The organism is Flintibacter sp. SJQ-8 (assembly GCF_054108085.1).
The window spans coordinates 164,891-222,561 of the sequence record NZ_JBPJWR010000008.1 but is presented as its reverse complement, the minus strand read 5'-3'; the positions used below and the strand labels follow the sequence as shown (position 1 = coordinate 222,561).

Annotated in this window: 49 protein-coding genes, 1 tRNA gene and 1 pseudogene (2 of these 51 running past the window's edge); 24 read left to right on the top strand and 27 right to left on the bottom strand. The window is 62.2% G+C overall.

The window, feature by feature from the left end; translation table 11 throughout:
* A protein-coding gene (locus ACSAMP_RS05940) for a SpoIIE family protein phosphatase (RefSeq protein ID WP_457799814.1) crosses the window boundary here: on the bottom strand, nucleotides 1–334 show its beginning. It extends 2,015 nt beyond the left edge of the window; 334 of the gene's 2,349 nt are visible here — the first part of the coding sequence; it begins with the start codon at nucleotides 332–334; its stop codon lies beyond the left edge, outside the window.
* A gap of 216 nt (nucleotides 335–550) precedes the next feature.
* On the opposite strand from ACSAMP_RS05940, the gene ACSAMP_RS05935 reads away from it, so the two are divergent.
* Complete coding sequence (locus ACSAMP_RS05935; RefSeq protein ID WP_457799813.1) at nucleotides 551–1,495, top strand: DnaD domain protein; 945 nt, start codon at nucleotides 551–553, stop codon at nucleotides 1,493–1,495.
* 4 nt (nucleotides 1,496–1,499) lie between these two features.
* A complete protein-coding gene (locus ACSAMP_RS05930; RefSeq protein ID WP_441796687.1) occupies nucleotides 1,500–2,504 on the top strand; it encodes an ATP-binding protein in 1,005 nt (334 codons plus the stop codon).
* A gap of 59 nt (nucleotides 2,505–2,563) precedes the next feature.
* Here ACSAMP_RS05930 and ACSAMP_RS05925 read toward each other — a convergent pair whose 3' ends face one another.
* The gene (locus tag ACSAMP_RS05925; RefSeq protein WP_457799812.1) at nucleotides 2,564–7,138 is read right to left on the bottom strand and encodes an S-layer homology domain-containing protein; all 4,575 of its coding nucleotides are present in this window, start codon (nucleotides 7,136–7,138) and stop codon (nucleotides 2,564–2,566) included.
* Between the two features lie 653 nt (nucleotides 7,139–7,791).
* On the opposite strand from ACSAMP_RS05925, the gene ACSAMP_RS05920 reads away from it, so the two are divergent.
* From ACSAMP_RS05920 to ACSAMP_RS05910, 3 genes are all read left to right on the top strand, one after another.
* Nucleotides 7,792–8,787 carry an SH3 domain-containing protein gene (locus tag ACSAMP_RS05920; protein WP_457799811.1) on the top strand — a complete coding sequence of 332 codons (996 nt, stop codon included), beginning with the start codon at nucleotides 7,792–7,794 and terminating at the stop codon, nucleotides 8,785–8,787.
* An 87-nt stretch (nucleotides 8,788–8,874) separates the two neighbouring features.
* Entirely contained in the window at nucleotides 8,875–9,228 is a 354-nt protein-coding gene (locus ACSAMP_RS05915) for a transposase (protein ID WP_457799214.1), read from the top strand.
* A complete protein-coding gene (locus ACSAMP_RS05910; protein WP_457799222.1) occupies nucleotides 9,222–10,067 on the top strand; it encodes an IS3 family transposase in 846 nt (281 codons plus the stop codon). Before ACSAMP_RS05915 ends, ACSAMP_RS05910 begins: the two co-directional genes overlap by 7 nt.
* A gap of 219 nt (nucleotides 10,068–10,286) precedes the next feature.
* Here ACSAMP_RS05910 and ACSAMP_RS05905 read toward each other — a convergent pair.
* Nucleotides 10,287–10,361 (bottom strand) — tRNA-Thr (locus tag ACSAMP_RS05905).
* 164 nt (nucleotides 10,362–10,525) lie between these two features.
* Between ACSAMP_RS05905 and ACSAMP_RS05900 the strand changes: the two genes are divergently transcribed.
* The 3 genes and pseudogenes from ACSAMP_RS05900 (at nucleotide 10,526) to ACSAMP_RS05890 (ending at nucleotide 12,535) form a co-directional block, all read left to right on the top strand.
* A complete protein-coding gene (locus ACSAMP_RS05900) occupies nucleotides 10,526–11,443 on the top strand; it encodes a phosphate acyltransferase (protein WP_457799810.1) in 918 nt (305 codons plus the stop codon).
* Nucleotides 11,440–12,042, top strand: a pseudogene (locus tag ACSAMP_RS05895) (butyrate kinase); the annotation flags it as partial. The gene ACSAMP_RS05900 and the pseudogene ACSAMP_RS05895, both read left to right, overlap by 4 nt.
* Before the next feature lie 67 nt (nucleotides 12,043–12,109).
* Nucleotides 12,110–12,535, top strand: coding sequence for a hypothetical protein (locus ACSAMP_RS05890; protein WP_457799809.1), 426 nt, complete (start codon nucleotides 12,110–12,112; stop codon nucleotides 12,533–12,535).
* Between the two features lie 1,402 nt (nucleotides 12,536–13,937).
* Here ACSAMP_RS05890 and ACSAMP_RS05885 read toward each other — a convergent pair.
* The 20 genes from ACSAMP_RS05885 to ACSAMP_RS05790 form a co-directional block, all read right to left on the bottom strand.
* Nucleotides 13,938–16,673 (bottom strand): S-layer homology domain-containing protein, encoded by a 2,736-nt coding sequence (locus ACSAMP_RS05885; protein WP_457799808.1) that lies wholly within the window; start codon nucleotides 16,671–16,673, stop codon nucleotides 13,938–13,940.
* Nucleotides 16,674–17,408: 735 nt separating this feature from the next.
* The gene (locus ACSAMP_RS05880; RefSeq protein ID WP_457799807.1) at nucleotides 17,409–18,740 is read right to left on the bottom strand and encodes a baseplate J/gp47 family protein; all 1,332 of its coding nucleotides are present in this window, start codon (nucleotides 18,738–18,740) and stop codon (nucleotides 17,409–17,411) included.
* 15 nt (nucleotides 18,741–18,755) lie between these two features.
* Nucleotides 18,756–19,100 (bottom strand): hypothetical protein, encoded by a 345-nt coding sequence (locus ACSAMP_RS05875; protein WP_457799806.1) that lies wholly within the window; start codon nucleotides 19,098–19,100, stop codon nucleotides 18,756–18,758.
* Nucleotides 19,101–19,114: 14 nt separating this feature from the next.
* On the bottom strand, nucleotides 19,115–19,528 hold the full coding sequence (locus ACSAMP_RS05870; protein WP_457799805.1) for a hypothetical protein: 414 nt from the start codon (nucleotides 19,526–19,528) through the stop codon (nucleotides 19,115–19,117).
* Nucleotides 19,529–19,538: 10 nt separating this feature from the next.
* On the bottom strand, nucleotides 19,539–20,477 hold the full coding sequence (locus ACSAMP_RS05865; RefSeq protein WP_457799804.1) for a hypothetical protein: 939 nt from the start codon (nucleotides 20,475–20,477) through the stop codon (nucleotides 19,539–19,541).
* A gap of 8 nt (nucleotides 20,478–20,485) precedes the next feature.
* Nucleotides 20,486–21,052, bottom strand: a complete 567-nt coding sequence (locus ACSAMP_RS05860; protein ID WP_457799803.1) for a LysM peptidoglycan-binding domain-containing protein — start codon at nucleotides 21,050–21,052, stop codon at nucleotides 20,486–20,488.
* A gap of 15 nt (nucleotides 21,053–21,067) precedes the next feature.
* Complete coding sequence (locus ACSAMP_RS05855; RefSeq protein WP_457799802.1) at nucleotides 21,068–21,616, bottom strand: hypothetical protein; 549 nt, start codon at nucleotides 21,614–21,616, stop codon at nucleotides 21,068–21,070.
* On the bottom strand, nucleotides 21,613–21,876 hold the full coding sequence (locus tag ACSAMP_RS05850; RefSeq protein ID WP_441796701.1) for a molybdopterin oxidoreductase: 264 nt from the start codon (nucleotides 21,874–21,876) through the stop codon (nucleotides 21,613–21,615). Before ACSAMP_RS05850 ends, ACSAMP_RS05855 begins: the two co-directional genes overlap by 4 nt.
* Nucleotides 21,870–22,253: a hypothetical protein gene (locus ACSAMP_RS05845; protein ID WP_457799801.1), complete on the bottom strand. Its 384-nt coding sequence runs from the start codon at nucleotides 22,251–22,253 to the stop codon at nucleotides 21,870–21,872. Before ACSAMP_RS05845 ends, ACSAMP_RS05850 begins: the two co-directional genes overlap by 7 nt.
* A gap of 2 nt (nucleotides 22,254–22,255) precedes the next feature.
* On the bottom strand, nucleotides 22,256–22,639 hold the full coding sequence (locus ACSAMP_RS05840) for a hypothetical protein (protein ID WP_441796703.1): 384 nt from the start codon (nucleotides 22,637–22,639) through the stop codon (nucleotides 22,256–22,258).
* Nucleotides 22,640–22,661: 22 nt separating this feature from the next.
* Complete coding sequence (locus ACSAMP_RS05835; RefSeq protein ID WP_457799800.1) at nucleotides 22,662–23,711, bottom strand: phage tail sheath C-terminal domain-containing protein; 1,050 nt, start codon at nucleotides 23,709–23,711, stop codon at nucleotides 22,662–22,664.
* Nucleotides 23,708–24,178: a hypothetical protein gene (locus tag ACSAMP_RS05830; RefSeq protein ID WP_441796705.1), complete on the bottom strand. Its 471-nt coding sequence runs from the start codon at nucleotides 24,176–24,178 to the stop codon at nucleotides 23,708–23,710. The genes ACSAMP_RS05835 and ACSAMP_RS05830 overlap by 4 nt, the downstream gene beginning before the upstream one ends.
* A gap of 28 nt (nucleotides 24,179–24,206) precedes the next feature.
* Nucleotides 24,207–24,551 carry a hypothetical protein gene (locus ACSAMP_RS05825; RefSeq protein WP_457799799.1) on the bottom strand — a complete coding sequence of 115 codons (345 nt, stop codon included), beginning with the start codon at nucleotides 24,549–24,551 and terminating at the stop codon, nucleotides 24,207–24,209.
* Nucleotides 24,551–24,904, bottom strand: a complete 354-nt coding sequence (locus ACSAMP_RS05820) for a hypothetical protein (protein ID WP_457799798.1) — start codon at nucleotides 24,902–24,904, stop codon at nucleotides 24,551–24,553. Before ACSAMP_RS05820 ends, ACSAMP_RS05825 begins: the two co-directional genes overlap by 1 nt.
* On the bottom strand, nucleotides 24,901–25,920 hold the full coding sequence (locus ACSAMP_RS05815) for a phage major capsid protein (protein WP_457799797.1): 1,020 nt from the start codon (nucleotides 25,918–25,920) through the stop codon (nucleotides 24,901–24,903). Before ACSAMP_RS05815 ends, ACSAMP_RS05820 begins: the two co-directional genes overlap by 4 nt.
* Before the next feature lie 21 nt (nucleotides 25,921–25,941).
* Nucleotides 25,942–26,283: a hypothetical protein gene (locus tag ACSAMP_RS05810; protein WP_457799796.1), complete on the bottom strand. Its 342-nt coding sequence runs from the start codon at nucleotides 26,281–26,283 to the stop codon at nucleotides 25,942–25,944.
* Between the two features lie 64 nt (nucleotides 26,284–26,347).
* Nucleotides 26,348–27,283 (bottom strand): hypothetical protein, encoded by a 936-nt coding sequence (locus ACSAMP_RS05805; protein ID WP_441796710.1) that lies wholly within the window; start codon nucleotides 27,281–27,283, stop codon nucleotides 26,348–26,350.
* Between the two features lie 25 nt (nucleotides 27,284–27,308).
* Nucleotides 27,309–28,454, bottom strand: coding sequence for a serine/threonine protein phosphatase (locus ACSAMP_RS05800; protein ID WP_457799795.1), 1,146 nt, complete (start codon nucleotides 28,452–28,454; stop codon nucleotides 27,309–27,311).
* Nucleotides 28,455–28,558: 104 nt separating this feature from the next.
* Nucleotides 28,559–29,803 carry a PBSX family phage terminase large subunit gene (locus ACSAMP_RS05795; RefSeq protein WP_457799794.1) on the bottom strand — a complete coding sequence of 415 codons (1,245 nt, stop codon included), beginning with the start codon at nucleotides 29,801–29,803 and terminating at the stop codon, nucleotides 28,559–28,561.
* Between the two features lie 7 nt (nucleotides 29,804–29,810).
* On the bottom strand, nucleotides 29,811–30,113 hold the full coding sequence (locus ACSAMP_RS05790) for an XRE family transcriptional regulator (protein ID WP_441796713.1): 303 nt from the start codon (nucleotides 30,111–30,113) through the stop codon (nucleotides 29,811–29,813).
* A 221-nt stretch (nucleotides 30,114–30,334) separates the two neighbouring features.
* Here ACSAMP_RS05790 and ACSAMP_RS05785 point away from each other — a divergent pair, with 221 nt between their 5' ends.
* From ACSAMP_RS05785 to ACSAMP_RS05750, 8 genes are all read left to right on the top strand, one after another.
* The gene (locus ACSAMP_RS05785; RefSeq protein WP_457799793.1) at nucleotides 30,335–31,504 is read left to right on the top strand and encodes a D-alanyl-D-alanine carboxypeptidase family protein; all 1,170 of its coding nucleotides are present in this window, start codon (nucleotides 30,335–30,337) and stop codon (nucleotides 31,502–31,504) included.
* Nucleotides 31,505–31,721: 217 nt separating this feature from the next.
* A complete protein-coding gene (gene glgB, locus ACSAMP_RS05780; protein ID WP_457799792.1) occupies nucleotides 31,722–34,007 on the top strand; it encodes a 1,4-alpha-glucan branching protein GlgB in 2,286 nt (761 codons plus the stop codon).
* A 54-nt stretch (nucleotides 34,008–34,061) separates the two neighbouring features.
* The gene (locus ACSAMP_RS05775; protein WP_457799791.1) at nucleotides 34,062–35,270 is read left to right on the top strand and encodes a glucose-1-phosphate adenylyltransferase; all 1,209 of its coding nucleotides are present in this window, start codon (nucleotides 34,062–34,064) and stop codon (nucleotides 35,268–35,270) included.
* Nucleotides 35,267–36,379 (top strand): glucose-1-phosphate adenylyltransferase subunit GlgD, encoded by a 1,113-nt coding sequence (glgD, locus tag ACSAMP_RS05770; protein WP_457799790.1) that lies wholly within the window; start codon nucleotides 35,267–35,269, stop codon nucleotides 36,377–36,379. The genes ACSAMP_RS05775 and glgD overlap by 4 nt, the downstream gene beginning before the upstream one ends.
* A 21-nt stretch (nucleotides 36,380–36,400) precedes the next feature.
* Complete coding sequence (gene glgA, locus ACSAMP_RS05765; protein ID WP_457799789.1) at nucleotides 36,401–37,834, top strand: glycogen synthase GlgA; 1,434 nt, start codon at nucleotides 36,401–36,403, stop codon at nucleotides 37,832–37,834.
* 214 nt (nucleotides 37,835–38,048) lie between these two features.
* Nucleotides 38,049–40,481, top strand: coding sequence for a glycogen/starch/alpha-glucan phosphorylase (locus ACSAMP_RS05760; protein WP_457799788.1), 2,433 nt, complete (start codon nucleotides 38,049–38,051; stop codon nucleotides 40,479–40,481).
* Between the two features lie 128 nt (nucleotides 40,482–40,609).
* Nucleotides 40,610–41,455 (top strand): transketolase, encoded by an 846-nt coding sequence (locus ACSAMP_RS05755; protein WP_227146274.1) that lies wholly within the window; start codon nucleotides 40,610–40,612, stop codon nucleotides 41,453–41,455.
* Nucleotide 41,456: 1 nt separating this feature from the next.
* Nucleotides 41,457–42,404 (top strand): transketolase family protein, encoded by a 948-nt coding sequence (locus ACSAMP_RS05750; RefSeq protein WP_457799787.1) that lies wholly within the window; start codon nucleotides 41,457–41,459, stop codon nucleotides 42,402–42,404.
* A gap of 67 nt (nucleotides 42,405–42,471) precedes the next feature.
* On the opposite strand, the gene ACSAMP_RS05745 is transcribed toward ACSAMP_RS05750, so the two are convergent.
* Nucleotides 42,472–43,428, bottom strand: coding sequence for a LysR family transcriptional regulator (locus ACSAMP_RS05745; RefSeq protein ID WP_457799786.1), 957 nt, complete (start codon nucleotides 43,426–43,428; stop codon nucleotides 42,472–42,474).
* Between the two features lie 404 nt (nucleotides 43,429–43,832).
* On the opposite strand from ACSAMP_RS05745, the gene ACSAMP_RS05740 reads away from it, so the two are divergent.
* From ACSAMP_RS05740 to ACSAMP_RS05705, 8 genes are all read left to right on the top strand, one after another.
* Nucleotides 43,833–45,014 carry an amidohydrolase gene (locus ACSAMP_RS05740; protein ID WP_457799785.1) on the top strand — a complete coding sequence of 394 codons (1,182 nt, stop codon included), beginning with the start codon at nucleotides 43,833–43,835 and terminating at the stop codon, nucleotides 45,012–45,014.
* Nucleotides 45,015–45,057: 43 nt separating this feature from the next.
* Nucleotides 45,058–46,470 carry a YfcC family protein gene (locus tag ACSAMP_RS05735; RefSeq protein ID WP_457799784.1) on the top strand — a complete coding sequence of 471 codons (1,413 nt, stop codon included), beginning with the start codon at nucleotides 45,058–45,060 and terminating at the stop codon, nucleotides 46,468–46,470.
* A 242-nt stretch (nucleotides 46,471–46,712) separates the two neighbouring features.
* The gene (locus tag ACSAMP_RS05730; RefSeq protein WP_457799783.1) at nucleotides 46,713–46,997 is read left to right on the top strand and encodes a DUF6110 family protein; all 285 of its coding nucleotides are present in this window, start codon (nucleotides 46,713–46,715) and stop codon (nucleotides 46,995–46,997) included.
* A 58-nt stretch (nucleotides 46,998–47,055) separates the two neighbouring features.
* Complete coding sequence (locus ACSAMP_RS05725; RefSeq protein ID WP_457799782.1) at nucleotides 47,056–49,155, top strand: heavy metal translocating P-type ATPase; 2,100 nt, start codon at nucleotides 47,056–47,058, stop codon at nucleotides 49,153–49,155.
* A 182-nt stretch (nucleotides 49,156–49,337) separates the two neighbouring features.
* Nucleotides 49,338–51,128, top strand: a complete 1,791-nt coding sequence (locus tag ACSAMP_RS05720) for an HlyD family efflux transporter periplasmic adaptor subunit (RefSeq protein ID WP_457799781.1) — start codon at nucleotides 49,338–49,340, stop codon at nucleotides 51,126–51,128.
* Between the two features lie 13 nt (nucleotides 51,129–51,141).
* On the top strand, nucleotides 51,142–51,888 hold the full coding sequence (locus ACSAMP_RS05715) for an ABC transporter ATP-binding protein (RefSeq protein WP_457799845.1): 747 nt from the start codon (nucleotides 51,142–51,144) through the stop codon (nucleotides 51,886–51,888).
* Nucleotides 51,885–53,075: an ABC transporter permease gene (locus tag ACSAMP_RS05710; RefSeq protein ID WP_457799780.1), complete on the top strand. Its 1,191-nt coding sequence runs from the start codon at nucleotides 51,885–51,887 to the stop codon at nucleotides 53,073–53,075. Before ACSAMP_RS05715 ends, ACSAMP_RS05710 begins: the two co-directional genes overlap by 4 nt.
* A 16-nt stretch (nucleotides 53,076–53,091) precedes the next feature.
* Nucleotides 53,092–54,954: an S-layer homology domain-containing protein gene (locus ACSAMP_RS05705; RefSeq protein ID WP_457799779.1), complete on the top strand. Its 1,863-nt coding sequence runs from the start codon at nucleotides 53,092–53,094 to the stop codon at nucleotides 54,952–54,954.
* A 157-nt stretch (nucleotides 54,955–55,111) separates the two neighbouring features.
* Here the strand turns inward: ACSAMP_RS05705 and ACSAMP_RS05700 are convergent, their stop codons facing one another.
* The 3 genes in view from ACSAMP_RS05700 to ACSAMP_RS05690 are tightly spaced (at most 18 nt apart) and all read right to left on the bottom strand, a layout consistent with a single transcriptional unit that may run on beyond the window.
* Complete coding sequence (locus ACSAMP_RS05700) at nucleotides 55,112–56,839, bottom strand: recombinase family protein (protein WP_033121835.1); 1,728 nt, start codon at nucleotides 56,837–56,839, stop codon at nucleotides 55,112–55,114.
* On the bottom strand, nucleotides 56,839–57,141 hold the full coding sequence (locus tag ACSAMP_RS05695) for a hypothetical protein (RefSeq protein WP_033121834.1): 303 nt from the start codon (nucleotides 57,139–57,141) through the stop codon (nucleotides 56,839–56,841). Before ACSAMP_RS05695 ends, ACSAMP_RS05700 begins: the two co-directional genes overlap by 1 nt.
* Before the next feature lie 18 nt (nucleotides 57,142–57,159).
* A protein-coding gene (locus tag ACSAMP_RS05690; RefSeq protein ID WP_033121833.1) for a plasmid recombination protein crosses the window boundary here: on the bottom strand, nucleotides 57,160–57,671 show its 3' end. 778 nt of this gene lie beyond the right edge of the window; the window shows 512 of its 1,290 coding nt (coding positions 779–1,290); its start codon lies off the right edge, out of view; it ends in the stop codon at nucleotides 57,160–57,162.

Genomic DNA, 57,671 nt, shown 5'->3' with positions numbered 1-57,671 from the left:
CGTAAAAGGCGAAGGCCACGGCAAAGGTCAGGGTGGCGGCGGAGGCGCACCGCAGCCCCTGGGTCAGCTCCAGCAGACAGACAGAGCCCAGGCAGGCCCCGGCCAGGGCGGCCATCCCCCACAGGCCGGAGCCCGCCGCCCCCACAAAGGCCACCCCGAAGGGGGCGCAGTCCCCCAGCAGCACCGCCCCGGACAGCACGGCGGAGAGCAGAAAGTGGATGCCCGCCTCGGTCCACAGTGCCACGGCGGAGGCGGGCAGGCGCACCTGCCCCGTCTGTCTGGCCCGCAGGCGCAGCTTGAACAATTTGGCGCGGATGGTCTCTTTGGCAGTCATAGCCGTCTCCTCCTGTGTGTCCGGCCTTGGCCGGTCTCGTATAGTAACTGCCATTATATTCCATGCAGGACAAAACGCCCGTCGAAATCCGGCCCCGGAGACGGCGGGCGGCATGAATTGGGAGTTTACGAACGGCGAAAGTTGCGGTAAAATAATGTTTACTATCGCCGGGTATCCCGGCGGAACGAGACTTGTCACGAGGGGAGGGAAAACGCCATGGCGAAGCTGCTGATGCCCGGGGAGGTGCTGGCCATCACCGGCCAGGCCGCCGACCTGCTGCTGCGGCTGGACAACGGGGACGCGGCCCTGCTCTATCTCCACCTGCTGCGCCGGGGGACGGTGAACGACCTGAACTGGCCCCAGCCCCGGCTGTCCGCCGCCCTCTCCCTGCTGCGGGGGCAGGGGCTGGCCCCCAAAGACGTGCCCGAGGCCGATCCCCCCGCCCCGGAGGCCCCGCCCCCGGAATACGCCCTGGAGGATCTGAACGCCGCCCTGAACGACAAGGCGTCCTCCTTCCCCGCCCTGTGCGACGAGGTGGAGCGCCGCCTGGGCAAAAAGCTCTCGGCCAACGACCTGCGGGTGCTGTATACCCTGTTCGACCATCTGGCCCTGCCCGCCGAGGTCATTTTGATGCTGGTGGGCTGGTGTACCGAGGAGATGGAGCGGAAATATGGCCCCGGGCGCAAGCCCTTCCTCTCTCAGATCCGCCGGGAGGGCTTTGCCTGGGCCCGCCGGGGCATCGACACCATGGAGCGGGCCGAGGCCCACATCCAGCGCCTGACCCAGCTGCGCAGCCGGGAGGGCGAGGTGCTGCGCCTGCTGGATATCCCCGCCCGGCCTTTGGTGGAGCGGGAGAAGACGTACATCGCCGCCTGGGATGACATGGGCTTTGACGACGAGGCCATCCGCATGGCCTATGAGAAGACGGTGCTGAAAAAGCGGTCCATGGACTGGGGCTATATGAACGGCATCCTCCGCCGCTGGCACGAGAAGGGGCTGCACACCGCCGCCGCCATCCAGGCGGGGGACCGGGACCCCAGACCCGTCCGGGCCGGGGGCGGCCCTCAGCCCCCCCAGCCCGCCGCCCAGGAGCAGCAGGCCCGGGAGGATATGGACCGGATGCGCCGCCTGATGGAACAGATGAAGCGAGAGGAGGGCTGAACCCATGTCATATGACGCCAACGTGCTCCGCCGGGCCACCCAGCGCCTGGAGGAGGAGCGCCGCGCCCGGTCTGACCGGGCCGCCCGGCTGCGGCAGGAAGCCTATGAGAAGGAGCCCCGCCTGGCCCAGCTGGACAAGAAATTGCAGGGCACCATGTCCCAGCTCATGGCCGCCGCCCTGCGCCGTGGGGAGAGCACCGCCCAGGCCATCCAGGCCATCCGCGCCCAGAACCAGGACATCCAGAAGGAGCGGGCCGTGCTGCTGGGGGCCATCGGCCTGCCCGAGGACGCCCTGGACGACAAGCCCGCCTGCCCCCTGTGCGGGGACACGGGCTGGCGTGGGGCGCAGATGTGCCAGTGCCTGAAAAAGCTGTGTACCCAGGAACAGATCCGGGAGCTCTCCAAACTGCTGGACCTGGGGGAGCAGTCCTTTGACAGCTTCCGCCTGGACTATTACAGCCAGACCCCCTGGCCGGGCCGGGGAGCCTCCCCCAGGGAGAACATGGAGCTGGTGTATGAGGTCTGCCTGAACTACGCCCAGAAATTTGGCCGGTTCTATTTCAAAAACCTGTTCCTCTCCGGCGCCCCGGGCTTGGGCAAGACGTTTCTGTCCGCCTGCATCGCCCGCACCGTGTCGGAGGAGGGCTTCTCCGTGGTGTACGACACGGCGGGGAACATCTTCGCCCAGTTCGAGCTGAAAAAGTTCCAGCGGGACGCCCAGGACGCACAGGAGGCCAAGGACGAGACTCGGCGCTATCTCAACTGCGACCTGCTGATCTTAGACGACCTGGGCAGCGAGCTGACCACCCAGTTCACCCAGTCGGCCCTGTACGAGCTGGTGAACACCCGCCTGGTGGCGGGGCGCTGCACGGTCATCTCCTCCAACCTGTCCATGGACGAGGCCGCCCGGCGCTACTCCCCCCAGATCGCATCCCGCCTGGCGGGGGAGTACCACGTCCTCCACTTCTTCGGCGACGACATCCGTCTGCTGAAAAAACAGCGGATGTGAGCATAAAATATCCCCGGCGGCCCGCAGGCCGCCGGGGTTTTGCTGTCTTAGTGCTGTTTTTACTTCTCCGCTAGCTTCACGAACTGCTGGAGCATCACGGCCATTTCGGCACGGGTGGCCCCAGCCTGGGGGTCCACGGTGCCGTTGCTGCGGCCAGAGATGATTCCGGAGTAAGCGGCCCAGGACACAGCCTCGCTGGCCCAGGTGGAGATGCTGTCGGCGTCTCTGAACTTGGACAGAGCCATGCCGTTGGGAATGGGGTCCATGCCCTTCAGTTTCGCGTAGCTATAGAACATGGTCACCAGCTGCTCCCGGGTGATGTTCACCTCGGGCATGGTGCCGTCGGAGACGCCGGTCTGCTTGGCCCAATTCATAGCCTTCTCGTACCAGGTAGCTCCGCCGGTGACATCCTGGCCATCCATGCGGGCCAGGATGGTCATCAGCATGGCGCGGGTGGTGTTCTGGCTGCCGCCGAAGAGATTCTCGCCCACGCCGGACATCAGGCCCCGCTGGGCCACGAAGTCCGCGGCATCGGCGTACCAGCTGTTTTCAGGCACATCCACAAAACCACTCTTGCTGGGCTGGTCGGGCTTGACTTCGCTCTTCACGAAGGTCACCTTCACGTCCACCTTGCTGTCAGGCATCACAAAGCTGAACTTGCCGTCGCCCTTGTCGGTGACGGTGATCTGGTTGCCCTTGCTGTCGGTGACGGTCACCTTGTCGATTTCATAGCCTGCGTCGGGCTTCACGGTGATGGTAACCGTATCGCCCTTCTTGGCGGTGGAGCCGTTGTTGACCGTCACAGAACCGTTATCCGCCTTGGGGGTGGACACGGCGTAGCTGTTGTTTCGGCTGGACCCGCCGCCGCCGTGGCTGGTGGACTGGTAGGTCACGGTCACGGTGCAGGTAACGGGGTCGACATTCACGTAGTTGGCGGTCTCGTCGTACTTCACCGTGGCGGTGAAGGTGTAGGTCTCGTCGGCGTTGGGCAGAGTGGCGGTGAAGGTGCCGTCCTCGTTCTCGGTAACAGTCACGTTCTCCTTGTCGCAGGCGACGGTGACCTTGCCGTCCTCAGGCTTCTCCACCGTCAGGGTCACCGTGCCGGAGCCGGTCAGGGTGGCCTGGTCGGGCTTGATGGTGATGGTGGGGGTGGCCTTGGTGATGGTCAGGTCGGCATACAACACTTCGTCAATCTCGTTGTAATGCTCGGTGTCCGCCACGGTGAACTCCGCCGTCGCTTTCACACTGCCCGCATTGGTCAGGGTGTTGTTCTCGTAGGAGACGGTCACGCCCTCGGGCAGCTCGCCGCTGATCTCCAGCGTCTTTTCCTTGCCGTCGTAGGTGTAGGTGGCATTCTCGAACTTCACGCCGGACATGTCGTAGTCGGCCTTGCCGATTTCAACGATCACGGTTTGTCCGTTGCTCTGGCCATTGTCTGCCGTGAAGTCAACGTAAATATTAAATGTGCCGACTTCCTTAGGCGTGCCGATGAGCATGCCATCGTTGCGGAGTTCCAGACCCTCGGGCAGCTGATCCTCGTCCGCATTCACTTCGCAGGACGCGATAATGGACAGGTCAGATTCCTCGTCATCGTAATAGGCAGTCTCAATGACCTGCTTCTCCAGCTTCTGGCCGTAGACGCCGTTGATCTCGTTCGTACTGACGTTAACGGCCTTGGGGTCCACATGGACGGTCACCGTCACATCGTCGGTCACATTGGACAGCGTGATCGCGTTGTTTGTGATATCAAGTTTTTGAGATTCACCAGCATAAGCATCCAGCAGCTTATAGCCGTAGGCCACATCAAAGGTCACGGTGAGGTTTTCGCCGTCCGCCACTTCAACAGGGTTGGCGCAGCTGACCTTCACCTGCTCGGGCAGGTTAAAGGTCACGGTGCGGATGGCAGCAGCGTCCGCCAGGACCAGGGTGTTGCTGTCCGTCGCCTTCTGGACCAGTTTGTTGCCGCCGTCATAGGTGAAATAAGCCGCGTCGGCGGAGGTCACAGTGTGGGTATCCGTGCCCTTGGCGACGGTGGCGTTCAACTTTATCAACTGATCCGGCAGGGTCACGCCGATGGAAGCGCCGGGGGTCAGCTGACCGGTGACAATCACAAGAGAATTAGAATTGAATTCCGCAGGTGTCGCCGGGTTGTCCTTTGGAGGAGTCCGATATTCTGGATAGAAGTTGTTCGCCTTGCCGTTGACGGTATTGCCCGAGATGACCACGGAACCCAACACCGACACGGTCTTCTCCCGGTGGTCAATGCCGCCGCCGCTCAGCTTGGCAGTGTTATTGCTCACCGTGGTATCCTGAAGGGTCAGCGTGCCGCGGTTCTGGATGCCGCCGCCGGAAGCGTTTGCCGCCTTATTGCCCGAGATCGTGCAGTCAATGAACGTCATTGTGGTGTTTCCATCCGTATAGATGCCGCCGCCGCCCAGCCAGGAAGCCAGCGCGTTCGCAGTGTTATTCGTGATCTTCGTGTTCTGAATGGTGCAGTCCGTGGCGCTGCTCACTGTAAAAATACCGCCGCCGCTGCCATAGATCCCGTCGGTCTCTGTGTCTGTTGTGATGATATCCACAAAATTGTTAGAGATCGTGCTGTCCGTGATAGTGGTGCTCTTATTGTTGAGATAGATACCGCCGCCCTGTCTCAGAGCACGGTTTCCGTCAATGGTGACGCCCGTCATCTCCACGGTGGAACCGCTCGTTGCGATAGCACCGCCGCGCTCAGCATTATAGCTACCATCAGTCAATCCGCCGCGGATGGTGATATCCTTCAAGGTCAGACTATTACCGCCGAAATAGATGCCGCCGCCAACAGCGAAGTTTCCCGGCTTGAGGGCCGTAGTAACTGCTTTTGCCACGTTTCCTTCCAGCACGACGCCAGCGCCGGAGAGGGTGGCCGTGCTGCCGCTATGGAAGCAGCCGCCGCCGCCGTAGATGTTGGTGGTGTCCGTCATAACCTCGGCAGTATTGTTGGAGATCGTCACGTTCCCTGTGATGGTCGTGTTGCTGTTGCCGTCGCCCAGGATACCGCCGCCGTGTTCGGCCTTATTGCCAGAGATCATAACATTCGTGCCGTTGATCTCCACGGTGCCGTTGGAGTAGATACCGCCGCCGTATTTCACAGCCTGGTTATTCTGAATGGAAACATTCTCGGAAATATTCAGTACGCCCTTCGCTATAACGGCAATACCACCGCCGGAGGGCGCCGTGCTCCACACGGTAGTTCCAGTCGTATTATTTTCAATTTTGGTGTTTCCGCTGATGCTGCATTCGGCGTCACTCGCAACGTACACACCGCCGCCAATACCGCCATGATTGTTTTTGATCTCAGTGTCGCCGGTGATGTTCACCGTGCAGTGGTCGGCTTTGTCGTTATGCCCCACCATAACACCAGCGCCGTTTTGCTCCGCTGTGTTATTCGTGATAGTAGCGCCGGAGATGGTCACGTCGCCGCCTTCGGCGTAAATGCCGCCGCCCTTACCGTTATACTTTCCGTTGTCTCTGTCATTGAGGGCCTGGTTGCCGGAGATCAGCACCTTGCCAATGTCCACCTGGTCCGAGTCGAATCGGATATAGATACCAGCACCGGTGTGATAGCCCACGTTATTCGTGATAGAACCGCCGGTCAGGGTGGCCTTCACGCCGTAGCCGAAGAAAATACCGGTGCCCACAGGCCAACCGGCCGTCGCCGGGGAGGCGTTGCCGTTGATTTCGCCGCCGGTCATCTTGAAATCCATCACAGCGTTGGCCATGATACCGGCTGCTCCAGCGGAACCGTTGTTATACTGGATGCTGCCGCCCTGGATGAGCAGAGCGCTGCCGTCCTCGTTGCGGATGCCGCCGCCGTAGCGGGAAGAGTTATACTGAATGACCGCGCTGCCCGTCACCGTCATGTCACCGGCGTTATAGACCGCGCCGCCCAGGCCCGTCCCGGAGAGGTCGGTCTGGTAGAAGTTGAAGTTATTTTGCAGCACAGCGCCGTCGCCCACCGTCAGCTGGCCCATGTTGCAGATCAGCGCACCAATGACGGGGGTAAGACCCTGGGCCTGATAGTCCGTCAGTTCCGTTTTATTGTCAATCACGGGAGCGGCGTTCGACAGCGTCCAGCCAGCGTTGCCGTCCATGCAGATGTCCTGCACGGTCAGGCTGCTGTCCTCGGTCACATAGAACAGGTGCGCCGTCGCGGGGGCGGTGTCCAGGACGTTGCCCTCTTTGTCCGTCGCATTTTCCTGGTAATTGGCCACATCGCCCGTATAGCTCTTGGCACGCTGGATGGTGCCGCCGCCGGAGATGGTCACGTCGCCACTGACCGTCACCTGTGCGCCGATGGTCAGCGTCGCGCCGGAGTTGACCGTCAAATCCCCGGTCAGGGTCCTGGCCTCGCTCCAGGTCGTGTCGCTGTCGATCACAATGTCAGCAGGGGTCTCTTCCGCCTTGGGGTCCTCCTGGACCACAGGGGCATTGTTCTCCTCCTGCGGCTCAGCCTGGGGAACGGCTTCTTCCACCGTCTCCGCCTGGACGGGTTCGGTCAGATTCTCCCCCACCGGCTCCTCATCGGCAAAGGCCATCGGGGTCATGGACAATAAAATTGTCGCCGACAGGAGACTTCCCAATAATCGTTTCTTCATGTGCTCTTCTCCTATAAAAAGTTCTGAAAAAATATAAAAAGACCCATTTCCGGCACGAAACTATTCCGTGTCGGAAATGGGTCTTTTCATCCAATTATTCAAATTCAGGCAACAAAAAGCGGCAGAGAAGTTATTTACTGCTCTGCTCTGCCGTCAGTATATGGGCGCGGCGCTGCCAGTATACGGTAGGCGGGGGTCCCCTCATTCGCGTTGCCCTTGAGGAGGCCTACTTCTTGATAAAAGCCTCCTCTTTTTTGAGGGGAGGTGAGTATGTATGGTGACTTATTCTGATCTGATTTTGATTGGACAGCTCATTGTGGCTATTCTGAATCTGTTCGTCCATATTTACAATAATAAAAAGAAGTAACTGCCCACGCCCACCAAGCTAAGCAGTTACTTCTGCAAGTACGGGGGCTCTCGTCTACCGGCAGCGCCCTCTCTTATTTTTAGTATAACATGATTTGGTAAAAAGTCAATCCTTCATTCGAAAAGAGAGCAGCTGAGTGCAGCTGCTCTCTCCCCCTCAGGTAACATAAAATGTGAATATTCTGTTATATCTCCCGGGAACTCGTTGACGGGGCTGTAAAATCCTTGTACAATAAACTTGTATGGTCTGATGACCGAATTACAGGATAAACGGAGGAATCCACACCATGGCAAAAAGAGAAGCCCCCTCCAGACGACTGGCTAAGCCGGACGGCGCGGCGGAGAAGGCCCCGTCCCGGAGTAATAATATGCAGAACACCCGGGCCCCCCGCAAGCGTCAGCCCCTCATCCGCAACGACGTGATCCGCTGCGAAAAGTGCGGGGAGGACTATTCCGTCACCTATAAGCGCTGCCCCTTCTGCGACGAGCGCCCGGGCCGCCCCGGCGTGGGCCACTCCGGCCGCCACCCGGTGCAGCTGGTGGGCCTTGTCATCTCCCTAGCCATTATCGCCGCGGCGGTGTTCATCGTCTTCACCTATGTCAGCCCCCTGATTTTCCACAACCAGGGCGGCACCAACCCCGGCGGGACCAGCTCCAGCCAGGGGGACACCTCCCTCACGCCCATTGACGGCTCCGCCTCCTCCGCCCAGGAGGAGCCCACCGTGCCGGTGAACTCCATCACTCTGAGCCGGACGGAGTTCACCCTCCAGGCCAACGAGCCCTATCCCATCACCGCCACCACCGACCCCGCCGACGTGACCGTGAAGTGGAGCAGCAGCGACACCTCTGTGGCCATTGTGGACGAGGACGGCACCGTGACCAACGTCAACAGCAGCGACAGCCTGCTGAAGGTGACCATCACTGCCACCGCCGGGGACAAGACGGCGGAGTGCATCGTCTATTGCCGGGGCGGCTCCACCCCCGCCCCCGGGACGGTCACTACCCCCAGCGACAATAACTCCACCGGCGGCAGCACCACCACGCCCAGCGTCACCGTCCCCAGCGCCACCGGCACCCTGACGGCCAACAAAGAGGCCACCATCGTCAACGCCGGCGACGGCCTGAACATCCGCTCCGGCCCCGGCTCTCAGTATGACATCGTGGCCAGCGCGGAGAACGGCTCTACCGTGGTCGTCCTGGAGCAGTCCGGCGACTGGACGAAGATCAACTACGGCAACGGCAAGACCGGCTACGTAGCCAGCGCGTATTTGCAAATGAAATAATCATCAAAAAAGACGGTTGCCGCTGGTGAACTGCACCCCATTTGTTAGACAGTATGGTATACTATCTAACAAGTGGGGTGTTTTGCTATGCCAAAAGGAGTACCAAACAAACGATATACGCCGGAATTCAAAAAACTGGTGATTGAAACCATGCAGAAAGAGAAATTGAGTTACAGCGAAACCTGCCGTAGATTTGAGGTAAACAGTAGAGATCGAATCAAATCATGGGAGCGAATCTACCTGGAAGAAGGGCCGGAAGGGTTAGCCATCGAACGGCGTGGCCGCAGCAGTAAGGGTCGTCCGCCAAAGCAGCTGCCGAAGCAGGTGGAAGAAGATCTGCTGGCCGAAGTGCAGCGACTGCGTGCGGAGAACGATTACCTAAAAAACTTGCAAGCCTTGGTTTTGGAAGACGAGCGACGCCAGCGCAGAAAACGCTGGTAGTTCAGAAGCTAAGGCAAAAACACGCACTCAGTATTCTGCTCTCAATCGCTCAGCTGCCCCGTGCAACTTTCTACTATCATTTGAAGCAGATGCAGAGAGAAGACAAATATGCATCTGTTAAGGAAGAAATCGCAGCAATTTACCACGAAAACAGGGGCCGGTACGGCTATCGCCGGATCACGGCAGAACTTCGCAAGCGTAAATTCTCTGTGAACCACAAGACTGTCCAGCGGCTCATGAAGAAGCTGGGCTTAGTTTGTCGTGTCAGGATGAAAAAATATCGTTCCTACAAGGGAGAAGTAGGCAAAATTGCACCAAATTTGCTAAATCGGGATTTTCATGTCGAAAAGCCGAATCAGAAATGGGTCACGGATGTGACGGAGTTCAGCCTGTTTGGAGAGAAGCTCTATCTGTCCCCGATTCTCGATCTGTGCAGCAGCGATCTGGTCAGTTACACCATATCGGATCGTCCTGTACTCAGCATGGTAACCACCATGCTGGACGAGGCGTTTGCAAAGATCCCGGCCGGAACAAACCTGATTCTCCATTCTGACCAGGGCTGGCAGTACCAACACAAACAATACCAACAGATGCTCCGGGAGAAAGGTGTTCGCCAGAGCATGAGCCGGAAAGGAAACTGTCTGGACAACGCCGTGATAGAGAATTTCTTCGGCTTACTCAAAAGTGAACTGCTGTATTTGCAGGAGTTCCGCTCCATGGAACACTTCAAACTGGAACTGATCGAATATCTGGATTACTACAACAACCGCCGCATCAAGGCAAAGCTAAAGGGCTTGCCGCCTGCAATTCACAGACAGCAAGCCCTTTCGGCTGCTTGAACAATTTTTACTTCAAAATATTGTCTAACTTTTGGGGGTCACTTCACTGGCAACCGTCTTTTTTGCAAAACCGGCCTTCTGGCCGGCGGTGCGAGTGCGCCGTAAATTCATTTTGCCGCGCAAAATGAATTGCGCAGGGGCGGCTTTGCCGACCCCGAGCATTGAAATAAACCTACGGAATCCAAAAATGGACATTTGCAAAAAGCAAATGTCCATTTTTGGAGCTGATGGTGGGAATCGAACCCACAACCTTCTCATTACGAGTGAGATGCTCTGCCATTGAGCCACATCAGCATAATATTCATAATTAAGTTTATTATAGCGGGAAATGCCCCGCTCGTCAAGACGGAATTTCTGTCCCCCTGCCCTGCCCGCAAAAGTGGGGCTATACTTTTCCCTGTGAAAATGATAGAATAAATTATAAATTTCTGTTGAAACGGGACACAGGAGGGGCACATATGGTCATTTCTGGCTTTGAGGAGCTAAAGGGGCGGCTGGGGGATATTTCCCCCGTCCCGGCGGTGGTGGCGGCGGCCAACGACAGACATACGCTGCAGGCGGTGTTCGCCGCCAGCCGGGACGGCGTCATTCGGCCTATTCTGGTGGGGGAGCGGACCGGGCTGAACGACCTGGCCCGGGAGCTGGGGCACCCTCTGTCCCCGGAGCAGATCGTGGACGGGGACGGCCCGGAGGACTGCGCGTCCAAGGCCGTGGCCCTCATCCGCCAGGGCCGGGGCCGGATGCTGGTGAAGGGGATGCTGCCCACCCGCACCATGCTCCGGGCGGTGGTGGACCACGAGACAGGCATCCGCACCGGGGAACTCATGTCCCACGTGGCGGTGCTGGATGTGCCCAGCTATCCCAAGCTCATCTTCGACACCGACGGCGGCATGAACGTGGCCCCCTCCCTGGCGGAGAAGGGGCACATTCTGGACAACGCCCTCCAGCTGTGCCGCTTCCTGGGCTATGACTGCCCCAAGGTGGGGGTGCTGTGCGCAGTGGAGACCGTCTCCCCCAACATGCCGGAGACCCAGGACGCCGCCGCGTTAAAGGCCGAGGCCCAGACCGGGCGCTTCGGCTCCTGCCTGGTAGAGGGCCCCATCTCCCTGGACCTGGCTTTAGATCCCCAGGCCGCCATCGAGAAAGACTTCCACAGCCCGGTGGCCGGGGACGCGGACGTCCTGCTCTGCCCCTCCATCGCCGTGGGCAACGTGCTGGGTAAGGCCCTGTACGGCCCCGCCGGGGGCCAGATGGCCGGGGTGGTCATGGGGGCGTCGGTCCCCGTGGTAGTCAACTCCCGGGGGGCCACCGCCCAGGAGAAATATTGGTCCCTGCTGCTGTGCGCGGCCCTGGCGGACCGGAAAGAGGTGCAATGACCATGGCTCAGCTGATCTTAGTCCTGAACCCCGGCTCCACCAGTACGAAAGCCGCCGTGTACCAGGACGAACGCCCCCTGCTCTCCCGCAGCATCGTCCACACCAACCAGGATCTGGCCCCCTACCCCACCCTGTACGACCAGCTGGATTATCGGGTGTCCCTGGTGCGCAGCTGGCTGGCCCAGGAGGGCTTTGACTTAAAGCGCCTGGCCGCTGTGGTTGGCCGGGGCGGCATCATCCCCAACATCGTGGCCGGGGGCTATCAGGTGGACGCGGGCCTGCTGGACTGCCTGCGGCACCACACGGTGTTTGACCACGCCTCCAACCTGGGCGGACTGATGGCGGCGGCCTTCGCCCAGCCGCTGAATATCCCCGCTTTTATTTACGACGCCGTCACCAGCGACGAGCTGCTGCCCGAGGCCCGGGTCACCGGCTTTCGGGAGGTGACCCGCACCAGCTTCTGCCACGTGCTCAACGCCCGGGCCACCGCCCACAAATACGCCCAGGCCATGGGCCGGACCTATGAGGACATGAATCTGGTGGTGGCGCACTTAGGCGGCGGCATCTCCATCTCCGCCCACAGCCACGGGCGGATCATCGACTCCGTGTCAGACGACGCCGGGCCCTTTTCCCCTGACCGGGCGGGGAGCCTGAACACTGCAGTACGTGGTGGAGCTGTGCTACTCCGGGCGGTATACCAAGGCCGAGATGATGAGGAAGATCCGGGGGGAGGGCGGCATGTCCGCCCTGCTGGGCACCCACGACGCCCGGGAGATCGAGCGGCGGATTCAAGCCGGGGACGAGCACGCCGCCCTGGTCTATCGGGCCCAGGCGCTCCAGATCGCCAAGGGCGTGGGCATCATGCTGGGCTGCTTTCAGGAGCTCATCGACGCCGTCATCCTCACCGGCGGCCTGGCCCACTCCAAAATGCTCACCGACATGGTGGTGGGCTATCTCCACGACCTGTGCCGCATCGTGATCCTGCCCGGGGAGAACGAGATGGAGGCCCTGGCCCTGGGCGCCCTGCGGATGCTCCGGGGAGAGGAGCCCATCCACACCTATTACCCCGTGTGCCCCCTGCCGGCGCGGTGAGAAAAGCAAAACGGGCGGCATCTGCCGCCCGTCTGCTTTGGAGCATGAAATAACCGGTATCAGTAGACAAGTCTGCCCCTCGTGCCGGTTTTACATCCGCTCGCTTACATCTGCTTTGACAACAAAAAGAGGTGATCGTCCTGAATTCAGCCGCTTGGCGATCACTTTCCCGGCACGTTGAGAGCCTGTCCGCTGTTGTCTATTATTGTACACTTTTCCTATAATTTGTCAAGTATTATCTTTAAAATTCTTTCCTTGCTTGCCAAATTCTACATATCGTGCTATAATGGCTTCGGCGCATCGGATATGCGCTGGCGCTGCCGGTATACGACAGGCGGGTAGTCCCCTCATTCGCATTGTCCTTTGAGGAGGCCACACTTCTTTTGTACCTCCTCCACTACATCGGAGGGGGGTGATGCAGATGGTCACGTATTCTGATCTCATTCAGATCGGCATCTTGGTCGTGGGTATCATTAACCTGTTCCTTAGTAACAGCAAAAAGAAGTAACCGCCACAAGCCCAGCACGCTTGGCGGTTACTTCTTTAAGTAATCTCCGAGGGGCTCCCGTCTACCGGCAGCGCCTCCCCTTATCATCAGTATAACATGATATGGAAAAAAGTCAATCCCCCGGATGGGGGATTATTTTTTTACGGAATCCTCCAGTCATCGCCTGCGGCGATGCCAGCCCCCTTTCACAAGGGGGCCTGATGATGCGCAACAACAGCCTCCCTTGTTAAAGGCCGATTCCCCTTGTCAAGGGGAAATGTCCCGAAGGGACAAAAGGGATAGGGCTAGGTGGCACGGGCGAAGCCCGTGACGGAAGGATTCTTCCCCATGTCTTGCCAATTCCGACATAATATGCTATAATATCCCTGGCGCATCGGATATGCGCTGGCGCTGCCAGTACACGGTAGGCGGGAGGCCCCTCTTTCGGGAGGAGGCCACACTTCTTTTGTACCTCCTCCACTACATCGGAGGGGGGTGATGCAGATGGTCACGTATTCTGATCTCATTCAGATCGGCATTCTGGTCGTGGGTATCATTAACCTGTTCCTTAGTAACAGCAAAAAGAAGTAACCGCCTAAAGCTCCCCAGCTAACGGTTACTTCTTTAAGTAATCCGAGGGGCTCCCGTCTACCGGCAGCGCCTCCCCTTACCCTCAGTATAACATGATATGGAAAAAAGTCAATCCCCCGGATGGGGGATTATTTTTTTGCCTGGGAAGCCCTCTCCGCCCCCTGCGGGGGCACCTCCCCCAAGGGGGGAGGCAAGGGTCGGTGGGGTCCACTCAGCCCCAGCTTGGCTCCCCCTGTGGGGGAGCTGTCAGCGAAGCTGACTGAGAGGGAAAAAGCGCCCCTCCTCGCGGAGGGGCGCTCTTTTTGGCGTTTGCCTAGTCAGTGCTCAGACAGAGGTCTGATTACTTGACGTCGGGCACCACGACGATGATGCAGGTGGCCGAGGAGTATCGTCGGAGTCGTCATCGACGGTCACAACGTACACACCGGTCAGGTCCTTGTTGTCGGCACCAGCATCGTTGTCCCAAGTCTCGATATCGCCGAGATTGTCGGTGACAGTCAGAGTGTCCACATCGCCGGACTGCTTCTGGTTGATAACGATAACAGTGGTCTTGCTGTCATAGGCGAAGGTCTGACGGTTATCGGTGAAGGTGGCATCCTCGCCAGCCTTATCGTTAGCCTTCAGGTCGATGGCCTTGTTCAGGGTCAGAACACCGTTCTTGGCGGCAGTGGCGTACACGTCAACAGTCTTGCCATCACCGATAGCACCCTTGATGGCGAACAGGCAGCTGCTCAGAGTCTGGACATAGTCATCATCGGTGTAGTCCTTGATCAGGTACAGGCCCTTGGTGGCAGGAACAACACTCTTGCTGATGGCATACAGATCGGTGATCTTCTCGCCCTTCACGTCATAGGCGTCGGTGAAACGATACACGGTCTTGTTGTCCTTGTCCTTGACAGCCTCAACACCCAGGCCCTTCAGGATGATGAAGTCATCATCGTTGGCGGAGCCGGAGAAGTTGCCATAGATGAACACGATCTCAGCCACGTTGTCGCTGTTGTAAACAGCCTTCACGGAGGCGTTGGTCTTGTTGGACACATTCTTGTAACCGGTCCAAGTCTTGTTGTTCTTCACGTCAACAAAGACGGTCTGGCTGTCGGTCACGATGTTGCTACCACCCTCGCCAGTGATAGAGGGGTTCTTGTTGGAGATCTTAGCGGCGGTCAGAGCCTTCACGTCGGAAGCATTGACCTCCTCCAGATCATAGCTGGAGCCCTCAGTATACTTGTAGATCTTCTCGGCATCGATGTTGTTCTTGCTATCCTTGTTGCCGTTGGTCCACACAACATCCTCGGTGACTTCCTTACCGTCCACGGTGTGGGTCAGCTGATCCAGGTCAACGGTCTTCTGAGTGCCGTCGAAGAAGACGACCTTGGCGGACACGTCGGTCTGGAAGGAGTTGTCCAGGGACTTGATGAACAGGTAATCCTCAGCAGTGCTGGTCTTGCCCTCGAAGGCGACCACATAGCCGTAGGCGTCCAGATACAGGGTAGCATCCTTGTTCACGGAAGGATTGTCGTTCTTCTGGCTGTCCTCCAGGTTGTACACGCCGGAGCCAATGAAGTTGGCATCGTCCTTATCGCCAGTGTAGGCGTAGTTATAGGTGTAGCTGGTACCGTCGATAGCGGTGTAGTCAGCGTCCTTCTGAGCGGAGACCTTACCGGCAACGGTCTTGGCCTTAGCCATGGTCTCGATCTCGCCGGACTGGGAAGAAGCAGTGTACACGACCACGTCGTCCTTGGCGAACTTCACGTCGGTAGTGAACTTGGTGTCGGGGGTCAGGGTGGTCAGAGTGGTGGTCTTGCCGTCATCACTCTTGGTGGTGTCAACGACCTTGGTCTTGAAGGAGACAGTGACCTCGTAGGTGCCCTTGGTGGAGTCCTCAGTAACCTTAGTGACCTTGGCCACGCCGGTGTCAATCAGGGAGACAACAGCGGTCTTCTTGTCGGAGTCCACGAACACCTGGGTCAGAACGCCCTCGCCGGAGGTCAGGACACGCTCAGAACTGGTCTTGGTGCTCTTGCTGATAGTAAACGCATAGTCACGGCCAGCGTGGCTGGTAATCTCGCCATCAGCACGGACATCAGAAGCCAGTTCAGCGCCGTTACGATACACGGTCCACTTGTAGTTGTCGTAGGCATCGGAGCCAGCGGCATTGTACAGGGCCTTGTTGGTGACCTTGGCGGTCCACTCGCCGTCAGCGGAGTCGGCGTACTTGCCGATCTCGGTGGACTTGTAGGTCCAGGTGCTGCCGGGACGGCCGAAGTTGTCGCCGTTGTCGGCCTTCTTCAGGTCGCCGCTGTACAGCTTCTCGCCCAGCTCCACGATGGAGCCCTTGGTGGCGTTGGTGGAAGAGGTGGCCTCACGGTCATCAATGGCAGTGGCATAGCTCTTGGAGCTGGTGATGTAGTTGTAGCTCACCTTGCCAGCCTGAACGGTAGCACCGCCAGCAGAGACGTTGATGGTGTTGTCGTCAGCCTCAACGGTACCGGCCTCCAGGGCGTTCAGCACCAGCTGAGCCAGGTCGTTGCGGGTCATGGCGTCGCGCACGCCGGAGTCCACATCGTCGAACAGGTCGATCTTACCGGCCTGCTTGATGACGGCGAACTGCCAGTCGCTGTCAAAGTCGGACTGATACTGGAAGTAGCCCAGGGCCTTCATCAGCATCAGAGCGGCCTGGCTGGTGGTGACGGTGTCGCTGCCGCCGTAGGTGGTCTTGGTGTAACCGGAAGTGATGCCGTTGTTCCAGCAGGCGGCCACATAGGGCTCAGCCCAGGAGGGGACATCGGTGAAGGGAGAGGTGCCGGCGTAGGTGGCGGCGCGGTAGTCCATCAGGTTGGACATGACCACGGCCATCTCGTTACGGGTCACCTTCTGGTCAGGGTTAAAGTTGCCGTTCTCGTCGCCGACCATAATGCCGACGGCCTGGAGAACCTCGATGGCTTCCTGGTTCTGCTTGGAAGTCACGTCAGTGTAGCTCGCGCCGGTGCCGACAACGGTCATGCCCAGAACCATGACAGAAGCCAGAGCCAGGCTGAGAGCCCGCTTCAGATTTCTCATTTCGGAATTCCTCCTTGTAGAATATTGCGTTGCGTCAGAGCCGCACCACCGACTCCTTCGCTACGATGGCATTCTACCAAACCCAAAATCCAAAGTCAAGCGTGCCAAAGCAGATGTAACAAAGGTGTAACATTGGGGTAACTTTGTTACAGAGGGACGAGGGATGCGGAATCCCTCAGTCATCGCCTGCGGCGATGCCAGCCCCCTTTCACAAGGGGGCCTATTGGTGCAGGACATCAGCCCCCCTTGTCAAAGGGGGGACACCGCCGAAGGCGGAGGGGGGATTCCGTCCCACCGACCCCCTTGCCTCCCCCCTCGGGGGAGGTGCCCCCGCAGGGGGAGGAGAGGGCCCGCATCCCCCGTCCTGTCATTGCGAGGAGGGCGAAGCCCGACGTGACGATCCGTAACCCCCGTCCCCCTTGCCTCCCCCTCCGGGGGAGGTGCCCCGCAGGGACGGAGAGGGCTGCCCCCAAATTTTTTCATCTTAGGGATTGACAAATCCTTCCTGATAATTTACAATAAACCCCAGGAACACGGCAGCGGTATTAAGCCGCCCCTGGCCATGACCCGTTGCCCTGTTCCCTGTATGATCCAACCCATCATTACAGGAAACCCTCGGGCTCCTCCCCGGGGGTTTTGTTATTTTTATTGTTACTTTCGGTCCTTGTAATCAGGGGGACGGTTCCTGTGATTAGGCACTAATCATAGGAACCGTCCCCCTGATTACTGTCTTATTTAAGGTAAAACATTCGTCTCCAGCTCACTCCAGTTCATCCCCGCGCTCTCCAGCGCTTCCCAGGACGCGAACTGCTCCTCCAGCTCCCCCCAGGTGAGAAAGCGGTAAAACCACTCGATCTCCACCTGGGGCGGCACGATCTCCTGGATGATCTGCTTCAGCCGGTCGATCTGCGCCGGGACGCCCACCACGCCGGGAAAGCGCACCCGCACCCGGCCCACGCCCGTCTCGGTGCACTCCGCCGCCACGCCGCAGCCCACAATGGTGTCGTTGATGGCCTCGGGGGTAAAGCTGTCGTCCCCGATGCGCAGCAGAGCCGCCAGGGCCTGGCCCAGCCCCTCCTCTGTCTCCGCCGCCGGGCGGTGGAGCAGCAGCGCCGCCAGCCCCTCCAGCCCCCAGCTCCGGGCCGTCAGCAGGCTGCTCTCCCGCTCCACCTCTTCCAGCGCGCCAAAGGCCCCGTCCAGGGCCTCCCCCGCCGCCACCTGGGCGAAGGTATAGCCCTCTTTGGGCTTCAGCTGCAAATACATGGTCACCGTAGAGAGGGTGGGCGCTTTCACCTGCACCTCCACGGCGATCTCCCGGCGGGACTGAAGGTGGTCCGTCAACTGCGCCAAAAGCGCCTCGTCCGGCACCCCCGCCCGGGTGGCCGCGATCACGTCTACCGTGCCGATGCCTCTGGGGCGAGGAATGACGCTGGCCGCCGCGATCTGGGGGAAGGACAGGGCCTCCCGCTGATAAAAGGCGGCGTTGGCCCCGTTGGGCAGTCGGCGGAAGCTGTCCATCACCCGCTCCCGCAGGCCCTCGTCCGTCTCCCGGTCCGCCCCGCCGGTGCATGGCTCCGGGTTGGTGCAGGCGGCCACCCCCGCCGGAGCCACCGCCATGACCACCACGCTCCCGGCGGCCACGTTTCCCGCGCTGCCCGCCTCCGCCGCCTGGGCGGGCACGTCCGCCGTCAGCTCTCCCGGCTGAATAGTGCCCTCCTCCGTGGTCTCAAACCGCACCCGGCCCGCCGTCATGCACACTGTGCCCACAGGGATGGTCCGGGCCGCGTCCGCCGTCTCCCCCGCCGTAAAGCGAATGACCCCCGTGGCCGGGGCGGCCTCCTTCCGGGTGATGCCCCGCAGCTGGGCGTGGCGGTCCAAAAACTCCCCCTCCGCCGTCTGGGGCAGCACCTGCCGTCCCGCCCAGTCCGCCTGGACATACAGGCTGTACACCTGGGCCGCCACCGCATACAGCCGCGCCGCTAGGTCGCAGCCCTCCGCCGGGCGCATCCCCGTCCGCTGGGCAAAACAGTCCAGCATCTCCCCATAGATCTCCTCAACGCTCTTCATGCCCTTCCCCCTTTCTCACACCGCCGCCGTCACCGTCAGCGGTTGGCCCTTCCACTCCAGGCTCACCGTCACCTCCGCGCCCTCCTCCGTCTCCCGCCAGACCACGTCCGTCACGCTCAGGTCGGTCTCCTCCTCCAATGCCTGGGCCACATACCGGGCGCACAGCGTCTGCCGCGCCCCCGGTTTCTCCCGGATCACCTCGTGCAGGCGGCTGCCCAGCCCGGGCAGGAAGGGCATGGCCCCCCGCCGCGCCGTCAGGCGGAACAGCACCCGGGCCAGCACCTCCTCCGCCCCGTCGTTCTCCTTCAGGCCCCCGGCCCCGTCGGGCACATAGTCCCCGTCTATCAACGTCCGCTCCACGCCATCCGCTCCTCTCAGCCTTGTACCATCTCGCTCAGCACCTGATAGACCACCGACCGGATATAGTCCCCGATCTCCGTGCCGCCCACCTTCACCGTGCCGTATAAGTTCACGCCATCCCGGCCCGCCAGAACGCCGCCTCCGCCGCCGGGTGCCGCCAGCCGCACCTCTCCCGGGGCCAATGTCCCGGCCCCCTGCTGCACCCGTCCAATGACGCAGGGCTGCTCCCCCGCCGCCCCCGTCTTCAGCACCAGGACTTTGTCTCCCGCCGCCGGACGCCAGGTCACCCCGCCGGGGCTGTACACCGGCAGCTGCCGCCGCTCGCCCCCCAGGCTCACACCAGCCGGGTCGCCGCCCAGGGTCACCACGCCCAGCTCCGCCGCCGGTTCCCCCTGCTCCCGCCGCATATCCCGTTCCGATATCCACATGCTCCTCACCTCAAACTACGAAATCCGGCGGGGCCAGCTCCAGTCGGGTCCAATATCCCCGGCTGTCCATCCCCACCGTGCTCTGGGCCACCCGATACAGCCCGTTCCGGTCCCAGCCGCTGCGCTGCACCCGCACCAGCTCCCCCGGCCAGGCGGAGAAGGCCTCCCCGATCTCCACCTCCAGCCGGATGCGCTCCCCCTTGGCCCGCTCCAGCTGAAACTTGCCCGTGTACCGCATGGTCTGGAAATTGCTCCGCCCCGGCATGGTCATCACCCGTCGGGCCATGCCCCCCTGGGCGATAAATTCCCCGTCGCTCACCGTCTCCGTCTGGCCGCTGTACCGGTCCCGCACCAGCACCTGGGACAAAACGCCATACCGCCGGTCCCGATAGACAAGCTCCGTCACCGCCGTCCCGTCCCCGATCAGCCGCTCCGCCCTCTCCGGCCAGCCCGTCAGCACCAGCCGCCCCTCCCGGTCAAACCGCGGGGCCACCCCGCCATAATACCGGGCAAAGTCATATACCACCGACCACTCGCTGCTTCCCGTGGCCACGGAAAAGGGGCTCACCGGCGGCAGCTTCGCCCCTGCCGCCGCCTGAATGCCATATGGCCGCACGTGGTCCCGCAGGATGTCCTCCAGCGTCGCCGTGCCATAGTCCTGGCCCAGCGCCTCGTTGTCCAGCAGCAGGGCGGCCATCCCCCGGCCAGACAGCTCCAGCACGCTGCCGTTTCCCGACTGCTCCACCTGGCACTCGTCCACCACCCCGGTGAATACCCGCTCCCCCCCGTGCTCGGCCCAAAACCGGGACCACTCCCCCGGCTTCGTCCCGCTGCCTGCCTCCCAGGGGCAGCGCATCCAAAAGCTGTCGCAGGGCGTCCCGGCGGTATACTCCATCCGCCAGGCCGTGGGCTGGGGCAGCAGCCACTGCCGCCCGGCTGTGTCCGTCACATACCCTCTCACCCCACTCTCACCTCGTCTCCCACGTGGATGAGATTGGGGTTTTTGATCTGGGGATTCATGGCGATGAGCTTGACCAGACTCAGGTCATACTTTTTCGCGATGGCCCACAGGCTCTCCCCCTTCACCACCCGGTGATACACCGGCCCGGCGGCTGTCCCGCCGCTCTCCCCGCTCTGCGCCCCCGCCGTCTGGGCCGCCAGACCGGTATACCAGCTGTCGTCCTCCCAAAAGGCAAAGGAATAGCGCACATAGTCCGGCCTGGGCTCCTGCTCCAGCCGCAGGGAGACGAAATAGGCGTTGGCCGTCTGCCACAGGGGGTGGACCAGCAGCCCCGGCCCGTCCTCATAGAACACGTTGGCCAGCTTTCCGAACTGAGCATAGGCGTCCGGCCCCACAAACTCCCCCTCCCCCTCCATGATCCGGTTGGTCCGCCCCAGGTCCTGCAAGTGGAACAGCCCGAAGGGCGTCTTGTTCACCGCCATCTTCCGCTCATAGTCGATGGAATACACCCTGGGATTGTGGGGCCAGGTATAGCCCTTATACCGCATGGGCGATAGCGTCATCTTCTCTCCTCCTCGTCAATACAGGAAAAAGCCCCCGTCATACCGGCGGCTGTCCCGCTGAAAGATCCGGTCCAGGTTTCGGGCCTGCTCCCGCTCCGCCGCCGGGTCCTGCCCTCTGGCAAAGGCCCCCGTCCGGCCCGTCTCCGGGATGGTCCCGTCCCAAAACGCCGGGGCATTTCTCCCGTTCCCCACCCCCGGCTGTCCCCAGGTGAGACCTCCGGCTCTCCCGGCCTGCCAGCTCTCCCCTCTGGCTTTTGCGGCCAACAGGTCCGCCCGCTCCCCCTGGGCACTGTCCAGGACCCGGTCCAGCCGCGCCGTCTCCTCCAACAGGGGCAGCGTCTCCTCCGCCGTCCGGCCTTCTTCCGCCGGGAGAGGCTCGCTCTCTGCCGTCTTCCCCGGTCCGCCGTCCAGATCAGACCGAGCCATCTTCTCAGCCCCTGACGGGCCAGCCACGCCGCCGCTCTCCCCAGCAGCGGCGGCAGAGGTCAGCGCGGCGGCCAGCCGCCTTCTCTGCTCTTCCAAAGCGTCCGCCTGGCCGCTCTCCTGCTCCAGATAGTCGATCATTCGCCGCCCTCCTTCAAGCGGCGGAACCGCTCCAGGTCAAAGGCGGGATTGCTCCCGCCCTCCCCCGGCTGTCCCGCGTCCTCGGGCCTGCCGCACACAGGGCACCGGGCCTGCTCCGCCTTTGCCCGGCAGTCGGGGCACAGCCGACCCAGTTCCTCCTCCCGGTCCAAAAGCCCGTTGGCCAGACACCACAGATAGTCCCGGTCCTTCATCTCCCTGGCCCGCGCCTCGGTTGGCAGGGCGTGAAACTCCCTCAGCACCCGCCACCGCAGCCGTTCTCCCGGGTCACTGCGGAGTTTTTTTTTACGTTCTCCAGCTCCTCCTCCGTCACGTTCAGCCCCGGGTCGCTCTCCCGGCGGAGCACAGACCACCGGGCGGCCAGACTGCCGATCTCCTCCACGGTCAGCCCGGCCAGCACCGCCCGTCCGTCCGAAAAAACAGGACTTTCGTCCTCTTCCCGCTCCAGGGCCCGGGCCAGCAGGCAGGCGTTGGAGCACAATGCCCGCTCCCGGTCCTCCCCCGCCAGCTCCCCCGCCTCCCGGCGGGTCTGGAGCACCTCCAGGGCAGACAGCAGCCGCAGCGCCATCCCATTGCCCAGGCTCACCCGCTCCCGCTGGGCCAAGATGGAACCCTCCATGCTCACACCTCCGTCACGATCCGTCGGGAGGCCACCAGCGTCACCTTCTCCAGCACCATGCTGCCCAGGGTGGCGCTCTCCTGAATGCTGCTCCACTGACAGTTGGAATAGATGATCTTCCGGTCCGGCTTACACACCACCAGGGAGAAGCCGCTCAAACTGTAAAAGTCGATGCCGTCCCGAATGGCCTCGTCGGTGGCATACAGCCGGGTCAGCTCCACCACGTGGCTGGTCTGCCCCTCGATGGTGGCCACCGGCTCGGCCTCGCCAAAGGCCTCCACCGCCGTGCTGCTCTTGCTGGCCTTGGCGGAATAGCTCTGCACCACGGCCACCCTGGTGCCGTCCACCTCCAGATAAATGTCGCTGCTGGTGGGAAATCCAGTCATACCCGCTTCACGCTCCCCTCTCTCAAACGGTGATGTGGGCCGTCAGCCAGATCTGATTCAGCCCGTGGGCCACGGTAAAGGAAAAGTCCACCAGACACCGGGCCGGGTCCTGGCTGTCCGCCGTCACCGTCACATTCTCATACCCGGTGATGATCTCCCGGGCTTTCTTGTTCTCCAGCTCCAGCACCACCTGGGCCCGGATGGCTCCCCGGCTCTGGGCCGTGTTCTTGGCCCGCTGGAATTTGGCCCGCAGGGCCCGGCGCAGGGTGGGGATCACGTCGTCCACGATGCGGATGGTGGTCAAGTCCCGCCAGGTGGCGTCTGCCGCCTCCCCCGTGGTGGTCCGGGTGGTCACGCCCCGCACCACGACCATGGTCCCCGCCAGACTCTCCACCGGGGTCACGCCGCCTAAGATCAGCCGGTCCATCTCCCCGTCGTTATACCGCCCGCTCAGACCACACAGGCCAGTGAGCACCGCCCCGCCCAGGGGCACGGCGGGGTCGCTCTCCCCGGCAATGGCTCCGGCCACCGCCGCCGCCACGCCTAAGCCGTCCGTATTCTCCCCGCTCTTGTCCACGCCGCCGGGGGCCACCAGCACCACCCGCTCATGATTCAGCGCCTTGGCCCGGGCGATCAGCTCATCCACCGTCTCCTCCGCCCCACCGGCGGCCACGGCGATGCGCTCCCGCCGGTTGGCCGAGGCCGTCTCCACGCTCTCCTTCATGGCCTTCTGCACGTCCCCGTCCGTGCTGTCACAGATCACCGCCGTGACGTCCTCCAGCCCCTCCAGGGCGGCAAAGCCGTCGCCATAGCCCTCGCCGCTGGCAATGGGCACCGCCGCCACAGAACCGGCCCCGTTTTTCAGGGCCAGGCGGATCAGCTCGGCCATGGTCCCCTGACCAAAGGCGTTCACCGCCCCGTCATAGCTGGTCACGATCTTCACCTCGTTGGCCGTGGCCTTGGTGTTCACCGCCACCAGGCCCACCTGCTTGCCCCCGCCGCTGCCGCTGACCACAGAAGAGGCATCATACGCGGAATAGACCCCCGGTCTCTGATGTACCGTCACATTCATCCTTTCAATCCACCTCGCACTTCAATTTCCGAAAATGCCGCCGCAGGCTCCTCTTCCCCGGTGAGACAGACCACGCACACCGCCCGCACGCTCCGCCGCAGCAGCCGCGCCTTGCTGTCGTGCTCCGTCTCCCCGCAGGAAAACTCCCGGATGCTCACGCCCTCCGGCCCGCCCCGGACCAAGGCCCTGGCCAGGCGGAACAGGGCCGTCTCCATGGCCGCCCCCTCCGTCTCCTCCGGGGCATACAGGTCCAGTCCCAAGGTCAGCTCCGCCTTCCGGCCATACAGCTCCGTCCACTGTCCGCTGTCCCGGTCAAACCGCTCCCCCAGATAGTCCTGAAAGCCCGCCGGGCCCACCTGACACTTTCTCACGCTCACCACCGCCGTGGGCCGGGTCAGCCGCTCCCGCTCCCGGCCTGTCCAGGCGGTCATGGCCGCCGCTCCCCGGGCGGTGAGATAGTCCGCCATGGCCTTGGGGATATGCTCCAGTTCCAGTTCAGCTCCCCCTCTCCTCGTCCATGGGCCGCAGGACCCCCTGCCAGAACAGCCCCGGCCCGATGCTGTGGGCCGCCTGCACCATATAGCGCTCCTGGCCCAGGTCTACCCGTCCTCCCTCCTCCAGGGGGACCGTTCCCGGGCCCAGATACAAAAACTTGTCCTCCCGCCGCAGCCCCAGGGGGGATGGGACCCGCTGGTCCTCCCCCCGCTCCGCCAAAGGCTGAACAAAAGCCCGGGTCTCCGCGCCCTCGTCTCCGCTCTTGGGGAAGACGATAACGTTCTGGCCATACCGGGCCAGGATCGCCCGCCAGTGCCTGGCCAGTCCGGCCATTTTTTCAGCCATCAGCCCGGCACCCCCCGGAACACAAATCCCGTCTGCCCCAGCCAGGGGGCCATCAGCCGAAGGGCCTGCTGCCGCAGTCCGCTCCTGCCGCCGCTCTCCCCGCGCAGCTGCATGGACAGCTCCCCGGCAGTAAAGCCGCTGATCTGCCCGCCCCCCTGGGCCGCCTCCAGTCCGTCCATGGCCAGCATGGCCGCCGCCAATGCGAAGCTCCTGCCGCAGTCCTCCGGTTTTACCCCCCGGCGCAGCAGGTGCTCCAGCTCTGCGCTGGCCCCTTCGATCAGGGGGAGGAGCAGGACGTCCTGCTCCTCCCCCGCCCCCATGGCCCTGCACAGCGCCAGGATGTCCTCCCTCATTTCTTGACCTCCAGCACCCGGCTGGCGTCCTTGAACACCTTGGCAAAGCCGCTGATGGTGGTCACGGCGGCCCGCTCCAGCTGCCGGTCGATGAGCTTGTCATACTCCACCGTCACGTCGCTGCCCTGCACCATCTCCAGGGCAAATCGCTTGTCCAGACCGATGGCCGTGCCCGCAGGCAGGACAGAGGTCCGCAGCAGATTGGCCCCCAAGGGGGTGGTCAGCTTGCCCGTGCCCTGGAAATTCAGGCCGGTGAGGGGATTCTGAAACTCGCTGAGCTTCAGCAGCTTCACCATCACGTCGCCAGACACCAGCAGGGCGTTCATCTCATAGGGGTCAAACTTGGCCCAAAAGTCCACCAGGTCGTCATAGGTCAGCTTGCCCTGGGCGGCGGTGGTGAACACGCTGGCGGCGTTACCGTTGCCGTCCCCGTTTTTCAGCACGTCCACCGCGTCCTCCAGCTGGGCCCGGGCGATGTGGGCGCCGATCTGCCGCAGGGTGACAGAGAATAGGTCCAGCTTCTGATAGCGCACCGCCTCATAGCTGGCCACCAGCATTCTGCCCCGCTTGTGCAGCTTCACCAGATTAGACTGCACCTGAATGGTGGTGGCGGGGATGGCCGCGCCCTCCTCCACGTGGCGCAGCTGCTTGCTGTCGCCTCCGGCCTCGGCGGTGATGGAGCGATAGTCCATGCCGTCAAAGCGGGTCACGGCGGCGGTGATGTGGGGCAGGATGTCCCCCTCCTCCATGCCCTGGCGCACCGAGCGGGCGATGTACTCCGGGAACAGCACGGCGGAGTCGGCGGTGCGGAAAAACTTCTCCACCACGTCGCTGCCCGCGCCCTTCACCTTGATATCAAAGCGCTTCAGCTGCCGCTGAAAGGCGTCCAGCCCCTCCAGACTGGTGCCCTTATACTGCTCGCTGGGGTCCTGCCGCTCCAGCACCTGGCTAAAGCTGCGGCCCGCCTCCTGATACATGCCCTTGTCCAGCTTCAGGTTGTCATAAGAAAAAGCCATTCGTTCCCTCTCCTTTCCCGTTTACAGACAGATCACGGCGCTACCGTCATCCTTCACATCCGCCACCAGCACCGTCACACCGTCGGTCTCCGCCCTCTTCACGCCGCCGTCGCCGTCCCCGGCCAGCTCCGCCCAGCCCACGGTCAGGGTGTCCGCCGTCTTCACCGTGACAAAGCCCTTCACCTGCACGGCGGCCAGACCAGCCCTGGGCTCCAGGGCCACGCCGCAAAAGGCGTCGCCTGCGGAGCAGGGGCCCACCTGACCGTTGCCCGTCAGCTTCACCACCTGGCCGCCCTTCACGCCGCTGTCGGCCAGAAAAGTAGCCACCACGCTGCCGATGTCCTCAAACGAGATCTTGCTCATACCTGCGTTTCCTCCTTCAATTTCCTGTTTTTATGCTCATCCGCCCACCGGGCGGGTTCTGCTCTCAGATCAAAAAGGCCCCGTCCCGGCCCGTCTCTTTCTGCTCCCGCTCCTCATATCGCAGCTGGGGAAACAGAGGATAGCGCTCCGCCGCCTTCTGCTCCCAGGCCTTCTCCACCTGCTCCAGCTCCTCCGGGGACAGGGGGGCAACCAGCCGCTCCAGGGCCGCCTTGTCCAGCCCCAGTCCGGCCAGCAGACCGAAGCGCACCGCCTCTCTTCTGGCCCGCTCCCCGCTCTTCCGGCCCAGCAGAGCCTCCCGCTCCAGCCGTTCCAGCTCTCCGGCGCACTCCGGGTGCCCCTCCGCCAGGGCCTTCAGGGTATGAAAGCGCCCCTCCATGCCCTTCACGATGCCAGCCGCCGGCTGGGCGGGCACCGCCACAAAGGAAAACTCATAGGCGTCGCTGGCCCCCATCAGCCGGGTAAAGCACAGCGCCCCGTCATACCGCTCCCCCTTCTTGTGGCCGCAGTCGCCATTTCGCCTGTCCGCCCCGCAGATGGAGCACTCACTGCGCTCCACCGCGCAGCCCACGCTCACCTCTTTCTTGATGCCCCCCTCGATCTCCGCGATCAGGTCCCGGTTGCTCTCGGTGCGCATCATATAGGCATAGCCCTTCAGCCAGCAATAGCCGTCCCCGGCCTTTGTCAATTTTTCCGGCTCCCGCACCAGCTCCGTGCGATAGATCCGGGCCGCCTGGCCCTTGGCCGACCACTGGTGGTCAAAAATGCCGCACTTGCCCACAAACAGTCCCGCCAGCTCCTCCAGGGTCTCCGGTTCAAACCGCTCTCCGTCCCGGTCCACCTCATTGTCACACAGCCGCACAGAAAAGGCATACACCTCCTCCGCCGTCAGCTCCCGCCGGGCCAGCCGATTGATCTGCTCCAGCTCCTCCGGTCCCAGCCGGGTCTCCTCCCCGGCCTGAGACGCCTTGGTCACGCGCATAGGCTCCGCTCCCTCCTTCTGTTTTTTAAGTTTTCCGATCCCCCAGCCGGATCTTCTCCGCCTGGGCACGATACAGCTCCGCCTTGGCCTCCTCCACAATGTCCTGAAGATTGATGTCCTCCCAGTCGATCTTCACGCCGCCGCCAAACCCGTGGAGGCGCACCCAAAGCTCGCCGATGCGCTCCAACGCCGGCTCCACGCTGCGGCGGATGGCGGTGATCTCGCTGGTCAGCAGGTCGGCCTGCTGGGTGCTCATCCGCTCGGTGGACGACCAGGACAGCCCCAGCATAAAGGGCGGGATGCCCGTCCGGGCCACCAGCTGCTCCAGGATCTGCCGCACCGGCACCTGGCTGTCCAGAATGGGGCCGTCCGCTCCGATGACCTTCACATCCACGTCGCCCACGGCCACAAAGTCCCGCACCTGTCCGGCCCGGCCCGCCTGCATGGCCTCTGACCACTCCCCGGCGATCTGCCGACACCGCTCCTGGGCAAAGGCCCCCTCGTCCTCCCCCGGCTTACACACCACCGCAAAGCGCAGGTTGCCCGCCCGCTCCCAGTTCTGTCCCGTGGCCTGAAAGATCTTCAGCAGAATGCCCGCCAAAAAGGGCATAGACCGCAGCATAGACACCCCGCAGGGACAGTCCCCCGTGGGCTGAAGGGGGGTAAACAGCAGCAGCTCCTGCCAGGGCAGCTCTTTCGGCTCCCCCGCCTGACGCAGGCACAGCTTAAAGTCCAGGGGGTTGTCCCCCCGCTTGGCCTCCACCTGCTCCGGGTCGGCGCACAGCACCGCCGCGATGTCCCGCCCGTCCCCGGTGAGGACGATCTCCCCCAATGCGTGGCCGCAGGTGAACAGGTCGTCCAGATACCGGTCCAAAAAGGCCTGGATGCCCCGCTGTCCCCAGCCGATGTTCACCTTCTGAAAAAACTCCTCCAGCCCCGCCTGGGCCGCTTTATCCTCCGCAATCACTTTCACGCCGCCGCACAGCCGCACCAGCTTCCAGATGGCCGCGTCCAGCAGGGGCACCCCCTCCCGGATGGCCCGGTACAGTGCCACCTCCCCGGTCCCCAAGGGGGTATACCGGTCCAGCACGCCGAAGGGATGGCCCTCCCCCTGGCGCACCTGCACCACCGGGGCCGCCCCCCGCCGCTTCTTCCGCTCCCACCACTTCAAAGTGTGACCTCCTCCATTCTCCGTCTTTGCGTCCTTTGGCCCCCTTGTGAAAGGGGGCTGGCATCGCAAAAACTCATCACTCCTACTTCCTAACTCCTAACTCCTCAAAATCTCCCTCTCTCCACGCACCCGGCATACACGCCCCCGCTCTTTCCCTCCGCCACCGTGGCGGCGAAATAGCGGATCTCGTCCATGGCGTGGTCGTTCTCTTTTCTCACCCGATCCTGTCCGTCCCCCTGCTCCTCCCAGCGATACAGGGCAAACTCCCGGATGGCATCGCCGCATCCCGGGCAGATCACCAGTTTTCCCGCCTTCAAAAGCCGGGCCGTCAGGCGGATGCCGGATAGCACCCGGTTGTCCGCCCGGCGCACCCGCCAGCCCCGCCGCCGCAATGTCTCGATAAAGCTGGCCGCCGCCGGGTCCACGATCACCGCCCGGATGTCCCGGCCTCCGGCCAGCCCGGCCAGGGCATCGGCATACTCCTCGTCCGTCTTTTGCCGGTGTCTCTTCCGTGCGTCGTAGTAAAATTCCGCCGTGCGGTACCAAACGCCGTCCTTCCTCCCCCACAGGCCCATGGACGTGGGGTTCACCGTGCCATAGTCGCAGGAGATATACCACTCCTCCAGCCCCTCCGGGGCGGTGTGCACAAAGCTCTCGTCAAAAAAGTCATACACCAGACCCTCCGCGGCCACCCACTCCCCCAGCACGAACCGGCGGTAAAAGGTCCCCTGAAACATGGTCCGATACCGCTCCAGCATCTGGGGGGACAGCCCTGGGTTGTCCTCCATGGAGAAGGGGATGCGCAGCGCCCCCTTCTCCTCCGCCTTTAAGATCCACTCCTGATAAAACCAGTGGGCGGGGGACTCCGGGTTGCAGGAGAACCAAAGCCTGCTCCCGCTCACCGAGCACCGGGCCGCCGCCTGTTCCACAAAGGACCTGGGCATCAGCGCCACCTCGTCCAGCAGCGCCCCCGCCAGGGTCAGCCCCTGAATCAGGGCCGCCGACCCCTCGTCCTTGCCGCCGAACAGATAAAACGTGTTCTTCCGCCTGCCCAGCCGCACCTCCAGCAGATTTTGGGACGTCTTCTGTCTGCACCGAAAGCCCATCCCCTCCAGCAGGGGCAGCAGCTCCTCCAGCAGATTCCGCCGCACCGACACGATGGTCCGCCCGCACAGGGCAAACCGCCTGTTCTGAAAGCGCTGCATGGCCCAGCAGAAAAAGGACAGCCCCGTACACAGCGTCTTGCCGCTGCGCACCGCCCCGTCACAGATGATGGCCTGCTTGTCCCGGTCCGGCGAGTCGGGCCGCCACCAGGTCAGCACCCTGCGCTGCTTGGGCGAAAACTCCATTCCTGTCTCACTTCCCCTCCTCCTGATGCTCCATGGCGCTTAAAAACCGGTCCACCTGGTCCTCCCCGCTGTGGTCGGCGGCGTCCAGCAGCCGCTCCAGCAGCCTGGCCCGGTCCGTGAATTTCAGCTCCACCACGCCGTTGCTCCCCCGCTTGAATTCCGTCAGGGCGTCTAAGTTCATGCCCTCCAGTCCGCCCCACTCCTCCGTGGGGAAGCAGGCCAGCTTCACCGCATCCTCCACCCCGGCGTTGGCCAGCTTCCACATCCTTCTGATGATCTGCTCCCGTCCGGGCGTCGCTCCCTTTGCCACCCTATCCCTCCTCACCCCTGCTTCCCAACCACAAAAAGTTGCACGTTCCCGTCCTCTTTTGCAAAAATTTCTTGAAATTTTTTGTTTCGACCTCTTTTTCCCGCCCCGTGGACTAATCTTGATAGCTGCATAGCCCCTCCAGAAAATTTTTCCCCGCATAGCCCGCCCTGCTTTTTCCTATCCTAGGAACAAACATCCCCATCAAAACAGGAGGGACCCCTATGTATCATCTCCGCCGCCTTTCCGCCCTGGCCTTCAGTCTGGCCATGATCCTCGTCCTCTTCTCGCCGGTCACCACTGCCGCCGCAGCCCGGGAGGACAGCATGCCCCTGGTCCTCTCCTCCGCCTCCGCCCTGCTCATGGAGAAGGAGACGGGGACCGTCCTCCTCCAGCAAAACGCCCACCAGAAGCTGGAGCCCGCCAGCGTCACCAAGATCATGACCCTGCTCCTGGTCATGGAGGCCGTAGACTCCGGCCGCCTCTCCCTGGACGAGCTTGTCCCCGTCTCCGCCCACGCCGCCGGGATGGGCGGCTCCCAGGTCTATTTAAAGGAGGGGGAGCAGCTCTCGGTCTCCGACCTTATCAAGTGCGTGGCCGTGGTCTCGGGCAACGACTGCGCCGTGGCCCTGGCCGAGCGCCTGGCGGGCAGCGAGTCCGCCTTCGTGGACCAGATGAACCAAAAGGCCCAGTCTCTGGGCATGGCGGACACCCACTTTGTCAACTGCACCGGTCTCCCCGCCCCCGGCCACCTCACCTCCGCCTGGGACATTGCCCTCATGTCCCGGGAGCTGATCCTCCGCCACCCGGATATTCAGCAATACACGACTATCTGGACCGACTCCATCCGAAACGGCGCCTTCGGCCTCACCAACACCAACCGCCTGGTCCGCTTCTACGACGGGGCCACCGGCCTGAAAACGGGCTTCACCGCCTCCGCCCAATACTGCATGTCCGCCACCGCCCAGCGAAACGGCATGGAACTCATCGCCGTGGTGATGAAGGCCCCCACCACCGCCCAGCGCTTTCAGGACGCCTCCAGCCTGCTGGATTACGGCTTTGCCAACTACGCCCTGATCACCCCCCAGCCCGAAAGTCCCCTGGCCCCGGTGGACGTGCTCCTGGGCCGGAGCAAGACCGTCCAGCCCCAGCTCCAGCGGGAGTGTCACCTGCTGGTGGAAAAGACCCAGGCCGATCAGGTCACCACCCGCGTCGACCTGGCCCGGGATGTCCAGGCCCCGGTAGACCCCGGTCAGACTCTGGGAGAGTTTCAGGTCTATGTGGGGGAGCAGCTGCGGGACACCGTCCCCATCGTCGCCGCCCAGGGGGTGGACCGGCTCTCCGTCCCCGGCCTGTTCTCCCAACTTCTGCACCGTCTGCTCTTCGCCGGTTGAGGCGTCGAAAAAACGCCGATAATTTCTCTCCGTCCTGCCCCCCGTCCAGTCAGACGGGGATACATCTCTCGGTCTCCCCGCCCGGTTTACCGCTATTTTACTTGACGGCTCCGCTGTATGGTTGTATAATTTATATAAATAATTCCAGTCACTTTCAATGTGGAATTGTGCTTTTTCGCCCATTCCGCCATGGAAATCCCAACCAGAGGTGATCACTTTGTCCAAATATTTAGAAAATCTCAACCCCAATGACCTGTTTTTAGAGCTCCAGGCCTTTTCCGACGGCCACTCCGCCCATGCCTGGCGCTGCTTCGGCTCCCACCCCGCCAAAACAGAGGACGGGACCGAGGGCTATCTCTTCCGGGTCTGGGCCCCCAATGCCCCCAAGATCACCCTCATCGGTGACTTCAACCACTGGGACCTCCAGGCCACCCCCATGGAGAAGATCGAGGGCGGCATCTGGGAGGTCTTCGTCCCTGGCCTCCAGCGCTACGATGCCTATCAGTATGCCGTTTTCCAGGCCGACGGCTCCTATGTGGGCAAGGCCGACCCCTTCGCCTTTCATGCCGCCACCCGGCCCGATGTCTCCTCTAAGATCTACGACCTGAACACCGGCTATGCCTGGGGCGACCAGGCGTGGATGGACCGCCGGGCCAAGCAGGTACCTTACACCGCCCCCATGAACATCTACGAGTGCCATCTGGGCTCCTGGCGGCGCACCGGCGACGGCGAGTTTCTCAGCTACCGGGACACCGCCTCCTACTTAGTACCCTATGTGAAGGAGATGGGCTTCACCCATGTAGAGCTCCTCCCCGTCACCGAGTACCCCCTGGATGCCTCCTGGGGCTACCAGTGCACCGGCTACTTCGCCGCCACCAGCCGCTTCGGCATCCCCGATGATCTGAAATACCTCATCGACCAACTCCATCAGGCGGGTATCGGTGTCATCATGGACTGGGTCCCCGCCCACTTCCCCCGGGATGCCTTTGGCCTCTACCAGTTCGACGGCACCCCCACCTATGAATACGCCGACCCCCGCAAGGGCACCCACGCCGACTGGGGCACCAACGTCTTTGACTATGGCCGCAGCGAGGTCCGCTCCTTCCTCCTCTCCTCCGCCATGTTCTGGCTGGAGGAGTACCACATGGACGGCCTGCGGGTGGATGCCGTCTCCTCCATGCTCTATCTGGACTATGGCCGCAAGGACGGGGAGTGGGTCCCCAATGTCAACGGCGGTCACGAGAATCTGGAGGCCGTGGACTTCCTGCAGAAGCTGAACACCGCCGTCTTCTCCGCCCACCCCGACGTGCTCATGGTGGCCGAGGAGTCCACCTCCTGGCCCAAGGTCACCCACCCCGTGGACCAGGGCGGCCTGGGCTTCAACTTCAAGTGGAACATGGGCTGGATGAACGACATCTGCCACTACATCAAGATGGACCCCTACTTCCGCCAGTTCAACCACAAAGACATCACCTTCTCCCTCATGTACGCCTTCTCCGAGAACTATATCCTCCCCCTCTCCCACGACGAGGTGGTCCATATGAAGGGCTCCTTCTTCGGCAAAATGCCCGGAGACGACCCCCAAAAGTTTGCCGGGGTCCGGGCCTTCTATGCCTACATGATGACCCACCCGGGAAAAAAGCTCTCCTTCATGGGGGCTGAATTCGCCCAGTGGAACGAGTGGCACTATGAATACTCCCTGGATTGGCACCTGCTCCAGTATCCCCCCCACCGCCAGACCCAGGACTTCTTCAAGGCCATGAACGCCTTCTACCTCCAGCAGCCCGCCCTCTGGCAGCAGGACGACTCCTGGCACGGCTTCCAGTGGCTGTGCGCCGATGACAACACCGCCAACACCGTCTCCTTCCTCCGCTGGGACAAGGACGGCAAGCCCCTTCTGGTGGTGTGCAACTTCTCCCCCAACCACCGCAAGGGCTACCGGGTGGGCGCGCCCTTCGCCGGGATCTGGACCCCCGTGCTGAATACCGACGACACTCAGTTCGGCGGCCAGGGCCTGGGGGACCACGACCCCGTGAAGACGGAGAAGGTCCCCTGCCACGACCAGGCCCAGTCCCTGGTCATCGACCTGCCCCCCATGTCCGCCATGATCTACCGCTGCTCCCGCAGATTCCCAGTGCGCAAGCCCGCCGCCCCCAAGGCAGAGCAGGCCGCGGCCAAAAAGGCCGCCCCCAAAAAGCGCGCGGCCAAGGCCAAAGCAGCCGCCGCCCCCGCACAGGATGCGGCCCCTCAGGCCGCTCTGCCGGAAAAGCCCGCCCGGAAGGCGCTGCCCAAGAAAGAGCCCCAGCAGGCCCTGCCCAAAAAGGAAGAGAAACAGGCCCTCCCGGAAAAGGAGAAGCAGCACGCTCTGCCCCAAAAGCCGGAGCAGACCGCCCTGCCCAAGAAAGAGGACAAGGCCGCCCTCTCCGCCCCGCCCCAGCCCAAAGCCCTGACGGGCCGCAAGTCCACCCCCAGAAAGGCATCTAAGCGCAAAAAGCGCTCCTGATAGCTCCATCGTTTCCAGCGCAGCATCGACCCAGTATTCGTAAGAGGTGACAGTATGAAAAAAGAAGTTGTAGCCATGCTGTTGGCCGGAGGACAGGGCAGCCGCCTCTACGCCCTCACCAGCCACGTGGCCAAGCCCGCCGTCCCCTTCGGCGGCAAATACCGCATCATCGATTTTCCTCTCTCCAACTGCGTCAATTCCGGCATCGACACCGTGGGCGTCCTCACCCAATACCGCCCCCTGGAGCTGAACAGCTACCTGGGCAACGGCCAGCCCTGGGACCTGGACCGGGCCGACGGCGGCGTACATATCCTCCCCCCCTACATGCGGGAGGGGGACCAGGGCACCTGGTACAAGGGCACCGCCAACGCCATCTATCAGAACATCGGCTTTCTGGACCTGTATGACCCGGAGTATGTGGTCATCCTGTCCGGCGACCATATCTACAAGATGGACTACACCCACATGATCGACCTGCACAAGAAAACGGGGGCGGCCTGCACCATCTCCGTGCTGGAGGTCACCATGGAGGAGGCCACCCGCTTCGGCATCATGAACGTGGACGAGCACGACCGTATCTACGAGTTCGAGGAGAAACCCGCCCACCCCAAGAGCAATCTGGCCTCCATGGGCATCTATGTCTTCACCTGGTCCAAGCTGCGGCAATATCTCATCGACGACGAGGCCGACCCCGGCTCCTCCAACGACTTCGGCAAAAACATCATCCCCAACATGCTCGCCGCCGGTGAACTTCTCACCGCCTACCGATTCCATGGCTACTGGAAGGACGTGGGCACCATCGACTCCCTGTGGGACGCCAACATGGACATGCTGGCCCCCCACAACTCCATCGACCTTCACGACCCGGAGTGGCCCATTTACGCCCGCTCCCCCATCAAGCCCCCCCACGCCACCGGCCCCCACGCGAAAATTTCCCACTCCCTGGTCACCGGCGGCGGCCAGATCGACGGCACCGTGGAAAACTCTGTCCTCTTCCACTCCGTTGTGGTGGAGGAGGGCGCCCGGGTGCAGTACTCCATCCTCATGCCCGGCGCAGTGGTCAAAGCCGGGGCCGACGTGTCCTATGCCATCGTGGCCGAGGACGCCGTCATTGAAGCAGACGCTCATGTAGGCTCCGCCCCGGACGACAGCCCCGACTGGGGCATCGCCGTGGTGGCCGGCGGCGTCACTGTGGGCCAGGGTGCCACCGTGGCCCCCCACGCCATGATCCGCGAAGATGTGAAAGGAGGCGAGCAGGCATGAACGACCTCCACGGAATTCTCTTTGCCTATCGCGCTGATACCAACCTGGGGGAGCTGACCCGTCCCCGCAACACCTGTTCTCTCCCCTTCGGCGGGCGCTACCGCCTCATCGACTTCATGCTCTCCAACTATGTCAACGCCGGCATCTCCGACGTGGGCATCATCGTCCACCAGAGCTATCAGTCCCTCCTGGATCACCTGGGCTCGGGCAAGGACTGGGACCTGAGCCGCAAGCACGGCGGCCTGCGCATCCTGCCCCCCTTCAGCTATGCCCGCCGGGGCGGGGACTACCGCGGCCCCATGGACGCCCTGGCCGGGGTGTCTGACTACTTGAACAACATCCGCCAGGACTATGTCATCATGGGCCGGGGCGATCTGGCCCTGAACCTGCCCGTGGCCGACGTGTTCCAGCAGCACCTGGACTCCGGGGCCGACGTCACCATCGTCTGCACCCCCACCCTCCGGGGCGCCCCCCGCTCCTCCGAATATGTGGAGGTCAGCGAGTCCGGCCGCATCACCGACCTGTCCATCCACCCCACCGCCGCCGACCAGTCTCTGGAGTCTCTGGAGCTCTATGTCCTGTCCAAGCAGCTGCTGCTGAGCATGGTGGACTACTGCGCCGCCCACGACGTCACCGACTTCAGCCGGGGCGTCCTCCAGCCCCGCCTGGACTCCCTCAAGCTCATGCCCTATGTCCACCAGGGCTATGTGGGCCGCTTCCAGTCGGTGGATGACTACTACCACCGCTCCATGGACCTGCTGGACCCCGCCGTCCGGGCCGACCTCTTCAACCCCCAGCGGCCCATCCGCACCAAGGACCAGTCCAACCCCTCCACCTACTATGGCCCCGACTCCTCCTGCGTCTGCTCCCTGGTGGCCGACGGCTGCCACATCGAGGGCCAGGTGGAAAACTCCATCATCTCCCGCGGCGTCACCATCGAGCCGGGGGCCAAGGTGGTCAACAGCGTCCTCATGCAGGGCGCGGTGGTCAAGGCCGGGGCCTCTCTGGCCTATGTCATCGCCGACAAAAAGGTCACCGTGAACCAGGGCCGCATGCTCATGGGCCACAGCACCTATCCCCTGGCCATCGCCAAGGGTTCCGTCGTGTAATTTGCCGGAAAGGGGATATCTATGAACATTCTTTTCGCCTCCTCCGAAGTTGCTCCCTTCATCAAGACCGGCGGTCTGGCCGACGTGGCCGGTTCCCTGCCCCAGGCCCTGGCCAAGGAGGGCCACCAGGTCACCGTCATCCTCCCCCTCTACCAGGGCGTCAGCCAGTTCTGGCGGGACCAGATGACCTTCCTCAAGCACTTCAACGTCTCCCTGTCCTGGCGGCAGGCCTACTGCGGCCTGTTCCAGCTGGAGCGGGAGGGCGTTACCTACTGGTTCGTGGACAACGAATACTACTTCAAGCGCGCCCAGATCTACGGCCACTTCGACGACTGCGAGCGCTTCGCCTTCTTCTCCCGTGCCGTTCTGGCCGCCCCCGCCCAGCTGGACTGGGCGCCGGACATCATCCACTGCAACGACTGGCAGACCGCCCTGGTCCCCGTCTACCTGCTGGAGGAGCGCTACCGGGTGCCCCAGCTGTCGAACGCCCACGCCGTCTTCACCATCCACAACATCGAATACCAGGGCCGCTACGGCGAGCAGGTCCTCCAGGACGTCATCGGCCTGGACAGCAGCTACTTCAACGAGGGCATGCTGGCCTACTTCGGGGACGTGAACCTGATGAAGGGGGCCATCCTGGCCTCCAGCCAGGTGACCACCGTCTCCCCCACTTACGCCCAGGAGCTGCACACCCCCTTCTATGCCCGGGGCATGGATGGGGTCATCTGCCAGCAGGACGGCAAGTTCTGCGGTATCGTAAACGGCATCGACATGGACCTCTACGACCCCGCCACCTGCGCCGACCTGCCCGAGCACTACTCCGCCAAGGACGTCTCCGGCAAGGCCGCCTGCAAGGCCGCCCTCCAGCGGGCCATGGGCCTTCAGGAGGACCCCTACATCCCCCTCATCGGCTGCGTCTCCCGCCTGGTGGGCCACAAGGGCTTCTCCCTGGTCACCGACGCCCTCCACGACATCATGGGCCTGGACGTGCAGATGGTGGTCCTGGGCACCGGCGAATGGCAGTATGAGGAGGCATTCCGCAATGCCCAGGGCCAGTATCCCGGCCGCTTTGCCGCCCACCTAGCCTACTCCCCCGCCCTGTCCAACCTGGTCTACGCCGGGTCTGACCTGTTCCTCATGCCCTCCGTGTCCGAGCCCTGCGGCCTCAGCCAGCTCATCGCCATGCGCTTCGGCTCCATCCCCGTGGTGCGGGAGACCGGCGGTCTGAAGGACACCGTCCCCCCCTACAACAAGTACACCGGCGAGGGCCGGGGCTTCACCTTCACCAACATCAACGCCGGCGACATGGTCTGGGTCCTGCGGGAGGCCGCCGCTCTCTACCGCAGCAACAAGCCCGCCTGGCGCGCCCTGCAAAAGGCCGGCATGACCGCCGACTTCTCCTGGGGCCCCTCCGCCAAGCAATACCTGGAAGTCTACCGCCGGGCCATGGGCTAAGTCCGGTTCTCCCCCACAAAACGCGCTCCGCCTCCCCCGGCGGAGCGCGTTTTTTCTTGTGCAATTTTCGCCCGTCAGCCCCGAAACCCCCTGCGTTTACGCCGTTATGCCGATTGACGCACCTTTTGAAAGCTGATAAAATGTTTCAGCGGGGGAAAGATACGTTCCAGCCCCCACTTTTCTTGAAAATTTAAACCGTACAGGAGGAACTGTTATGGCTGAATATACCAAAGCGCAGCTCACCGAAATGATCACTGGTAAGCTCCAGCGCAACTTTGGCCGCACTGTGGACGAGGCCACCCCCTCCCACATGTTCAAGGCCTGCGCTCTGGTCCTGCGTGACATCATGTCCCGCCGCCAGATGGCCACCGACAACCAGGTGTGGGAGGGCCAGCGCCGCCAGGTCCACTATCTCTCCCTGGAGTTTTTGATGGGCCGCTCTCTGGAGAAGAACGCCTATAACCTGGGCCTGCTGGACACCCTGAAGGATGCCCTGGACGGCCTGGGTTTCTCCGCCTCCGACCTGTTCGAGCTGGAGCCCGACGCCGGTCTGGGCAACGGCGGCCTGGGCCGCCTGGCCGCCTGCTATCTGGACTCCATGACCACCCAGGAGATCCCCGCCACCGGCTATTCCATCTGCTACGAGCTGGGCATCTTCAAGCAGAAGATCATCGACGGCAAGCAGGTGGAGCTGGCCGACAACTGGCTGGGCCTGGGCGACGCCTGGCTCATCCCCAAGATGGACGAGGCGGAGGAGGTCCGCTTTGGCGGCAAGGTGGAGGACTGCTGGGACAGCGAGGGGCACAACCACCCGGAGCACACCGGCTATACCACCGTGCTGGCCATCCCCCGGGACATGGAGATCGCCGGTTACCAGACCCGCCACACCAACGTCCTGCGCCTGTGGGACGCCAAAAGCCCCGTCCCCGTGGACATGTCCCTGTACTCCCGGGGCGAGTATCTCAAGGCGGTGGAGCAGCAGGCCATGGCCGAGGTCATCGCCAAGGTCCTCTACCCCGACGACAACCACTACGAGGGCAAGTCTCTGCGCTTAAAGCAGCAATACTTCTTCGTCTCCGCCACGGTGCAGTCCATCATCCGCAAGCACCGCGCCCAATACGGCACCCTGCGCAACTTCCATGAAAAGCACGTCATCCAGATCAACGACACCCACCCCACCCTGGTCATTCCCGAGCTCATGCGCATCCTGCTGGATGTGGAGGGCTACTCCTGGGAGGACGCCTGGCACATCGTCACCCAGACGGTCTGCTACACCAACCACACCGTCCTGGCCGAGGCCCTGGAGCGCTGGCCCCAGTCCCTCATCGAGACCCTGCTGCCCCGCATCTGGATCATCCTCAAGGAGATCGCCGCCCGCTACCAGCGTGAGCTGGAGCACCGCTATGGCAATGACACCGGCAAGATCGCCAACATGGCCATCATCTGGGGCGGCGAGGTGCGCATGGCCAACCTGTGCATCTGCGCCTGCCAGACGGTGAACGGCGTCTCCGCCCTCCACTCCGAGATCCTGAAGAAGGACGTTTTCCACGACGCCTATCTGGCCCGGCCCGAGCAGTTCACCAACGTGACCAACGGCATCGACCACCGCCGCTGGCTGTCTCAGATCAACCCCCAGCTGGATTCCCTCATCCGGGACTGCACCGGGGGGGACGCCTATTTGCTCCACCCGGAGGCCCTCCAGGGCCTGGAGAAATACCGCTCCAACAAGACCGTGCTGAAAAAGCTGGGGGACATCAAGCACGCCAACAAGCTGCGCTTTGCCTCCTGGGTGGCCCGGGAGTCCGGCGTGGTGCTGAACACCGACGCCATTTTCGACGTCCAGGTCAAGCGCCTGCACGAGTATAAGCGCCAGCTGCTCAACGTGCTGCACATCATCGCCCTGTATCACCAGCTTCAGGACGATCCCAACATGGACTTTGTCCCCCAGACCTATCTCTTCGGGGCCAAGGCCGCCCCCGGCTATCACGTGGCCAAGGAGATCATCCAGCTCATCAACTCCCTGGCCGCCCAGATCGACAAGGACCCCGTGTGCAAGGATAAGCTCCAGGTGGTCTTTTTGGAGAACTACCGGGTCTCCCTGGCGGAGAAGCTCATCCCCGCCTCCGAGATCAGCGAGCAGATCTCCACCGCCGGAAAAGAGGCCAGCGGCACCGGCAACATGAAGTTCATGATGAACGGCGCCCTCACCATCGGCACCCTGGACGGTGCCAATGTAGAGATGCACCAGCAGCTGGGGGACGAGAACATCTTCCTCTTCGGCCTCACCGCCCAGGAGGTGGTCCAGCGCAAGCAGCAGGGCTATCACCCCATGGACTACTACCAGCAGGACCCCGTCCTCAAGCGGGTCATCGACCAGCTCTCCGCCGGCTTCGACGACCACGTGTCCTATGCCGACCTGGCCACCCGCCTGCTCTACGGCGCCGGCGGCTCCCCCGCCGACGAATACCTGCTCCTGGCCGACTTCCAGAGCTATTGCCAGGCCCACGACCGGGCCCTCCGGGTCTATGGCGACAGCAAGCGCTGGAACCAGATGTCCCTGACCAACATCGCCCGCTCCGGCATCTTCGCCGCCGACCGCTCCATCAAGGACTACGCCGAAAACATCTGGCACGTCCCCACCCGATAAGCTCACTTTTTCTCCCCGCGCCCTTGTCCCGATTTTAAAAAAATGGTATAATGATTCGTACCGATCAAGCCGCCTGTGCGGCCTCACTTTCCGCCTGTCGGAAAAAACAGAAGAAAGGTTGATCCTATATGCAGCCACTTTCTAATCAGCAGCTGGCGATCAAGGCCAACGAGGCCCGCATTCTGGGCCTGACCATGGTCCACGACGCCGCCTCCGGCCACCCCGGCGGCTCCATGTCCTGCCTGGACCTGGTCACTGCCCTGTACTTCAACGTCATGCACGTGGACACCCAAAACCCCCAGGACCCTGACCGTGACCGCTTCGTCATGTCCAAGGGCCACTGCAGCCCCGCCCTCTATCCCGTTCTGGCGCTGCGGGGCTTCTTCCCCGTGGACGACCTGCACATGTTCCGCCGCATCGACGGCCACATGTCCGGCCACGTAGAGATGCACCACGTCCGGGGCGTGGACATGTCCACCGGCTCCCTGGGCCAGGGCGTCTCCGCCGCCGTTGGCATGGCCCTGGGCGGCAAGCTCAACCACAAGGACTACCGCGTCTACGCCGTCATGGGCGACGGCGAGCTGGACGAGGGCCAGGGCTGGGAGGCCTTTATGTCCGCCGCCAAGTACAAGCTGGATAACCTGTGCGTCATCGTGGACGTGAACGGCCTCCAGATCGACGGTGCCACCAAGGACGTCATGCCTCTGGAGCCCCTGGACCAGAAGTTCGCCGCCTTCGGCTTCCACGTCATCACCATCAACGGCCACGATTTCGACCAGATCCTCTCCGCCTATCAGGAGGCCGCCGCCACTAAGGGCCAGCCCACTGTGATCCTGGCCAAGACCGTCAAGGGCAAGGGCATCTCTTTCATGGAGAACGACGCCGGCTGGCACGGCAAAGCGCCCAACGACCAGCAGCTGGAGCAGGCTGTCTCCGAGCTGAAGGCCAAGATCAAGGAATTGGAGGGGAACTGACATGTCTGAAAAGAAAGCCACCCGTAATGCCTACGGCGACGCCCTGGTCGCCCTGGCTGACCGTTATCCCGAGCTGATCGTGCTGGAGGCCGACCTGGCCGGAGCCACCATGACCAAGGGCTTTAAAGCCGCCTATCCCCAGCGCTTCTTCGACATGGGCATCGCCGAGAGCAATATGCAGGGCGTGGCCGCCGGCCTGTCCACCTGCGGCTTCAAGCCCTTTACCAACACCTTCGCCATGTTCGCCGCCGGCCGCTCCTGGGAGCAGGTGCGCAACTCCATCGCCTACCCCGGCATGAATGTCAAGGTCGTGGGCTCCCACGGCGGCCTGTCCGTGGGCGAGGACGGCGCCACCCACCAGTGCATCGAGGACTTCTCCCTCATGCGCACCATCCCCGGCATGACCGTTCTGTGCCCCTGCGACGCCAACGAGATGACCCTGGCCGTGGAGGCCCTGCTCCAGTACGAGGGCCCCGCCTATATGCGCCTGGGCCGCTCCGCTGTAGAGACCGTCACCGACTCCATCCCCGGCTATCACTTCCAGCTGGGCAAGGGCGTCACCCTGCGTGACGGCAAGGACGTGACCATCGTGGCCGTGGGCATGATGGTCCAGATGGCCCTGAAGGCCGCCGACATCCTCTCCGCCGAGGGCATCTCCGCCCGTGTGCTGGACTTCCACACCATCAAGCCCCTGGATCAGGAGCTGCTCCTGGCCGCCGCCAAGGAGACCGGTGCCATCGTCACCTCCGAGGAGCACAACGTCATCGGCGGTCTGGGTGCCGCCGTGGCCGAGTTCCTCAGCGAGAACTGCCCCGTGCCCGTCATCCGCCACGGCGTGAACGACCAGTTCGGCCGCAGCGGCAAGGCCGACCAGGTCCTGGCCGCCTACGGCCTCACCCCCGAGGTGCTGGCCGACAAGGCCCGCCTGGCCATCTCCCGCAAGGGCTAAACCCCTTATCACCGCATAAAAACGCGGCGGTCCCGAACACCGGGACCGCCGTATTTTTATGCTTTTTTTATTCATATTGGATCTGCCGCAGCATCTGTAAAAATCCACCCACCGCCTCTGACAGTTCCTGTCCGGGGCGGTACACTGCATATACGCCTCCGTTCATCGATCCCTCAAAGCCTGCGGAAAATTCCGGGTCAAAGGGCAAAGACATCACCTGATTCACCCGTTCCTGGTTGTTCACCGCCTGGGACCCCACGGCCACCGCATTGGTCTGGGTCAGCAGATCATAAAAGGTCCCCCGGCTGGAGATATAGATGATCTTCCCGATCCGGCTCCAGTCCATATTTTTCATGCCACGCTCCACCTGAGAGTGGATGCTGGACCCGCCGGGCATCAGCCAGTCCAGCTCGGGATAGATCACAAAGCTCTGGCCATACAGGTCCTCCGCCCGGATGGGCCGATTCAGCCTTGCCAGCGGATGCCCCACCCGCACCACCAGATGGGGCACTGTATCAGACAGCTTCTCCATGTACAGCCCCCTGCTCTCCACCTCCCGCCGGGCCAGCTCCAGCACACCGTTTTCCAGGTAAATTACCCCCAGCTCCGATTCCCCGGTGAATACGTCTCCGATGGCCGTCAGGCCGTCGGTCTCTTTATAGAAAAAGCGAAAGCCATCCTCTTTTCCCCGGGACTTTAAATATTCCAAAAACACGTCGCAGGTAAAGGACAGACAGGTTGCGGATATTCTGGCGCTGTTGGCCTGGTCCACCAAATACAGCAGTTTTTCTTTTCCCTCCGCCTCCTCCACGATGTCCCGGGCGATTTTCAAAAATTTCCGTCCCGCCTCCGTGGGCGTAAGGCCGTTGTTCTCCCGTTTGAAAATGGCCACGCCGTATTTTTGCTCTGTCTCCGCCAAGATCTTGCTCAGTCTGGGCTGGGACAGATACAGAACTTTGGCCGCCGCCGTCATCGATCCCCGCTGGGCGATCTCCAGCAGATACCGCAGATTCTGTATATTCATTTATTTCCCCTCCTTTTTAGACATTCTTCGCAGGAATGAGGTCTGTCAATTTTGTGATAGCAGCTTTTATTTTTTCTGCTGTTTCACTCATATCCTAACTGTTTATTTGTGTAAAGTATCAATTTCCCCCTCACCAACGCCCTCCCACGGGATAGGGCCCCTCTGTTTGATTATTTGCCCTCTCTCCGATCCGGTTTTATAATTTTTATCGCTGGCAGCAAAATATTTTCATTCTTTAGGTTCAAATCTGTTGAACCCTTAATTTTCAAAAGTTCTCCCCTTGCGGCGCTGCCTGCACCCGCCGGTTTTCTTTTTCGATTATAGCACATCCGCCGCCGGGATGCAAAATGCGCCGCTGCCCCGTCTGTCATCAGGCGAGATCACACTGGAAAGGATGAAAGACCATGATCTCTAACGAACTCTCCCAGGCCATCCAAAGGCACTGGCATACCGCCGTCGCCCTCAGCGATGACCTCTATGCCCACCCCGAAATCGCCCATCAGGAATTCCGCTCCAGCCAGAAAGTCGTAGAATTGCTCCGCCAGGCCGGTTACCAGGTGGAATACCCCTACATGGGCTACCCCACCGCCTTCCGTGGGGTGCTGAAAAATGGGGAAGGTCCCTCCGCCGCCATCCTGGTGGAATACGACGCCCTTCCCGGTCTGGGCCACGCCTGCGGGCACAACGCCCACTGCGCCATGGCCGTGCTGGCCGCCCTGGCCATGGCCGACCTCAAGGACCGGTTCCAGGGCACGGTATACGTCTTCGGCACCCCCGCCGAGGAGGAGGCCGGTGCCAAGATCGGCATGGCCGCCAACGGCGCATTCGACGGCATGTCTCTGGCGACAATGATCCACAGCTGGAGCGGCCCGGCCAGCATCTCCGACATGGACGTGCTCAGTCTGCGGTGTTATCTCATGGAGTTCAAGGGGACCAGCGCCCACGCCGTGGCCGGTCCCTGGGAGGGCCACAGCGCCCTGGCCGCCGCCCGGGGCTTCCTGTCCCTCATCGATGCCCGGCGGGAGAGCTTCACCAGAGATGTCCATGTGAACACCATCATCACTGACGGCGGTCTCTGCCCCGCCATCCTGCCGGATCGTGCGGAGCTCCGCATCGAGTTCCGTACCGATTCTCTCTCCAAGCTGGAGCAGATGGACGATATCGTCAAAAAGTGCGCCCAAGGCGCAGCCTCCGCCATGGACTGCACCGTGAACTTCACCAAGGCCTTCGACGACTTTGCCGACATGGTCCGGGTCCCCGTGCTGGAGGATACGGTGGAGGAGCTGCTCCATGAGATGGGACGGGCCAGCGAGCCCGTGCGGATTCCCAACGGCTCCTCCGACGTGGGCAACGTGAGCTATCACTGCCCCGCCATTCAGCCCCTGCTGACCATCGGCGACACGTTTTACGCCCTGCACACCCCGGAGTTCCGGGAGGAGACCCTCAAGGAGCCCGCCCACCAGGCCATCGCCGACGGCGGCAAGCTCATCGGCAGCCTGATCCTGCGCACCCTCACCGACGAGAAGTTCCGGGACCAGGTCCGGCAGTCCTATCTGGCCCAGCGCGAAAAAAAGTTAGACCCCTGACCTCCGTAAACCCGATTATTTGTGTGAAAAAGGAGTCCTTTTCATGTCAAGCGGAAACATGTTAAAAAAGAAAAAAGGCATCCAGCTGCCTCACATCTATGTTCTGCTGTTTGCCATCATCGTTGTCTGCACCATCCTCACCTGGGTCCTCCCCGCCGGCGAGTTTGACCGGGTGGTGAACGAGGCCACAGGCCGCACCGTAGCCGTGGCCGGCACCTTCCACACGGTGGAGCAGTCGCCGGTCGGTATCTTTCAGATGTTCCAGGCCATCTATAACGGCATGTGCGATGCCGGGTCGGTCACCTTCTTTGTGTTCATCTCTTACGCCTCCATCAACATCATCATTGCCAGCGGTGCGTTCAACGGTCTGGTTGCCGGCCTGCTGAAGGTGTTCAAGGGCAAGGCCCGCGTGGCCATCATCCCCATCTTCATGTTCATCGTGGGTATCGCCTCCTCCACCATTGGTCTGATGGAGGAGTGGTTCCCCTTCGTCCCCGTATTTGCCGGCATCGCCGTGGCCATGGGCTTCGATGCAATAGTGGGTATGGCCATTGTGGCCTTCGGTGCCGGCATGGGCTACTCCGGCGCTATGATGAACCCCTTCACCGTGGGCATCGCTCAGGGTATCGCCGAGGTGGCCCCCATGTCCGGCATGGGTTATCGCTTCCTCTGCCACATGGTCATGTTAGTGGTGGGCTCCACCCTCACCATCCGTTATGCCCTGAAGGTCCAGGCCGACCCCAGCAAGAGCTTGGTCTACGGCGAGACCGGACACATCACCATGAGTGAAAACGACGTGCAGAACGCCCCCTTCGGCATTCGGGAAAAGCTGGTCCTGCTCATCCTGCTGGGCGGCATCATCGCCATCGTCTATGGCTGCAAGGTCTATGGCTGGTACTTCGCCGAGCTGTCCGCCGTCTTCATCATCATGGGCCTCCTCAGCGCCCTCGTCATGGGCTGGGGTCCCAACAAGATCGGCGAGCTGTATTCCAAGGGCTTCACCGACATCGCCATGGCCTGTATGATGATCGGCCTGGCCCGGGGCATCCTGATGGTCCTCCAGGCCGGCAACATCATCGACACCGTGGTGTACTACTTCTCCCTGCCCTTGGCCGCCTTCCCCTCCTGGTTCTGCGGCGTGGCCATGCTGATCATGCAGACCCTGCTGAACTTCCTGATCCCCTCCGGCTCCGGTCAGGCCGCCACCTCCATGCCCATCATGGCTCCCCTTGCCGACCTGCTGGGCGTGTCCCGGGATACCGCCGTGCTGGCTTTCCAGTTTGGCGACGGTCTGTCCAACTTCCTGTGGCCCACCGCCTACCCCGCTATCCTGGCCGGTCTGGCCAGCATTAAGGTGGAGAAGTGGTGGAAGTTCGCCATCCCCGTGGGCCTCGCCCTGTTTCTCACCCAGGCCGGACTGATGATCCTGGCTGCTCTCACAGGCTTCGGGGCCTGAACCCCTTTTCTTTTCCCTTCTGGCGGCGGTCCCTCCCGGGGCCGCCGTCCTCTTTTGTCTATTTTGCTGTTTTTTGTTTTTTACACGCTTTTTACTTTCTCCAGTTATCTTACGATAACATTTCCAAAAATAATTGCATTCTTTTATCCATTGTGCTATATTTTTTGCATCAAAAAAGTTGGCTCGTCCGGCTCCCCGCCTGACGTGCCGCCTTACTTATTTACTTTAAGGAGGAACGCTCTATGAATATCTACAAGAAGCTGGCCCTGTTCGCCGGCGGCACCCTGTTTGGCTCTGCCGGTATCAAGCTGCTCTCCAGCAAGGACGCCAAGAACGCCTATGCCCACACCGCCGCCGCCGTCCTGCGGATGAAGGACTGCGTCATGACCACTGTGAACACCGTGCAGGAGAACGCCGCCGACATCCTGGCCTCCGCCAAGGACATCAACGAGCAGCGCGCCCAGCAGGCCGAGCAGGCCCAGCAGGCTGACGAGTCCGCCGAGGCCGAGCCCGCCGACGCTGAGTAAATCCACCACGCCGTAGGGGGCCGCTTCGGCGGCCCTCTTTCCTTTGGAGGCATACGCTATGAAATTCATCATCAAACACGAAAGCCGGGGGCGGCTGCGGGTGCAGCTGTGCCAGTCCCGCATGACCCTGGCGCAGGCCGACCTGCTTCAGGCCTGGCTCCACGCCCAGCCCCATGTGCTCCAGGCCGATGTCCACGAGCGCACCTGCTGCGCCGTGGTCACCTTCCGGGGCGACTGCCGGGAGCAGCTGCTCTCCTCCCTGCGCCGCTTCTCCTATTCTGACAAGGCCGTCCAGGCCTTCTCCGGCGTCCAGAGCGGCCGGGCCATCAACCGGGCCTATCAGGAGAAGCTGGTGGGCCTGGTCTGTGGCAAAGCCGCCCGCTTCCTCTTCCTGCCCGCCCCTCTCCAGGCCGCCTGGGCGGTGGTCACCGCCGTGCCCTATGTCCTGCGGGGCCTGGGCTGCCTCATCCGCCGCCAGATGCACGTGGAGCTGCTGGACGGCCTGTCCATCGGCATCTCCCTGGTCCGCCGGGACTTCGGCACCGCCGGCTCGGTCATGTTCCTGCTGCGCCTGGGCGAGCTGCTGGAGGAGTGGACCCACAAGCGCTCGGTGGACAACCTGGCCCGCAGCATGTCCCTGAACATCGACCGGGTCTGGCTGAAGACCCCCGGCGGGGACGAGATCCTGGTCCCCCTCACCCAGGTCCAGCCCGGCGACCGCATCTGCGTCCGCACCGGCGGCATGATCCCCCTGGACAGCGTGGTGGACCAGGGGGAGGTCACTGTGAATCAGGCCTCCCTCACCGGCGAGTCCATCCCCGTGCCCAAGCGCCCCGGCTCCGCCGTCTACGCCGGCACCGTGGTGGAGGAGGGCGAGTGCGTCCTGCTGGTGCGCCAGCACTCCGGCTCCAGTCGCTATGACAAGATCGTCTCCATGATCGAGCAGTCGGAAAAGCTCAAGTCCGCCGCCGAGAGCCGGGCCGCCAACCTGGCCGACAAGCTGGTGCCTTACACCCTGGTGGGCAGCGGCCTGGTCTACCTCCTCACCCGCAACGTCACCCGGGCCCTGTCCGTGCTCATGGTGGACTTCTCCTGCGCCCTCAAGCTGGCCATGCCCCTGGCCGTCCTGTCCGCCATGCGGGAGGCCAGCGACTTCCGTGCCACCGTCAAGGGCGGCAAATATCTGGAGGCCATCGCCAAGGCCGACACCATCGTCTTCGACAAGACGGGCACCCTGACCTATGCCAGCCCCGTGGTGGCCCAGGTGGTCCCCTTCGGCGGCAACAGCGAGGAGGAGATGCTCCGCCTTGCCGCCTGCCTGGAGGAGCACTTCCCCCACTCCATGGCCAACGCCGTGGTCAGCGCCGCCCAGCAGCGGGGCCTGTCCCACGAGGAGCTACACTCCCAGGTCCAATATCTGGTGGCCCACGGCATCGCCAGCACGGTGGGCGGCGAAAAGGTCATCATCGGCAGCGCCCACTTCGTCTTCGAGGATGAGCACTGCACCATCCCCGACGGGGAGCAGGACAAGTTCGACGCCCTGCCCCCGGAGTATTCCCACCTCTATCTGGCCATCGCCGGTCAGCTCTCCGCCGTCATCTGCATCGCCGACCCCCTGCGCAAGGAGGCCGCCCAGGTCATCCAGACCCTGCGGGAGCTGGGCGTGAAGAAGACCGTTATGCTCACCGGCGACAGCGAGCGCACCGCCGCCGCCATCGCCGCCCAGGTGGGCGTGGACGAGTACCACTCCGAGGTCCTGCCCGAGGACAAGGCCAACTTTGTCCAGCAGGAGCGGGCCCTGGGGCACACCGTCATCATGCTGGGCGACGGCATCAACGACTCCCCCGCCCTGTCCGCCGCCAGCGTGGGCATCGCCATCAGCGACGGCGCGGCCATCGCCCGTGAGATCGCCGACGTCACCGTGGCCGCCGAGGACCTGAACGAGCTGGTGGCCCTGCGCCGGGTGGCCCAGGGTCTAATGGACCGCATCCAGTCCAACTACCGCTTCGTTATCGGCTTCAACGGCACCCTCATCGCCCTGGGCGCTCTGGGCATCCTGCCCCCCGCCACCTCCGCCATGCTGCACAACCTGTCCACCCTGGGCGTCAGCCTGCGCAGCATGACCGACCTCCTCCCCGAGGAGGACAAACTGGTCTGATCTGACCTAAAATCCCATCAAAAGCGCTCCGCCGCCCGGCGGGGCGCTTCTTTTTTTCCGCCGCCGGAAAAAGTTTTGCCCTTGTTTTGAAAATGTTTCGATTTTGGCCGTGGTTCGTTTAAAGTCTGCCGCTACAATAAGGGACGATATCACTCGTTGAAAACGGAAAGGATGGTCCCAACATGAAACTGCCCCTTCTCAAGCGGCCCGACCCCTCTGCCACGGGGGAGACCGCCGCAGTCAAGAAGCGCCCGGCCCTGAAAAAGCTGGGGAGAAAGAAGCTCATCGCCCTGGTGGCGGCGGCGGCCCTGGTCATCGGCCTGGGCGGCCACGCATTGCTCGGCAGCAGCGCCCAGGCCGCCAAAAAGAGCGACGGCGGCTATACCACCGCCCAGGTCACCCGCCGGGACGTGACCGCCACCATCACCGGCAGCGGCACCCTGGAGGCCGCCGACTCCTACAACGTCACCACCCTGCTGGAGGACACCATCCTCACCGCCAACTTTGAGGAGGGCGACCAGGTGGAGGAGGGCACGGTGCTGTACACCCTGGACTCCTCCGACGCAGACAGCTCCCTGGAGCAGTCGGAGATCTCCCTTCAGCAGGCCCAGCGCAGCTACAGCCGCCAGCTGGAGGACCAGGCCGACCTGAACGTGGCCGCCACCGCCGCGGGCCAGGTGTGGTCCGTGGACGTGGAGGTGGGGGACGAGATCCAGGCCGGTCAGACGGTGGCCACCATCCGGGACTCCGCCACCATGGAGCTGAAGGTCCCCTTCCCCGCCGATGACGCGGCCAGCTTCTCCCTGGGCCAGAGCGCCACCGTCACCCTGGACAGCACCTTCGAGACCCTGTCCGGTACCATCACCAAGATCAACGGCAATATCGAGGTCCGCTCCGGCAACGTGCAGGTGCGCACCGTCACCATCGCCGTGACCAACCCCGGCGGCCTGTCCACCGACCAGAGCGCCACCGCCGCCGTGGGCAGCGTCACCAGCACCGACAGCGGCACCTTCACCTACAGCCAGGAAAAGACGGTCACCGCCAAGGTGAGCGGCACCGTCAGCCGCATCCATGTCACCGAGGGGGACTACGTCAGCAAGGATCAGACTCTGGTCACCCTCACCAGCAGCAGCCTCTCCGACCAGGTGCAAAGCGCCTCCGAGTCCGTCCGCAACGCCCAGATCAACCTGGAAAGCCGCTATGAACAGCTGGACGACTACACCATCACCTCCCCTATCAAGGGCACCATCATCGACAAGAACTATAACGCCGGCGAGACCACGGAGGCCAACAAGACCCTGTGTACCATCTACGATCTGTCCTACCTCACCATGACCCTCAGCGTGGACGAGCTGGACATCTCCAACATCTCCGTGGGCCAGACGGTGTCCATCACCGCCGACGCGGTGGAGGACCAGACCTACACCGGCACCGTCACCAAGGTCAGCGTGGCGGGCACCTCCACCGGCAGCGCCACCACCTATCCCGTCACCATCCGCATCGACCAGACCGACGGCCTCCTCCCCGGCATGAGCGTGGACGCCACCATCCAGCTTCAGCACGCCGATAACGTGCTGACCATCCCCGCCTCCGCCCTGAACCGGGGCAACACCGTCCTGGTGACCAAGGACTCCCCCAGCGCAGCCAACGCCTCTGACAGCCAGCCCGACAGCGACCAGTCTGACGGCCGGCAGCCCCAGGGGGATCAGAGCGCCGCTCCCCAGCCCTCTGACGCAGCAAGCGGCGACTATGTCTCCGTCCAGGTGACCACCGGCGTCAGCGACGGGGACTACATCGAGATCACCTCCGGCCTTCAGGAGGGGGACACCGTGGCCTACATCCAGACCAGCTCCTCCGGCGGCATGGACATGATGATGGGCGGCATGCCCGGCGGGGATATGCCCGGCGGAGGCGGAATGCCCGGTGGAGGAGGTCCCGGTGGTGGCGGCGGCGGTGCCCCCGGCGGCTTCTAAGGAGGGCGGAACATTGGAGACCCTCATCGAATTTCAGAACGTGTGCAAATACTATCACATGGGCGACACGACAGTAGTGGCCGCCGACCACATCTCCTTCCGCATCTATAAGGGGGAGTTCGTGGCCATCGTCGGCTCCTCCGGCTCGGGCAAATCCACCTGCATGAACATCATCGGCTGCCTGGACGTGCCGTCGGAGGGGACCTATCTCCTGGACGGGCGGGACGTGGGCCAGATGGACAAAAACGAGCTGGCCGACATCCGAAACGAGCTGCTGGGCTTCATCTTCCAGCAATATAACCTGCTGCCCAAGCTGAACCTGGCCGAAAATGTAGAGGTCCCCCTGATGTACGCCGGGGTGGGCAAAAAGGAGCGGCGGGAGCGGGCCCTGGCCGCCCTGGAGCGGGTGGGCCTGCGGGAGAAGTGGCGGCACAAGCCCAGCCAGCTCTCCGGCGGCCAGCAGCAGCGGGTGTCCATCGCCCGGGCCCTGGCGGGTCACCCGGCGGTCATCCTGGCCGATGAGCCCACCGGCGCATTGGATTCCCGCACCGGGCGGGAGGTGCTGGCCATGCTCCAGCAGGTCCACGCCGAGGGGAACACCGTGGTCCTCATCACCCACGACAACTCCATCGCCGTCCAGGCCCAGCGCATCATCCGCCTGGAGGACGGCCACGTGGTCTACGACGGCCCCGCCGACGCGCCGGAGGCGGTGGTCACCCCCCGGGCCGCCGGGGCGGCGAAAGGGGGCGCGGGGGCATGAGCATTTTAGAATCCATGGAGCTGGCGGTGAAGAACATCGTCTCCAGCAAGATCCGCACCCTGCTGACCATGCTGGGCATCATCATCGGCGTGGCCGCTGTCATCGTCATCGTGGGCCTGGGCAACGGCTTAAAGGGCTATGTCACTGACAGCTTCTCCGACCTGGGCACCGACACCCTCACCGTCACCGTCCAGTCCCGTGGCTCCACCCGCAGCCTCAGCGTGGAGGACATGTACCGCATCGTCTCGGAAAACAGCCAGTATTTAGACAAGTGCTCCCCCACGGTGACCATGCCGGGCCTGGTCAAGATCGGCTCTGACACGGCGGACAGCACCATGGCCACCGGTGTCAGCGAGGACTACCTCACCATCAAGCATTACGACATTTCCAAGGGCCGGGACCTGCAATACAGCGACATCGCCATGCGCAGCAAGGTCTGCGTGGTGGGTGCCTATGTGGACCAGGCCTATTTCGGCGGCAGCGCCGTGGGCCAGACCCTCCGGGTCCGGGGCCAGACGCTCACCGTCGTCGGAGTGATCCAGCAGCAGAGCGACGATTTAGAGGAGGGCGGCACCGACGACTGCCTGTTCCTGCCCTACTCCGTGGCCGAGCGCATGGCCGGGTCCGTCAACGCCTACACCGTCACCATGCAGGACGAGGACCACATGGACGAGAGCGTGAACGCCTTAGAGTCCGCCCTGTATGAGGTCTTCGCCAGCGACGACTATTACACCGTCACCAGCATGGCCGAGATGCTGGACACCATGACGGGCATGATCAACATCCTGGTCTATGTCCTAGCGGGCATCGCCGCCATCAGCCTGGTGGTGGGCGGCATCGGCATCATGAACATCATGCTGGTCTCCGTCACCGAGCGCACCCGGGAGATCGGCATCCGTAAATCCCTGGGGGCCAAGGAGCGGTATATCATGCAGCAGTTCGTCATCGAGGCGGCCATGACCAGCGCCCTGGGCGGTGTCGTGGGAATCCTGCTGGGCTATGGGCTGTCTGCCGTGGCCACCCGGGTGGTGACCCAGGTGATGGACGCCGCCCTCACCGTGGCCCCCACCTTCGGCGCGGTGGCCCTGGCCTTCGGCATCTCCGTGGGCATCGGCATCCTCTTCGGATACCTCCCCGCCCGCAAAGCCGCCGCCCTCAACCCCATCGACGCGCTGCATTATGATTAAGGAGATGAAGTTCCCCATGAGAAAAAAACTTTCCGCCTTGTTAGCTGCGGCCCTGGCGGTATCCATGCTCACCCTGCCCGCCGGGGCGGTGAGCCAGTCCACCGCCCTGGAGACGGTGCGTGCCCTGGGCATCACGGCCGGGGACAGCCAGGGCAACCTGAACCTGTCCTCCGCCGTCACCCGGGCGGAGTTCGTCACCATGATGACCGCCGCCTCCTCCTATAAGGACACCGTGGGCTCGGGCTATGGCGTGTCCCTCTTTAAGGACGTGAAGAGCAGCCACTGGGCCAGCGAATACATCCGCCTGGCCGTGGAGCAGAACTGGATGACCGGCTACACCGACGGCACCTTCCGCCCCGGCCGCACCATCACCCTGGAGGAGGCCTGCACCGCCCTGCTGCGCCTGCTGGGCTACGACTCCTCCAGTCTGGCCGGGTCCTTCCCCACCGCCCAGCTGTCCAAGGCGGGGGCTGTGGGCCTGCTGGACGACGTCACCGCCAAACAGGGCCAGACCCTGACCCGCCAGGACTGCGTCACCCTCTTTTATAATCTCCTCCTGGCCGAGACCAAAGCCGGGGCGGTCTACGGCACCACCCTGGGCTACACCATTAAAAATAACGAGGTGAACTATGCCACCGTGGTCAGCGCCGACACCAAGGGCCCCTATGTGGCCGACAACGGCGGCGGGCTCACCCTCCCCTTCACCCCCACCGCCGTCTATGTGGACGGCGCTCTGTCCGACCAGAGCCAGGTGAAGCAGTATGACGTGTACTACTACAACTCCGGCCTGCGCACCGTGTGGGTGTACACCGACCGGGCCACCGGCACCCTCACCGACCTCTCCCCCAGCAAAACGGCCCCCACCTCCGCCACCGTGGCGGGCGTGACCTATTCCATCGGCAGCTCCACCGCCAGCTATAAGCTGTCCAGTCAGGGCCAGTTCAGCCAGGGCGACGTGGTCACGGTGCTGTTGGGCATGGACGGGGACATCGTGGACGTGGTCTCCGCCCAGAACAGCGAGACCACTTACTATGGCGTGGTGGTGGCCAGCAGCAAGGCGGCCTCCTCCTCGTCCACCTCCAGCTCCTCCACCACCTCCGCCCAGGCCCAGACCCAGGTGGCCTGCAGCGACGGTGCCGTGCGCACCTTCTATCACAGCGGCGGGGCCCAGTCGGTGGGCAAGCTGGTGTCCGTCGCCGTCACCCAGTCGGGCACGACCCTGTCCGCCATCTCCAGGCGCAGCCTGTCCGGCACGGTGAACTCCGCCGGCACCCGCTTTGCCGGATACAGCTTTGCCGACAATGTGGAGATCCTGGACACCGACGGCGACGGCGGCTATGCCCGCATCTACCCCTCCCGCCTGGCGGGATACTCCCTCACCGATGACGACGTGCTGTTCTACACCCTGGACAGCAGCGGCAGCATCGACTGCCTCATCCTGGACGAGGCCACCGGGGACACCTATACCTATGCCTTCGTCACCCAGGCCACCAGCAAGACTGACGGCAACAACCTCTCCGGCAGCTATACTTACCTCCAGAATGGCCAGAGCCACACCGTCAGCGGCCAGCAGACCTACAGCGTCAAGGTGGGCGGCGCCCGGCTGACCTTCTCGGACAACGGCGCGCTGAAGGGGATGCGCCAGCTGTCCTCGGTGAACCTCACCGGTCTCACCAGTCTCACCGCCACGGCGGGCAGCAGCAAATATGCCCTGGCCGAGGACGTGATGGTCCTCCTGCGGGACAGCGGCCAGCAGGGCTATTACCCCACCACCCTGTCCGCCGTCAACAGCACGGACTACTCCCTGGTGGGCTGGTACGACAACCAGGGTGCCTCCGCCGGAGGCCGCATCCGCATTTTAGTAGCCACGAAAAAATAAGTTACACAAACGCCATCGGATCTTGTCATTCCGAGGAGCGAAGCGACGTGGGAATCCGTCTCCCCCGTCCTCCCAAACCCAAAAAATTATCCACAAAAGCCAAGGCTTAATAGTGACAAGTAACTATTTTGTCGCAGAGAACGGTGTGACCCGAAGGTCACGCCGTTTTTCTGTGTTCATAGGTTGTTTGCGTGATGATAGGCTCGGAAATAACGGGAATATCTACATCGTCCACGAAGTTGAAGAAAATCTTCACTTTCTGCTTGCGCTTGCCGCTGGATTTGTCCGGGGCATAGACGATGATTTTCTTGATATACTCGTTCACGATGGTCTGTGTCAGCTCCTCCACATCCACATATTTCTGTGTCAGGGCGATAAAGGCATCCAGACCGTCGTTCATTTCTTCCCGCTGTTCCACCCATTCTTCGATAACTTCAATTTCGAGCTTTAACCGTTCCTGCTCCGCTTCATAGTCCGCAGACATCTTTCTGTATCTGTCCTGATTGAGATTTCCAAGAACATAGTCCTCGTACAGCCGGGCGATGATGACATCCAGATCGGCAAGGCGTTTCTTTGCCTGTTCCAGCTTCTTTTTGTCATCCCGGATGCTGCGCTCCTGGTCAGTCCTGCGGCATTGCAGCCATTCCTCCTGAAAACCGTCCACATCGCTTCGGATATACTCATTGACTGCCCGGATGCGTTCCAGAACGATTTCACGAAGCACATCTTCCCGGATATAGTGGGCAGTACAAGTACCACGGTTGCTCTTGTAGTTGTTGCAGACGTAGTGATCCTGCTTGCCCTCAAAGCTTTTGCTTGTGGCAAAGTGGAGCTTGCCGCCGCAATCGGCACAAAACAGAAGCCCGGAGAACAATCCCTGCCGTTCCGCTTTTGCGGGGCGGCGTTTGTTTTTCCTCAGTTCCTGCACCCTGTCAAACTGTGCCTGAGATACAATCGCTTCCTGTGTGTCCGGCAGATAAAACATATTCTCCGGCTCATTGGGAATCCGCTTTTTCAGCTTGTAGGACTTGGAATAAGTCTTGAAGTTGCAGGTACAGCCTGTGTACTCCTGCCGTTCCAAAATCCCTGCAATGGACTGGTTGCCCCAGTGGTACGGTCTTTCCGGCATCGGCTTTTTCTTTCGCTTGGCATAGAGTGCCTTTGCGGTCATAATCTGCTTTTCTTCCAGAATCCTTGCAATCTGCTCCGGGCCTTTGCCGTCAATGCAAAGGTCGAAGATGAGCTTGACTACCGGAGCCGCTTCTTCATCCAGAATCCAGTGATCCTTGTCCTCCGGGTCACAGCGGTATCCGTAGGGCGGTTTGCCCATGTGCTTCCCACTGGTTCCTCTCTGCCGCAAACTGACACGGACTTTCTTGCTGGTATCACGGGGATACCACTCGTTGAACAGATTACGGATTGCGGCGAAGCCCTCGCTGTCTCCCCGGTTGCTGTCTACGCCATCATTTATAGCGATAAAGCGGACATCATAACTCGGAAAGATAATATCCGTATATTGTCCAACAGTCAGATAGTCACGACCAAAGCGGCTGAGGTCTTTGACCAGCCAGCAGCCCACAAGCCCCTGCTTGACAAGCTCAAAGCCTTCCTGCACACCGGGACGATTGAAGTTCGTCCCCGTATAACCGTCATCCACCAGAATTTTCAGGTTTGTATACCCGTGGTCACGGGCATATCGGGTTAAATACTCTCTCTGATTTGCGATACTGTTACTCTCGCCTTCCTGGGCATCCTCGTTGCTCAGACGGCAATAGAGAATGGTAATTTTCTGCTGATCCAACATAATATCCTCCTTCGGTGGTTGGTCAGCCGACAGTACCGTTGTGCATATTGGAATTATATCATGCTTTTGTGTCGCAGTCATTAACAAATCACCCCCTTGTCAGAAAAAATGAGCCGTTTTACCTTGTCGGTAAGTGGCTCATTTCCATCACACTCCGTTTCAATCACATACCATGTGTTTCCGATCTTGCACTCAATGGTTTTGCAGAAAGAGGACTGTGCCGCTTCCCAACGCTTGCGGCATTCTTCCAGAAAATCAATAGGCGGCTCAAAAATCGGATCGAAGCAGGAGCAAATATCAATATAGCCGATGGCATCGTTGATTTCTTCCATCGGGGCATCTTCCATAATCATCTTGTTAATTTCATCTACGGTTTTCTTCATAGGCAAATAGTTCCTTTCTTAAATTTCCATGTCCTGTCCACGATTGCGGGCAGGGTGTTTGTGTTCATACAGTTCCTTTCCCCTGGCGAGGATGGCATTGATAAAAGCCCAGACCTTTTCAGATGCAATCTCAATCGCATCCAGGAAAGGCTGGGCTTTTTGTTTCAGCTCCTCATAGTCTTTGTTCAGTTTTTCAAAACGGTCTTTCCATATCTTTGCGTTTTTATCTGCCTGCTCGAATTTCTGCTTGTATTTCAGCTTCTCAGACTTTTCCGCAAAGCTGCTGACCGCATAATCCTTTAGCGTGCGGCACTCATCCGCCGTCATGGTAACATTTCCCGTAATGGGATTTTTCTTGCCCATCGACTCAATCTCATGTGCAGTCATAGCAACAGACTTAGCAGCCTGAGTTTCCTTTTTCAGAGCTTCCAGTTTCTTTTTCTGCTTCTCCGTGGCAGCTTTGGCATCCGCTAAGCTCTGCTCGGCCTGTGCCACCTGTCCGGTCACAGCTTCCAAACGCTGCTGTTCGG

Bases quoted from the DNA above. Each gene is read 5' to 3' on its own strand.
- ACSAMP_RS05935 (WP_457799813.1), top strand. From the start codon at position 551: ATGGCGAAGCTGCTGATGCCCGGGGAGGTGCTGGCCATCACCGGCCAG.
- ACSAMP_RS05930 (WP_441796687.1), top strand. From the start codon at position 1,500: ATGTCATATGACGCCAACGTGCTCCGCCGGGCCACCCAGCGCCTGGAG.
- ACSAMP_RS05925 (WP_457799812.1), bottom strand. From the start codon at position 7,138: ATGAAGAAACGATTATTGGGAAGTCTCCTGTCGGCGACAATTTTATTG.
- ACSAMP_RS05920 (WP_457799811.1), top strand. From the start codon at position 7,792: ATGGCAAAAAGAGAAGCCCCCTCCAGACGACTGGCTAAGCCGGACGGC.
- ACSAMP_RS05915 (WP_457799214.1), top strand. From the start codon at position 8,875: ATGCCAAAAGGAGTACCAAACAAACGATATACGCCGGAATTCAAAAAA.
- ACSAMP_RS05900 (WP_457799810.1), top strand. From the start codon at position 10,526: ATGGTCATTTCTGGCTTTGAGGAGCTAAAGGGGCGGCTGGGGGATATT.
- ACSAMP_RS05885 (WP_457799808.1), bottom strand. From the start codon at position 16,673: ATGAGAAATCTGAAGCGGGCTCTCAGCCTGGCTCTGGCTTCTGTCATG.
- ACSAMP_RS05880 (WP_457799807.1), bottom strand. From the start codon at position 18,740: ATGAAGAGCGTTGAGGAGATCTATGGGGAGATGCTGGACTGTTTTGCC.
- ACSAMP_RS05870 (WP_457799805.1), bottom strand. From the start codon at position 19,528: ATGTGGATATCGGAACGGGATATGCGGCGGGAGCAGGGGGAACCGGCG.
- ACSAMP_RS05860 (WP_457799803.1), bottom strand. From the start codon at position 21,052: ATGACGCTATCGCCCATGCGGTATAAGGGCTATACCTGGCCCCACAAT.
- ACSAMP_RS05855 (WP_457799802.1), bottom strand. From the start codon at position 21,616: ATGATCGACTATCTGGAGCAGGAGAGCGGCCAGGCGGACGCTTTGGAA.
- ACSAMP_RS05845 (WP_457799801.1), bottom strand. From the start codon at position 22,253: ATGGAGGGTTCCATCTTGGCCCAGCGGGAGCGGGTGAGCCTGGGCAAT.
- ACSAMP_RS05840 (WP_441796703.1), bottom strand. From the start codon at position 22,639: ATGACTGGATTTCCCACCAGCAGCGACATTTATCTGGAGGTGGACGGC.
- ACSAMP_RS05835 (WP_457799800.1), bottom strand. From the start codon at position 23,711: ATGAATGTGACGGTACATCAGAGACCGGGGGTCTATTCCGCGTATGAT.
- ACSAMP_RS05830 (WP_441796705.1), bottom strand. From the start codon at position 24,178: ATGGCGGACTATCTCACCGCCCGGGGAGCGGCGGCCATGACCGCCTGG.
- ACSAMP_RS05825 (WP_457799799.1), bottom strand. From the start codon at position 24,551: ATGGCTGAAAAAATGGCCGGACTGGCCAGGCACTGGCGGGCGATCCTG.
- ACSAMP_RS05820 (WP_457799798.1), bottom strand. From the start codon at position 24,904: ATGAGGGAGGACATCCTGGCGCTGTGCAGGGCCATGGGGGCGGGGGAG.
- ACSAMP_RS05815 (WP_457799797.1), bottom strand. From the start codon at position 25,920: ATGGCTTTTTCTTATGACAACCTGAAGCTGGACAAGGGCATGTATCAG.
- ACSAMP_RS05810 (WP_457799796.1), bottom strand. From the start codon at position 26,283: ATGAGCAAGATCTCGTTTGAGGACATCGGCAGCGTGGTGGCTACTTTT.
- ACSAMP_RS05805 (WP_441796710.1), bottom strand. From the start codon at position 27,283: ATGCGCGTGACCAAGGCGTCTCAGGCCGGGGAGGAGACCCGGCTGGGA.
- ACSAMP_RS05795 (WP_457799794.1), bottom strand. From the start codon at position 29,803: ATGGAGTTTTCGCCCAAGCAGCGCAGGGTGCTGACCTGGTGGCGGCCC.
- ACSAMP_RS05785 (WP_457799793.1), top strand. From the start codon at position 30,335: ATGTATCATCTCCGCCGCCTTTCCGCCCTGGCCTTCAGTCTGGCCATG.
- ACSAMP_RS05775 (WP_457799791.1), top strand. From the start codon at position 34,062: ATGAAAAAAGAAGTTGTAGCCATGCTGTTGGCCGGAGGACAGGGCAGC.
- glgD (WP_457799790.1), top strand. From the start codon at position 35,267: ATGAACGACCTCCACGGAATTCTCTTTGCCTATCGCGCTGATACCAAC.
- glgA (WP_457799789.1), top strand. From the start codon at position 36,401: ATGAACATTCTTTTCGCCTCCTCCGAAGTTGCTCCCTTCATCAAGACC.
- ACSAMP_RS05760 (WP_457799788.1), top strand. From the start codon at position 38,049: ATGGCTGAATATACCAAAGCGCAGCTCACCGAAATGATCACTGGTAAG.
- ACSAMP_RS05755 (WP_227146274.1), top strand. From the start codon at position 40,610: ATGCAGCCACTTTCTAATCAGCAGCTGGCGATCAAGGCCAACGAGGCC.
- ACSAMP_RS05750 (WP_457799787.1), top strand. From the start codon at position 41,457: ATGTCTGAAAAGAAAGCCACCCGTAATGCCTACGGCGACGCCCTGGTC.
- ACSAMP_RS05745 (WP_457799786.1), bottom strand. From the start codon at position 43,428: ATGAATATACAGAATCTGCGGTATCTGCTGGAGATCGCCCAGCGGGGA.
- ACSAMP_RS05740 (WP_457799785.1), top strand. From the start codon at position 43,833: ATGATCTCTAACGAACTCTCCCAGGCCATCCAAAGGCACTGGCATACC.
- ACSAMP_RS05735 (WP_457799784.1), top strand. From the start codon at position 45,058: ATGTCAAGCGGAAACATGTTAAAAAAGAAAAAAGGCATCCAGCTGCCT.
- ACSAMP_RS05730 (WP_457799783.1), top strand. From the start codon at position 46,713: ATGAATATCTACAAGAAGCTGGCCCTGTTCGCCGGCGGCACCCTGTTT.
- ACSAMP_RS05725 (WP_457799782.1), top strand. From the start codon at position 47,056: ATGAAATTCATCATCAAACACGAAAGCCGGGGGCGGCTGCGGGTGCAG.
- ACSAMP_RS05720 (WP_457799781.1), top strand. From the start codon at position 49,338: ATGAAACTGCCCCTTCTCAAGCGGCCCGACCCCTCTGCCACGGGGGAG.
- ACSAMP_RS05710 (WP_457799780.1), top strand. From the start codon at position 51,885: ATGAGCATTTTAGAATCCATGGAGCTGGCGGTGAAGAACATCGTCTCC.
- ACSAMP_RS05705 (WP_457799779.1), top strand. From the start codon at position 53,092: ATGAGAAAAAAACTTTCCGCCTTGTTAGCTGCGGCCCTGGCGGTATCC.
- ACSAMP_RS05700 (WP_033121835.1), bottom strand. From the start codon at position 56,839: ATGACTGCGACACAAAAGCATGATATAATTCCAATATGCACAACGGTA.
- ACSAMP_RS05695 (WP_033121834.1), bottom strand. From the start codon at position 57,141: ATGAAGAAAACCGTAGATGAAATTAACAAGATGATTATGGAAGATGCC.